Source organism: Aromatoleum toluclasticum ATCC 700605, from assembly GCF_000378245.1.
In the GTDB taxonomy this organism is placed as follows: Bacteria; Pseudomonadota; Gammaproteobacteria; order Burkholderiales; family Rhodocyclaceae; genus Aromatoleum; species Aromatoleum toluclasticum.
The window spans coordinates 56693-114017 of the sequence record NZ_KB899500.1 but is presented as its reverse complement, the minus strand read 5'-3'; the positions used below and the strand labels follow the sequence as shown (position 1 = coordinate 114017).

The window sequence follows — 57325 nt, the reverse complement described above, 5'->3', positions numbered from 1 at the left end:
GATGCAGGTTGCGGCGGGCGCCGTTGTTGGCGCCGACGATGACGCCGTCGGCATCGAAGGCGAGCATGATCTCGCCGGAGACATCCACCATCGTCCACGCCGAGTTCAGCCGCAACACCCAGCGGTCGCGGAAATAGCGCAGGAAGTTCGCGTCCTCGACCATCTGCGCATACATCGTCGCCAGCTGGAGCGCGAGGTGCTGGCTGTCGCGCGAGGCGGGCGAGATCAGCGCGGAGACGTCGAGCACGCCCAGCAGCCCGCCGGTCGGGTCGAACAGCGGCGCGCTGTTGCAGGTCAGCGAGATGTGCGAGGCGTCGAAGTGGTCGGTGTGGTGGCAGGTGATCGGCGTCTGCTCGACGATGCAGGTGCCCACGGCGCAGGTGCCGGCGCGTTCCTCGCTCCAGTCCGCGCCGAGGTAGAGGCCGGACTGCTTGAGCTCGCTCGCCCACGCGTCGTTGCCGATGAAGTCGACCGCGATGCCGTGCGCGTCGGTGAGGAGCAGCACGTAGCCGATCGCGGCCATGCGCTTGTAGAGCTGCTCCATGCCGGTGCGGGCGACGCCGAGGAATTTCTCGATCTGGTCCTTGTGCTCGCGCAGCTGCGCCTGCTCGACGATATGCGCGCGCGTCGGGCGGCTCGGGTCGAGGCCGTAGTCGTGCACGCAGCGTACCCACGAGCGGTGGATGGGATCGGTGGCCGGGTTGTCCGAGTGTGATACGGCGAGCACATGGTCGATGTGGTCGCGCTGGATTTGCGCCAGCATCTGGTCTCCTCCTGCGGAGCGGGCTGCGCCGGGGCCGGCGGTTTTCCCGCGCGCGGACCGTCGGGCGGTCTCTGTGTGCGTTACTCGCAGATTAATCCACGCCTGCTCGCCGGCTCAAGAAAAATGCGGGGGCGCGATCGCCGCGCCGCCCGCGAACTTGCCTGAAGGAGGGAGAACAGGCAGGCAAAGCGTCAGCGGCCGCGCCTCACAACTCGCGCCGCTTCATCGCGCCGGCGATGTACTCGGCCTGGCGGATCGCCAGCGCGACGATGGTCAGGGTCGGGTTGGCGGCGCCGCTCGACGTGAACTGGCTGCCGTCGGAGACGAACAGGTTCTTCACGTCGTGGGTCTGGCCCCACTTGTTGAGCACGCCGTCGCGCGGCTTGGCGCTCATGCGGTTGGTGCCCATGTTGTGGCTCGCCGGGTAGGGCGGCATGTCGATCACGCGGGTGGCGCCGACAGCCTCGGAGAGCTTGCGCCACTGGACGAGGCCGTGGCGGCGCATCGCGGCGTCGTTGGTGTGGTCGGTCTTGGTGACGATGGGGATCGGCAGGCCGTGCTGGTCGCGCTCGGTCGGGTGCAGCGTGATGCCGTTTTCTTCCTGCGGCAAATCCTCGCCGCACACCCACACGCAGCTCATGTGATCGTACTGCTCGAGCGCCGAGGTGACTTCGCGCCCCCAGCCGCCGGGCTTCATGAAGGCGGCGGTGAAGGGCAGGTGCAGGGCCAGTCCTTCGAGGTGGTAGCCGCCGACGAAGCCGCGCTCGGGGCGGTTCGCGACCTCGTCGGAGATCACCGTCGCGATGTCGAAGCCGCGGTACATGTAGACGGGGCCCTTGTTGATCGTGAGCGCCGCGGCCGTCGTGTGGTTCATGTAGTTCCTGCCGACCTGGCCGGAGGAGTTCGCGAGTCCGTTCGGGAACAGGCTGGAGGCGGAGTTCAGCAGCAGGCGCGGCGATTCGATCGAGTTGCCGGCGACGCACACGACGCGGGCCTTCTGCAGGTGCTGGCGGCCGTCCTTGTCGGCATACAGGACGCCGCTCGCGCGGCCGCGCTTGTCGTGCTCGATGCGCAGCACCATGCTCTGCGGGCGCAGCTCGGCGTGGCCGGTCTTCATCGCGCGCGGGATCTCGGAATACAGCGTCGACCACTTCGCGCCGACCTTGCAGCCCTGCATGCAGAAGCCGATCTGCTGACAGGCGGGGCGGCCGTCGTAGGGCTGGGTGTTCGACGCGACCGGACGCACGATCTCCTTGTAGCCGAGCTTGCGCGCGCCGGCCTCGATGACCTTGGTGTGGTTGCTCGGCGGCATCGGCGGCAGGCCGCTCGCCTTGGTGCCGGCCACGCCCATCTTGCGTTCGGCGCGCTCGTAATAGGGTTCCAGCTCCGCGTAGCTGACCGGCCAGTCGAGCAGGTTGGCGCCGGCGATCTCGCCGTAGGTGCTCTTGATGCGGAACTCGTGCGGCGTGAAGCGCAGGGCGACGCCCGACCAGTGCATCGTCGAGCCGCCGACGCCCTTCACGATCCAGGCCGGCAGGTTCGGGTAGGTCTGGGTGTGGTGCCAGCCGCCCGCGGAGATGCGCTTGTCGAGCCACGAGATCTTCGAGAACATCGCCCACTCGTCGTTCTCGAAATCCTCCTGCGTGTGGTGCTTGCCGGCTTCCAGGATCACGACGTCCACGCCTTGGCGCGTGAGCTCGTCGGCGAGCGTGCCGCCGCCCGCGCCCGAGCCGATGATGACGACGACGCTGTCGTCGTCGAGTGCGAATTTCTTGTCCATGTGTGTCTCCTCGTCTCTTGTTATGCGCGTCAGGCCTTGGCGAGCCAGTCGATGTCGTCGAAACCGCGATTGACGTAGCCGCCCTTTTCCCAGGCCGAGCCTTCCTCGCCGAAGAAGGGCCACACGGCCTTGTTGTTGTAGAAGCCGGTCACCATGTCGCCCTTGATCTTCTGGAAGAAGGCGCCGTGCTCGATCGTGTAGAGCAGCGCCACGCGCTCGGCCTCGGTCGGCACTTCGGCGTAGGGTTTGTCGTGGCGGGTGCGCGCGAGGCGGTCGAGCCCGGCGACGCCTTCGGTGATCAGCGTGCGCAGCGCCGCGTCGGTCGCGCATCTGGCGTCGTAAGGCTCGATCGCGAGCATGTAGTAGCGGTCGGAGATCTTGTCGTGCGGGAAAATGTCGCGCGCCAGCACGAGCAGCGTCTTGCCGACGTCCGCGCCGAGGTTGGCGAAGTCCGCGGCGAGCGCGTGGCGCGCGGGGGTCATCAGCGTGCCCGTGGAGAGCGCGCCGATGCCCAGCGCGGTGAGGCCGCTGCCCTTGAGGAAGCCGCGGCGGCTGAGCGTGACGGTCTTGCCGAGCACGCGCATCGAGGTGGGTGGGATCTTGTTGTCCATGTTGGTCTCCTTGGTGTGGTGTGGAAGGGGCTAGGCCGCTTCTTCGAGTTCGCCGAGCACGTCGGTGAGCATCTGTTGCAGCGCTTCGGCGAGGGTTTCGATATGGATGCCGGTGCCGAGCTGTTCGGCGCAAGAGGTCGTGACCGCGGCGAGGCGGGCGGCGTCGTCGGGCGGGCGGCCGAGCGCGCGGCAAAGCAGCGCCCAGTCGGGGTGGTGGAGCAGGGTGCCGGTGGTGAGCAGCACGCCGTGGCGCCCGCGCAGCTGCGCGAGGCCGACGATCTTGCGTCCGTCGGCGACGACCTCCCACGGCGACAGGCCGCCGAAGCAGGCCCACGCGAGGGCCGGGTCGGCCGGCTGGCGCACGATTTCGTCGGGCGGTAGCGCGTGCGCCGGCACGCCGAAGTCGCGCAGCAGGCCCGCATGCAGCACGCCCAGCCAGCGGTAGCTCGACACCGTGCCGCCGCCGAGCAGGCGGTGTCCGGGCGGCAGCACGATGGACGAAGACAGCATCCACGGGCCGACGAGCACCGCGCCGCCGCCCGCGCGCCGCTGTACGAGCTCGCAGTCGGTGTGCGCCGCCCGCACCGCCTCGTCGTGCAGCGCCGCCTGCGCGCAGCCGAACACGACGCCGGGCGCGGGGTAGCTCCACACCCGTACGCGCGGCGCGCTGACCGGCGCGGCGAGCTGGCGCGCGTTCCACGCCTGCTCGGCGGAGGGGCGCGCCAGCGTCAGCGCCGGGGCGCCGAGCGGCGCCGGTGTGGCGAGGGGCGCGAGAGAGGCGAGGGCGGCGGCCGGCATCAGTCGAACTCCGCGTGTTCCAGGCGGCGCGCGATCTCGCCGAGGAAGAGTGCCGCCGGCTGGCCGTCGACCGCGCGATGGTCGAACACCAGCGTCAGCGTCGCGACCGGCGCGGCGACGATGGCACCGTCCCGGACGACGGCGCGCAGCGCGGTGCGGCCGACGCCGAGGATTGCGACCTGCGGCGGGTTGATGATCGGGCTGAAGCGGTCGATGCCGGCCGCGCCAAGGTTGGTCACCGTGAAGGTGCCGCGCTGGTAGGCGCCGCCGGTGAGCGCGCCGGCACGCGCGCCCTCGGCGAGACGGCGTGTTTCGTCGGCGAGCCCGGCGGCGGACTTCGTGTCGGCGTTGCGGATCACCGGCACCATCAGCCCGTCGTCGAGGGCGACCGCGACGCCGAGGTTGATGTCCTCGACGAGCTCGACCTCCTTCTCGCGCATCAGCGCGTTGAGCCGCGGATGGGCGCGCAGCGCGAGCGCCACCGCGCGTAGGACGAAGGCGTTGACGCTGAGCTTTTCGCCCGCCGCCGCGCGCTCGGCACGCAGCGCCTCGACGCGGCTCAGGTCGACGTCGACTTCGTGCGCGACGCGCGGCACCTGCCAGCCCTGCGTCATGTTGCGGGCGATCGCGCCGCGCAGGCCGCTGAGCGGCACGGTGCGGCGTTCGGCTGCCGAGGTGACGGGGGCCGGCGCGGGCGCGAGCGAGGCTGTCGCGCTCATCGCTCAGCTCTCCAGCTGCGCGATCACCGCGCCACGGCCGAAGGTCTCCTGCTCGGACACCTGGATCGCCGCGATGCGGCCGGCGGCGGGGGCGAAGATCTCGTGGCTGGTCTTCACGAGCTCGGCCACCGCGAGCATCTGGCCGGCTTCGACCGTGTCGCCGGCCTTGACCTGCCACTCTTGCAGCAGGGCTTCGGTGCCTTCGTCGACGTCGGCCCACACGGCGTCGTCGAGGATGATGTCGATCATGTCTGTCTCCTGGGTCAATAAACTTTGGCGTTCATGAGGCCGCGCACGCTGGCGACTAGGTTGTCCACCTGCGGGATGGCGAACTGTTCGAGCGGGCGGCTGAAGGGGATGGGCACGTCGGGCACCGCGAGGCGGCGCACGGGGGCCTTGAGGCGGACGGTGTCGAGGTGCTCGGCGACCAGCGCGGCGATCTCGCCGGAGAGGCCGTAGCTCAGGTAGTCCTCGTCGGCGACGAGGAGCCGCCCGGTCTTCGCGACCGACTTCAGCACGGTGGCGCGGTCGAGCGGCACCAGCGTGCGCAGGTCCACGATCTCGGCCGAGATGCCCTCCGCGGCCAGTTCTTCCGCAGCGACGAGCGACTTCTGCACCATCTGCGACAGCGTCACGATCGTGACGTCGCTGCCCTCGCGCACCACGCGCGCCTCGCCGAAGGGGAGCGCGTAGGGCTCCTCGGGAACCTCGTTGGTGCTGCCTTCGAAGTAGGACATCCACGACAGCCCCATGATGCCCTTGTGGTAGAGGAAGACCACCGGGTTGTCGTCGCGGATCGCGGTCGTCATCAGGCCCTTGGCGTCGTAGGCATTCGACGGCACGACCACCTTCAGACCGGGCACATGGGCGAAGATCGAGTACAGGCACTGCGAGTGCTGCGCGGCGTCGTTGTAGCCGCCGCCGATGCCGGTCGTGATCACCAGCGGGTATTTGCAGGCGCCGCCCGACATGTAGTGGTTCTTGGCGATGTGGTTGTAGATCTGGTCGAAGCACACGCCGAAGAAGTCGACGAACATCAGCTCCGAGATCGGCCGCAGGCCCTCGGCGGCGGCGCCGAGCGCGGCGCCCATGAAGCCGGTCTCCGAGATCGGCGTGTCCATCACGCGATCCGGGCCGAACTTGTCGAGCAGGCCGGTGGTCGCGCTGAAAATGCCGCCGTACTTGCCGACGTCCTCTCCCATCACGAAGACGCGCGGATCGCGCTCCATCTCCTGTGCGGTGGCTTCGGAAATCGCCTGCGCCATCGTCAGCGTGCGCGCCTTGGCTGGGGTTGCAGTGGTCATCGTGGTCTCCTTGTCTTGTTCGTTGCCCGGTTTCATTCGGCGAAGACGTGCAGCAGCGCGTCCTCGGGCCGCGGGTAGGGGCTGTTGCGGCCGAAGTCGTAGGCGGCCTGCACGCGTGCGGCGAGGCGTTCCCGCAAGCTCGCATCCGAGCTCGCATCCAGCAGCCCGAGGTCGCGCACCAGTGTGCCGAGCGCGGGGATGGGGTCGTGCTGGCGCAATTCCTTCGCCTCGCCCTTCGGGCGGTAGGTCTCCGGGTCGCCCTGGAAGTGGCCGAAGTAGCGGTCGGTCTTCACCTCGATCAGGGTCGGGCCCTCGCCGCGGCGCGCCCGCGCGACGGCCATGCCGGCGGCCTTGAACACCGCCAGCGCGTCGTTGCGCTCGACCAGCACGCCGGGCATGCCGTAGCCGGCGGCGCGGTCGGCGTTGGAGGCGATCGCCGTCGAGGCGGACTTCTCGACCGAGATGCCGTACTTGTTGTCCTCGACGACGAAGACGACCGGCAGCTTCCACAGCGCGGCGAGGTTCAGCGCCTCGTGGAAGGCGCCCTGGTTGGCCGCGCCTTCACCGAAGAAGGCCACCGCGACGGAATCCCGGCCGAGCTTCTTCGCCGCCAGCGCGGCCCCGCAGGCCTGCGGCGCGCCGGCGCCGACGATGCCGCCGCAGGAGAACTTCACCGCCGGGTCGAAGAGGTGCATGTGGCCGCCCTTGCCGCGGCCCAGCCCCGTGTCCTTGCCGAACATCTCGGCGGTCATCGCGTCGAGGTCGACGCCCTTCGCGATCGCGAAGTGGTGCGGGCGGTGCGCGCCGACCACGGTGTCGTCCTGGCGCAGATGCGCGCACACGCCCACCGCGACCGGCTCCTGGCCCGCCGCGAGGTGCATCTCGCCTGGCACGGGTCCCGCGCCGATGTCGAAGGCGAGGCCCTTCTGGATCTTCGGCGGGAGCTTGCCCTCCAGATAGACCCGGGCCATGGTCTCCTCGTACTCCCGGATCTCGATCATCTTTTCGTACATCCACAGCAGTTGCCCGGCTGTCGCGTCCATCGCTGCATACCTCCTCGTCGATTGGTGGGGTGCCATCGCCGCCGTTGGCCCGATCTGGTGCCGGGCGATCCGGCGGCTGTGTGCAGGGCTTATCGCAAGAGGGGTGCCAGTCTGCAGAAAATCCAAAAGACATTCGTCATTGTTCGTGCAAGTGACTGATTGTGTGTGGATGTTGCGTGTACTGCGGTGGCGTTATCGAGTCGGCGCGGGCCTCGCGACACTGTCGCAGTGGCGTCGCTCGGGGTGTTACAGGTGTCGCATCGCTGCGACGTCGCTGTCGCATGTCCGGGCTTCTGTCGCACGGCCCGACGGGGCGCCCGGCCGTCGGGGCGCGGGGGGCGTTCATTGACTAAACAACCCGCCGTTCATGGGATGCAGATGCATTGAAATGACTTGGGTATATGTCGCGGCGCCGTGTCTCCGCCGCATGGCACCGCCGTTGCTATGCACAGTCCCAGCGGCGCTACGTGGACATCAACCCGGCAGTGAAGCAGGCAATACCGTTCGCCCTGAGCGTGTCGAAGGGCGCTTGCGGTAACTGGGCTTCGACAGGCTCAGCCCGAACGGAAATTGTTTGCCGGGTTAATGGGCTTTGCGTGGCACGTCGCGATCACGGCGGGGGACAGGGAGGAGACGCTTCCCCCGCCGATCCCATACCAAAGGAGACGACACGATGCACACGACCATGAATCCGATCCGCCTCGCCGCCACCGCGTGCGGGCTGTTGCTGGCCTGTTCCGCGCAGGCCGAGATCGAGGTCTACAACAAGGATGGCTACCGCTTCGGCGTCGATGGCTGGGTGATTCTCAACGCCAGCTCGACCAACGGCGATGCCGATGCCAACGATGCCTTCCGCATCACCTCGGGTGACTCGCCGAACATGATCGGCTTCAACTTCGGGGTGCCGGAAACGGACGGCGTGCGCATGTCGAGCCGCCTCGGGCTGCGCGTGAACCCGCATTCGGGCGAGGGCAACTTCAAGAACCGCGGCAACGTCGCCGACACCGCGTCGAAGTCCATCGACCCGCGCGAGATCTGGGCGCGTTTCGAAGGCGACTTCGGCCAGGTCACGATCGGCAAGCACTACAGCATCTTTCAGGGGCGGCCCATCCTCGCCGACGAATCGGTGCTCGCCGGCGGTTTCTTCGCCTACGACAACGCCAACGGCGGCGGGGCGCTCGGCGCCGGTTCGCTGCACTCGGGCTATCTCTACGCGAACTTCAACAGCGGCCTGCGCTACGACAGCCCGCGCGCAAATCCGCTGAAGTTCTCGGCCGGCCTGTACGACCCGAGCCAGATGGGCAACGTGTTCCTGCCCTCGGCTGGCCTCGCGAGCAAGACCACGCAGCCCCGAGTCGAGGGCGAGGTGGCTTGGGACGGGGCGTTCTCGGGCGGCAGCTACACGGTGTATGCGGACGGCGTGTACCAGCGTGCGCAGAACTGCCGCTTGCCCGGCGGGGCGAGTTGCGTAGGGGGCGACAGCGTGACCGGCCGCGGTGTGTCGGGTGGCGCGCAGCTCAAGCTCGGCGCCTTCGGCCTCTTCGCGTCGGCCTTCTCGGGCAAGGGACTGGGTTCGGCGCTGATGTTCGACTACGACGCGCTCGATGCCGTCGGCCGCGAGCGCGAAAGCAAGGGCTGGTGGGTGCAGGCGACCGCGCGCGTGACGCCGAAGACGACGCTGCGACTGAGCCACGGCGTAACCCGCATCGACGACACCGCCGCGACACGCGGACATGAGGCGCGCGGCACCTTGGCCGGCCTCTACTACGGCATGAACCGCTTCGTGACGCTGTACGGCGAACTCGGCCGCTCCGACTTCGATTTCAACCCCGCGTTCGGCCGCGCGACCGAGACCCGCTATGCGACGCTGGGGGCGCGTTTCGCGTGGTGACGGGGTAGCGGATCGGCGTCCGCGTCGTCACTCCATCGCGATCTCGGCCCGCCGCGGCATGTCCGCGCCGCGGCGCGAGCAGGTGATCGCGGCGGCGCGGGCGGCGAAGGCGAGGAGGCGGGCGAGCTCGTCCGCCTCCATTGCCGCGAGCGCGCCCGGGGTCAGGCGGCCGGTTTCGGCGAGGTATGTCAGCATCGACGACTGGAAGGTGTCGCCGGCGCCCACCGTGTCGACGGTCGTGACGCGCGGGGCGGGCACGTCGGCGCGCCCGTTCGCGTTCCACGCGCTCGCGCCGTCCGCGCCGCGCGTGACGACGACCAGCTTCGCTCCTGCCGCGAGCCAGCGCTGTGCGAGCGCCGCCTCGTCCGTCTCGCCGTAGAGCAGGCGCACGTCCTCGTCGCTGATCTTCACCAGATGCGCGAGGCCTGCGAGCGTGTCGGCGCGCTCGCGCCAGCGTTCGATCGACGGCTCGACGTTGAGGCGCACGTTGGGATCGTAGGCGATCAGGCGGCGATCGCGCTCGCGCCGCACGAGCGTTTCGAGCGCGGTGGCGACCGGCTCGACCACCGTCGCGTACGAACCGAGATGGATCGCCTGCAGCTCGGGGCCGAACGCGGGCAGCTGGGCCGCCGACAGCAGGCGGTCGGCCGCGCCGTTGCCGTAGAACGCGTAGTGCGGCACGCCCGCCGCGTCGAGTTCGATCATGCCCAGCGTTGTCGGCGCATCGAATCGCAGGCAGGGCGCGGTGTCTACGCCCTCGCGGGCAAGCACCCGCGCGAGGCGGTCGCCGAGCATGTCCTTCGCGAGGCCGCTGAGGAAGGCCACTGGCTGGCCGAGCCGCGCCAGCCCGATGGCGACGTTGAAAGGTGAGCCGCCGGGGCGCGCGTCGAGATGCAGGGCGTTGTCGGTCTCATCGCCGATGAAGACATCGAACAGGGCTTCGCCGCATACCAGGAACATGATCTGAACCGTCTCGTTGGGGGTGGGGGAATGAGCGGACGCCTTCAGCGCGGCGACGACCAGCCCTTGTAGCCGGACACGTTGTCGCGCGTGACCAGCGTCGAGGGGATCAGCACCATCGGGCTCGCCGGCTTCTTGCCGTTGAGGATGTCGTTGCCGATCACCACCGCCTGCTGCGCCATCAGCCACGGATCCTGGCTCGCGGAGGCCTCGACCTGGGTTTCGGTCTTCAGCGCGTTCTCGATATCCGGTGCGCCGTCCACCGACGAGATCACGATGCCCTTGCGCTTCAGCTGGCGGGCCGCGAGGTCGGTGCCGATGGCCTGCGGGTCGTTGATCGTGAATACCGCGTCGAGCTTCGGGAAACGGGTCAGGTGGCCGAGCATCACGTTCATGCCGCCTTCGCGCGAGCCCTTGCCGTCCTGGTCGTCCGAGAGCACCTTTATGCCGGGCGCGGCGGCGAACACTTCCTTGCAGCCCTTGACGCGGTCGATCACCGCCGACACCTGCGGCCCGTTCTGGATCACCACGTTGCCCTTGCCGCTCAGGCGCTTGACGATGTGCTCGCAGGCGATGCGGCCGGCCTGCACGTTGTCGGTCTGCACCGTCGCGTCCGCGCCTGCCGCGGCGACGTCGACGCCGACGACGGCGATGCCGGCCTTCTGCGCCTTGCGCACCGCGGGTTCGATCGCTTTCGCGTCGGCGGCGTTGAGCAGGATCAGGTCCACGCCGGCGGAGATGAAGTTGTCGATCTGCGTGAATTGCTTGTTCAGGTCGTAGTCGGCCGACGCGGTGATCACCCTGGCGTTCGGGTACATCTCCTTCACCTTCGCCTCGGCGCCCTTGGCGATCGTGACGAAGAAGGGGTTGCCGAGCGAGCCGACGGTGACGCCGACGGACTTGATCTCGCGCGCCTGGGCGACCCCGGTGACGCAGGCCAGCGCGACGCCGGCGGCGAGTGCATTGCGAATGAACATGGTTGTCTCCTGAACCGGTCTTTTTTGAGCCGCGACCCGGGACCGGATTCCGGGGACGCAGCGAGATGGAAAGCGGGAAGGGCGGGGATGGTGTCGATCAGGTCCGCGCACCGCTCTGGCGATAGCGGTCGAGCGCCACCGCGCCGATGATCACGAGGCCCTTGATGATGTATTGCCAGATGTCCGACACGCCCAGCAGCACCAGGCCGTTGGTCAGCACCGCGATGATCAGCGCGCCGATCAGCGTGCCGAGGATGGAGCCGACGCCGCCGACGAAGCTCGTGCCGCCCAGGATCACCGCGGCGATCGCGTCCAGCTCGTAGGACTGGCCGAGCTGCAGGCCGTTGGCGGCGAGCAGGCGCGCCGAGGTCATCACCGCGCCGAGGCCGGCGAGCAGGCCCGACATCGCATACACGAAGAGCAGCACCTTCCATACCTTGATGCCCGACAGGCGTGCCGCCTCGGGGTTGCTGCCGACGGAATAGATGTGCAGGCCCAGCACCGTGCGGCGCAGGATGAACCACGAACCGGCGATCACCGCGCCCGCGATCCACACCAGCCAAGGCACGCCGAGCAGGTTGTCGTTGCCGATGAAGGCGAAGGGCAGGTCGGGGTTGAACACCGTCTGGTCGTTGCCCAGCAGGCGTGCGATGCCGCGCACTGCCGTCAGCGCGCCCAGCGTAACGATAAAGGGCGGCAGCTTCGCGAAGGCGACCAGGCTGCCATTCACCAGGCCGAACGCGAGGCCCACGGCGAGGCCCGCGGCGATGCCCAGGATGCCTCCGCCGGGCAGCGTCGAGCTCATCACCGAAACGACCGCCGCCGCGGCGAGGATGGCCCCCACCGACAGGTCGATGCCGGCGGTGAGGATCACGAAGGTCATGCCGGCCGCGAGCACGATGTTGATCGACGCCTGCTGCGCGACGATCGACAGGTTCTGCGCGGTGAAAAAGCCCTCGGCGAGGATGCCGAAGCCGGCGGCGAGCAGGATCAGCACCGGCAGCATCCCGACCGTACGCATCAGGGACTGGAATCGCTCGCGGGACGTCGGTTGAACGGCGGCGCGCGGCGAACCGGCGAGGGTGCTGGGGGCGGGGGTGGCGGGGGCGTTGCTCATTGTCTTCTCCATGGTGTGTCTCTCCTGCTCTTGTATGGGCGCGCGCCGTTCACGCGGCCCGCGGCAGGGTCTGGGGGGTGGCGCCGGTGGCCAGTTCGATGATGGCTTCCTGGGTGATCGGGGTGCCCGTATAGCCGCCGAGTTCGCCGACCAGCTCGCCTTCGCGCATCACCAGCACGCGGTCGGCGGTACCGACGATCTCGGGCAGCTCGCTCGAGATCACGATCACGCCGACGCCGCGCTTCGCGAGGTCGTTGATGATCCGGTAGATCTCCGACTTCGCCCCGATGTCGACGCCGCGCGTCGGCTCGTCGAGGATCAGCACGCGCGGCTTGATCTCCAGCAGGCGCGACAGCAGCACCTTCTGCTGGTTGCCGCCCGACAGCGCCCCGACGTTCACGCGCGAATCGGGCACGCGGATCGCCAGATCGCGGATCGCGGCGGCGGCCCGGTCGCGCGCTTTCGCGACGTTCAGCACGCCGCCCGTGCGGGCGTCATCCGAGCACGCGCACACGTTGATGTTGTCGCGCACGCTCATGTCGAGGAAGAGCCCGCGGCCCTTGCGGTCTTCAGTCAGATACACGACCCCCGCGCGGATCGCGTCGAGCGGCGTCTTGAGCCGGATCGGCACGCCATCGACGACCAGCTCGCCGCCCGTGCGCTCGTCGGCGCCGAAGATCAGGCGCGCGAGTTCCGTGCGGCCGGCGCCGACGAGGCCCGCGATGCCCAGCACCTCGCCCGCATGCAGGTCGAAGCCGCAGCCGCGTACGCGCTTGCCGTCGCGCATGTCGCGCACCGCCATCACGACATGGCCCGGTTCGTAGGCGCCGTGGTCCTTCTTGTAGAAACCCGACAGGTCGCGGCCCACCATCATCTGCACCAGCGATTCGGCCGACAGATCGGCGCGGTCCAGGGTGCCGACGTAGCCGCCATCGCGCAGCACCGACACGCGGTCCGAGAGCTCGTAGATTTCGGCCATGCGATGGCTGACATAAACGATCGCGAGGCCGTCGGCGCGCAGCTGGCGAATCAATTCGAAGAGGCGGTCCGTCTCGCGCGAGGACAGCGGCGTAGTCGGCTCGTCCATCACCAGGATGCGTGCGTTCGCATGGATCGCACGGGCGATCTCGACCAGCTGGCGTTCCGCGATCGACAGGTCGCCGACCAGCGTGCGTGGACCGAAGGAGGCGCCGAGCCGGGTCAGGATGTCCGCGCAGCCCGCTTCCATCGCGCGCCGGTCGATGCGCCCGCCGCTGCGCAGCTCACGCCCGAGGTAGATGTTTTCGGCCACCGTCAGGCTCGCGCACAGCGTGAGTTCCTGGTAGATCACCGCCACACCCAGCGCCTTCGACGACAGCGGTCCGTCGATGACCACCGGCTGGCCGTCGATGCGGATCTCGCCGCCCTCGTCCGCGGTATACGCACCGGACAGGATCTTCATCAGCGTCGACTTGCCCGCGCCGTTCTCGCCCATCAGCGAATGCACCTCGCCCGGGTAGAGCGTCAGCGACACGTCGCGCAGCGCGCGCACGCCGGGGAAGGTCTTGGAGATGCCGCGCATTTCGAGCACGGGGCGAGGAGCGTGCCCATTGAGGTGATCAGTCGGCATCGCGCATTTCCTCCACGGAACGGGTCACGCTGCCGAGGATCTCGGCGCGCGGGGAGAAGCTGAAGAACATCGGCAGGCTCGCGGCACCGACCGCGCCGGCGTCGGAACCGAAGGAGCCGCGTACCAGATCGGGTGCGCCGCGCGCCTCGGGCGCCGTGTCGGCCAGCGCCTGGGCGAGGCGGCGCTGCAACAGGTCGATCAGCCCGCCATCGACGTCGGCGTCGAACACCACCACCGGCACGTCCAGCATGCACAGCGCGGAGCGCACGGCCGGCGTCAGCGCGTCGACGCAGTCCTCGACCCATTCCTCGACGGCCGGATGATGGGCGCGGATGTGGCGCTCGAGGTCCGCGTGGTTCGCCACATCCGCACCGCAGTAGCGCAGATGGCGCGAGAGCGCATTGAGCGAGGCGCGCGACAGCAGCAGGTCCCACTTTCCGGCGGGCGCCTGTGCCGAGGGCAGACGGCCCGGCGGCACAGGCATCACCGCGATGTCACCCGCGTTGCCGGTCACGCCGCGCAGGCAGTCGCCGTTGAGCGCCACGCCGCAGCCGATCACAGGGCCCATGAACAGATAGATGAAGTCGTCGAACTCGCGCCCGCAGCCGTAGAACAGCTCCGCAATCGCCGCCGCGTTGCCGTCGTTTTCGCTGAACACCGGCAGCCCGGTCGTCTCGCCGAGTTCGAACGCGAAGTCGACGTCGTCCCAGGCGCGGAAGTCCGGATTGGCGAGGTTCAGCTCCTTCAGCCATGCCCCGAGGTTGAACGGCTGGGCGACGCCGATCCCGGCCAGGCGCTCGCGCTCCCCCGGGGTCAGCACCTTCAGCACCTCCCCGATATCCGCGAGCACGATCTGCAGCGTCTCGTCGGGCGAGGGCAGGGTGCGGTCATGCACGCGGCGGGCAAGGATCTGGCCGCCGAAGTCGAGCAGCGCCGTCTCGATCGTGTCGCGGTCCAGGCGCACCCCGATGCCGAACGCACCCTTCGGGTTCAGGTCGATCAGCGTCGCCGGCTGGCCGCGCTGTCCCTCGATGCGGCGGCCCGTATAGACGATCAGCTCGCTCTCTTCGAGCGACTGGATGATGCTGCCGATGGCGGTGCTGGTGAGGTGAGTCCGGCGCGCGAGGTCGGCCTTCGAGGCCTCCCCGGAACGGCGCAGCACCTGCAGCAACAGGCGTTCGTTGTAGCGGCGCAGCCGTACGGAGTTGCGGCCGCGCCCAATGGGAGCAGTTGCCATGCTTGTCTCCTTCCACCCCGCTCATCGGCGGTGCTTATTAATAAATCAACTTGGTTTATTTAATGTCACGAGCGGCGGGTTGTCAAGGGGAAAGTTTGGCGAAGGGTGGTAATCCCCCCGCTCCTTAACGGTCGCCGGAGTGAATCGCCCCGGGTTCCGTGGAGGCCAGTTGGTTTAAGTCAGATCGCGATAGCGGCCCGCCTGCGTCGCTACGGTATCGGCTAGGGCGTCATCTCCGTACCGACCGTCGGCATCCGGGTGATGTCCCGATGCCGGTTGAAGGCATGGGACGAGGCGTTCGCGACGCGGCTCACGTCGAATCATTGCGCCGTTGTGATGCAGGCGGTCGACGCAGCATCTCTCAAGGTGCATATTCCACGCAGTCGACCAGCCATCCGCCGGTTGATGCATGCGGGAGGGACGTGTGGAGACCTCGTATTGGAGCCGGTCCGTTCCGGAACTGCTGGCAAGTCTCGACAGCACGCGGGACGGGCTCGCCGCTGACGAGGCCGCGCGGCGGCTGCGTCGGGTCGGCCTCAATACCGTGGAAGACCAGGCCGAGCTGTCCGCCTTGCGCCTGATGGGGCGCCAGTTCGAAAGCCCGCTCGTGCTGATCCTCGTCTTCGGCGCCGGCGTTTCGCTGTGGGTGCGTGACTGGACGGACGCGGCGATCATCCTTGCCATCGTCGCCGGCAGCGCGATCCTCGGTTTCGTGCAGGAATATCGCGCCTCTGTCGCAATCGCTGCGCTGCGCCGCCGCCTTGCGCTCACCGTTCAGGCGTTGCGGGGCGGGCAGCTCGTGACGATCGCCGCCAACAGCCTTGTCCCCGGCGACGTCATCCGGCTTGCGGCCGGCAGCCTCGTTCCGGCCGATGGCGTGATCCTGCAGGCGGTGGATTTCCTCGTCACCGAGGCGAGCCTCACCGGCGAGTCCTTCCCGGTGGAAAAGCGGCCGGGCGTGGCTCCTGCGGGAGCGTCGCTTGCCGGGCGCTCGAACACGGTGTTTCTCGGCACCTCGGTGCGCAGCGGCACGGCAACCGTCCTCGTGGTCAATACCGGCCGGCTCACGGAATTCGGCGCCGTCGCATCGCGCCTGAAGGCGCGTCAGCCGGAAACGGAGTTCGCGCGCGGCGTGCGCCAGTTCGGCTACCTGCTGGTGCGGATCATGATCGTCATGGTCGTGTTCGTGCTGGTGGTGAATCAGGCGCTCGGCCGTCCGCTGATCGAGTCGCTGCTCTATGCGGTCGCGCTTGCCGTCGGGATCTCGCCGGAGCTGTTGCCCGCGATCGTCAGCGTCACACTGTCGCACGGTGCGCGCTCACTCGCGCGCCGGGGCGTCATCGTGCGCCGGCTCGAAGCGATCGAGAATCTCGGCAGCATGGACGTGCTGTGCACCGACAAGACCGGCACGCTCACCGAAGGGGCGATCACCCTGCACGCGGCCGTCGCCCCGGGCGGGGTCGAGTCCGATCGGGTGCGCCGCCTCGCCTGTCTCAACGCCACCTTCGAGACCGGCATCCCCAATCCCCTCGACGCAGCCATCGTCGACGCCTGCACGCGCAGCGGTTTCGACGCCACGGGCTGGACCAAGATCGACGAGATTCCGTACGATTTCAGCCGCAAGCGGCTGACGATCGTCGTCGCCGAAGGAAGCGGCGCGTCCGGTCTTCACCAGATTGTCACCAAAGGGGCTTACGAGCAGGTCCTGCAGGTGTGCGCCGCGGTCCGGAGCGATGGCCGCGAAGGGCCGCTCGACGGTGAAACGCGCAAAGGGCTCGACGCCTACTTCCGCCGCTGCGGCGACGAGGGCTACCGCATGCTGGCGGTCGCGAGCCGGCAGGTCGCCGCCAGGCCTAGCTACGGTCACGAGGACGAGCGCGACCTGTGCCTCGAAGGCTTCCTGCTGTTCTCCGATCCGCCCAAGGCCGACGCCGCGCACGCGATCGGCGAACTGCGCCGGCTGGGGTGCCACACCAAGATCATCAGCGGAGACAACCGCTACGTCACGGCGCATGTCGCCCGGAGCATCGGCCTGGATGCGACGGCAATGCTCACCGGCGAACAGATCGCGGCAGTCACCGACGAGTCGCTGTGGCACCTGGCCGAGCGCACCGATCTGTTCGTCGAGGTCGATCCGCAACAGAAGGAGCGTATCGTCCACGCCCTGCAGCGCACCGGCCACGCAGTGGGCTACCTGGGCGATGGCATCAATGACGCGGCCGCGCTCCATGCCGCGGATGTCGGCATCTCGGTGCAGGACGCGGTCGACGTGGCGCGCGACAGTGCCGACGTCGTCCTGCTCCGCAGCGACCTCGGAGTGTTGCGCACCGGCGTCGAGGAGGGGCGCCATACCTTCGCGAACACCCTGAAGTACATCTCGATCACGACCAGCGCCAATTTCGGCAACATGGTCAGCATGGCGCTTGCCACGCCCCTGCTGCCTTTCCTGCCGCTTGCCGCCAAGCAGATCCTGCTCAACAACTTCCTTTCCGATATCCCGTCCATCGCCATCTCGACGGATCGCGTGGACCGCGACCACATCGCGCAGGTCCAGCGCTGGAATGTCGGCGACGTGCGGCGCTTCATGATCGTCTTCGGGCTGATCAGCAGCGCCTTCGATCTCCTGACCTTCTTCGTCTTGCTGAAAGTGTTCGATGCCGACGAGGCAAGCTTCCAGACGGCATGGTTCGTCGTTTCGCTGCTTACCGAACTCGCCGTCGTGCTCGTGCTGCGCACTGCCCAGCCGATGTGGCGCAGCCGGCCCAGCATGTTGCTACTCGGCTCCACCCTGATCGTCACAGTCGGCGCCATCGTCCTTCCCTACGTGCCCGGTCTCGCTCCCGCGTTCAATTTCGTCGCGTTGCCGCTGCCGCTGCTTGCCGTGATCTTGCTGATCGTCGCCGGCTACGTCCTCTGCACCGAAGCAGGGAAAAGGCTCTTCTACCGGCGTCGGGCCAATCACTCCTGAGCGCTGCGCACGGGCCGGGCGAAGGGCATCCGCGAACCGTCTGCCGTGTCGAACGGGTTGGTGTCGTCGGCGTCACGCGGGCCATGACGCGCGGGTGTAGGATGATTCATGGCTCACGACGAACCCATCGCAGCGATTGCCACCGCAGGGCTGAGCAAGCGCTTCAACCATCTTGTCGCGCTCGACCGCGTCACCCTGACGGTCGCGCAGGGGACGATCTTCGGCCTGCTCGGACCGAACGGCGCGGGCAAGAGCACCGCGATCAAGATTCTCACGACCTTGCTCGATGCGAGCGACGGCCTCGCCCGCGTGGCGGGATTCGATGTCGCGAAGGATCCAGTGGAGGTCCGGCGCCGGATCGGATACGTACCGCAACTTCTTTCCGCAGATGGCGCGCTGACCGCTATCGAGAACCTCAACCTTTCCGCGCGCCTGTACGGGCTGCGCGGCAAGACACGCGCTGCGCGGGTTCGCGATGCATTGGCGTTTGCAGGCCTGGAGGACCTGGGCGACCGACTGGTGCGCACCTACTCCGGCGGCATGATCCGGCGGCTGGAGATCGCTCAGGCGACCCTTCATGTGCCGGAAGTGCTGTTCCTCGACGAGCCGACGATCGGCCTCGATCCGGTCGCGCGGCGCACGGTGTGGGACAAGCTGCTCGAACTGCGGCAGCGCAACGGCATGGCCATCCTGATCACCACGCATGACATGGAGGAAGCGGAAGTCCTGTGCGACGAACTGGGCATCCTGCATCAGGGGCGCCTCGTCGTCACCGGCAAGCCCGAAGAGCTCAAGGCCGGCGTCGGCCCGGCGGCCACGCTCGAAGACGTCTTCGCGCACTACAGCGGCGCCGTGCTGGAGTCGGGCGGCAATTACCGCGAGATCCGCGAAAGCCGCAGCGCGATACGGAGGCTGGGATGAACGGGATGTGGCGCGCCGTTCTCGAAAGCGCAGCGGTGGCCGATGCCGAGATGCGCAAGCTCAGGCGCGATCCGACCGAACTGCTGTCGCGCGCGGTGCAACCGGTTCTGTGGCTCGGCGTCTTTGGTCAGGTGTTCAGTCAGGTCCGCGGGATTGCGACCGGCAGCCTGCGCTACCTCGACTTCATGGCGCCCGGCATCCTCGCCCAGAGCATCCTGTTCAGCGCGATCTTCTACGGCATCGCCATCATCTGGGAGCGCGACCTTGGCATCGTGCACAAGCTGCTGGTCACACCGGCCCATCGCAGTGCGCTGGTGCTCGGCAAGGCGCTCGCCGCCGGGATGCGGGGCTTGGTGCAGGCCGTCGTGGTCTATCTCGTCGCAATCACGTTGAAAGTCGATATCCGCTGGGAAGTCCTGCCCATGCTGACCGTTGCGGCCGCCGTCTTTGCCGGTTCCTGCATCTTCTCGAGCTTTTCGTTGGTGATCGCCTGCATCGTGAAGACCCGCGAGCGTTTCATGGGCATCGGCCAGGTGCTGACCATGCCTCTCTTCTTCGCGTCGAACGCCATCTACCCGCTGGACCTGATGCCGCCGTGGCTGCAGATCATTGCGATGTTCAACCCTCTGACCTACCTCGTCGACGTCCTGCGCGGTGCGATGATCATCGGCGGCAGCAGTGTTCATGCGGTCGGCGCCAGTTTTGGCATCATGCTCGGCGTGTTCGCGACCCTGCTGGCGCTCGCGGCAAGGCTCTATCCCGGCCTCGCGCGTTGATAACCGGGCGTTGGCCGGCCGCGGCGAGCGAAGGCGGGAGCTATTCCTGCACGCGCAAACCCGCCCCACGCCGTCGATAAGCGCCCGGCGGTGTCCCCGTCCACTGCTTGAACGCCCGATTGAACGCCGCCGGGTCGTCGAAGCCGAGATCGGCGCCGATGTTGGCGATCGATTCGTCGGAGCGCGAGATGCGTGCGATCGCCACGTCGCGCCGCAATGCGTCCTTGATCGCCTGAAAGTGCGTGCCTTCGGCGTCGAGCCGGCGGGCGAGGGTGCGCGGCGAGATGTGCAGCGCGCGTGCGACGTCTTCCACCGATTGCGGCGTGCCGAGGCGCGCTTCGAGCAGGTCGCGCACGCGGTGGGTGACCAGGCGTTCGCTCACCGACGCGTGGATCCAGTCCATCGGGGCCTTGCGCAGGAAGGCGGCGAGCGAGGCCTTGTCCTGGCGGATGGGCGCGTCCATGAAGGCGGGTTCGACGTAAAGCGCCGTGAGGGGGCGGTCGAAGCGGGCGGGGCCGGCGTACATGTTGATGTAATCGCCGGCGTGGACCGGGGGCGGGTAGGCGAGATCGACGTGGGCGAAGAGGAGCTTGCGGTCGATCATCCACGACGCGATGCCCTGCACCAGCATCAGCATCAGCTCCAGGATCAACACGCGAATCTCGCCAAGGTCCGCGCGCTCGACCAGCGCGACGCGCGTGAGGCCGTCGTCGTCGCGCATTTCGAAATGGATGTCGTCCAGCAGCAGGCGAAAGAAGCCGCAGTAGCGGTGTAGCGCGACGCGCAGGTTGGCAGCGTCGAGCATGCACAGGCACAGGAACTTGAGCGTGCCAGCGCGCAGGGGGCGCGAGAAGAAGAGGGGCGTCTCGTCGTCGAGCTCGACCGCGAGCGTGCGGTAGAAGAGCGCGAACTGTTCGACGGTGACGCGGGCGGATTCCTGTTCGAGCAGGGCCGGTGCAATGCCGGCGCGGGCGATGCAGTCGCAGGCGAGCGCCTGGCGGTCCCCGAGCCGCTGGACGAGCTGGCTGATCATGCGGATCGGAACGGTGACCGACGGGGAATTCATGCTGTGGTGATTTCCATGTAACAGCTGGCGAGTGGCAGAAAATGTCAATCGATGGGCGTTTTCTGTCATCCACAGTGATGACCATACGCAATAGTATGGATCGGAAATCAAGACATCTGAAACAGTTGATTTGTTGCCGGTGCGGTGATCGACGTCGAGTGACGCCGCATGTTGGCAATTAAAGCACAGGTGCGTCCATCGCCCGTCGGGTGGTGGTTTCCAGGAGAAAACATGGATTTTCAGTTGAACCCGGAGCAGCGCGAGATCCGCGAACTCGCGCGGCGTTTCTCGGACCGTGAAATCGTGCCGCGGGCGGCCGAGGCGGACCGCAGCAAGGCCTTCCCGGTCGAGGTGCATCAGCGGGCGCAGGAGCTCGGCCTGCTGGGCATCAACCTGCCCGAAGTGGTCGGCGGCGGCGGTCTGGGCTGCCTCGAGCTGGTGCTGGTGACCGAAGCCTTCTGCCGCGGCTGCCTCGGGATCGGGACTGCGCTGTGCGTGAATGCGCTGGCGACCGAGCCGATCGCGATCGCCGGAACGGAGGCGCAGCGCAAACGCTATCTCGGTGCAGCCGCGCAGGGAGCGCTGGCAGGTTTTGCGATGACGGAGCCGGGAGCGGGGTCGGACGTCGCCGGCATCCGCACGCGCGCCGAGCGCGTTTCCGGCGGCTACATGCTGACGGGCAGCAAGATCTGGATCTCGAACGCCAATGTGGCCGAGTTCTTCGTCGTCTTCGCCAATACCGCCCCGGACGCGGGCCACCGCGGCATGACGGCCTTCATCGTGCCGCGCGAAAGCAAGGGGCTGTCGGTCGGCGAGCCGTTGGGCAAGCTCGGGCAGCGTGCCGCGCCCACCTGCGAGGTGTTCCTCGATGGCGTCTTCGTGCCTGACGATCAGCGGTTGGGCGAGGAGGGCAGCGGTTTCGAGCTTGCGATGAAGGTGTTCGACCACTCGCGGCCAATGGTCGCGGCCTTCGGCGTCGGCCTCGTCGAGCGTTGCATCGACGAGGCGCTGGCCTACGCCACCGAGCGCCGCAGCATGGGCAAGCGCCTGATCGAGCATCAGGCCGTCGCGCACAAGCTCGCCGAGATGCGCATGAAGCTCGAGGCGGCGCGCCTGCTGACCTACCACGCGGCATGGCTGCTCGATCAGGGCAGGCCGAACACGATCGAGGCTTCGATCGCCAAGGCCTTTGCCGCCGACGCGGCGATGTGGGCCGCGACCGAGGCGGTGCAGATCTTCGGCGGCATGGGTTACTCGACCGAGTATCCGGTCGAGAAGCTCTTCCGCGACGCCAAGGTGCTGCAGATCTACGAAGGCACGAGCGAGATCCAGCGCAACATCATCGCCCGCGAAATGCAGCGGGCCTGAACTGAAGGAGTATTGAATGACCCAAACCAACCCCAACGAAGCGCTGATCCTGGGCGCCGTCCGCACCCCCTTCGGCCGCCGCGGCGGCGCGCTGCGCGAAACGCGCCCCGACGAACTGCTGGCGACGGCGATCGGCTGCTTGCTGCAGCGCACCGGCCTGCCCGCCGACCGCGTCGGCGACGTGCTCGCGGGCTGCGTGAGCCAGGCGGGCGAGCAGGGTGCCAACATCGGTCGGCAGGCGGCGCTGCTGGCGGGCCTGCCGGCCGAGGTGCCGGGCGTGTCGATGAACCGCATGTGCGGCTCCAGCCAGTTCGCGGTGCACGCCGCGTCGCAGGCGGTAGCGGCGGGCGACCTGGATTTCGCGATCGGCTGCGGCGTCGAGAGCATGAGCCGCGTGCCGATGTTCCTCGACCTGACGCTGGGCAAGGGCGATTTCCGCGGCTTCGACGGCCTGCATCCGGACATCCTGCGCCGTTACGCGATCCCGCATCAGGTGGAAAGCGCCGAGCGTGTCGCCGAGCAGTGGAAACTGTCGCGTTCGGACATGGACGAATTCGCGATCGAGAGCCATCGCCGCGCCGAGGCTGCGCGGGCCGCCGGCGTGCACGCGGAGATCCTGCCGGTGCGGGGCGTGGACAAGGAAGGGGCAGCGATCACGCTGGCGCACGATGAGGGCATCCGCGCATCGATCGACGTGGAGCGGATGCGCGGCATGGCGCCGGTGTTTCGCCAGCCGGGCGAAGGTGGCGTCACCGCGGCCAACGCGAGCCAGATGTCGGACGGCGCGGCGGCGGTGCTGGTGGGGCGTCGCGGGGCGGCCGAGGCGCTCGGGATCCAGCCGCGGGCGCGATTCCGTGCGCGCGTCGCGATCGGTTCCGACCCCGTGATGCAGCTCACCGGCGTGATCCCCGCCGCGCGCCGCGCGCTGGAGGTCGCGGGGCTGTCGATCCGCGACCTCGACTGGATCGAGGTGAACGAGGCCTTCGCCAGCGTCGCGCTATGCTTCGCACGCGAGTTCGCGCCGGACCTCGACAAGCTCAACCCGTGGGGCGGCGCGATCGCCCACGGCCACCCGCTGGGCGGCAGCGGCGCGGGCCTGATGGCGAAGATGCTTGCCGGCCTGGAGCACCGCGGCGGCCAGTTCGGCCTGCAGGTGATGTGTATCGGCCACGGCATGGCGACGGCGACGGTGATCGAACGAATCTGACGCGACGAAGCAAGCAAGTAGACGAACAGGGGCGCAGCCGAGGCCCCGGTACAACGGAGGAGACAAGAGATGAGTGCCGTGAAAACCGCCGACCTGAACCCGAACGCGCGCCGGGCCGCGCGCAACCTGATCGGCGATGCGTTCGCGCGATCGGTGCGCCGCAACCCGCAGCGCGAGGCGCTGCGCTTCGAGGCGCGCAGCTGGCGTTACGCCGAGCTCGACCGCGCGGCCAATCGCGTCGCCAACCGGCTGCTGGCGCTGGGCCTCGTCGCCGGCGACCGCGTCGCGGCCTACGGGCGCAATTCCGACGCCTACGTGCTGCTGTGGCTGGGCTGCGTGCGGGCGGGCCTGATCCACGTGCCGATCAACTACGCGCTGCTCGACGCGGAGCTGCGCTACATCGTCGACCAGTCCGGTGCGCGCGCGCTGTTCTGCGATGCCGACATGGCGGTGCACGTCGAGGCGCTCGGGCCGACGCTGGGCTGCGAATGGCGCGGGACGCTGCACGGCGGCAGCGCGCGGGATGTGCTGGGGTGGGCGCGGGCGGAGGCGGATGATGCGGCGCCGGACATCGACGCGACGGACGAGGACATCGCCCAGCTGCTGTACACGTCCGGCACGACCGCTGCGCCCAAGGGGGCGATGATGAGCCATCGCGCGCTGCTGGCCGAATACACGAGCACGCTGCTCGCGACGGACATCCGCGGCGACGACGTGTCGCTCGCCGCGCTGCCGCTCTACCACTCGGCGCAGATGCACGTCTTCCTCATGCCGCAGCTGCTCGTCGGCGCCACGACGCTGCTGGTGCAGGCGCCGCAGCCGGATCGCTGCTTCGAGCTGATCGAGCGCGAGCGCGTGACATCCTTCTTCGCGCCGCCGACGGTGTGGATCGCCTTCCTGCGCCATCCCGGCTTCGACGCCGCGCGCCTCGCGTCGCTGCAGAAGGGCTATTACGGCGCGTCGATCATGCCGGTGCCGGTGCTGCAGGAACTCGCGTCGCGCCTGCCGGCGCTGAAGCTCTACAACTGCTACGGCCAGAGCGAGATCGCGCCGCTCGCGACGGTGCTGCGCCCCGAGGAGCACGCCGAGCGCCCGGCCTCGGCGGGGCGGCCGATCTTCAATGTCGAGACGCGCATCGTCGACGTGAACATGCAGGACCTTGCGCCCGGCGAGATGGGCGAGATCGTGCATCGGTCGCCGCAGCTGATGAGCGGCTATTGGGGCAAGGCGGAAGAGACGGCAGGCAGCTTCGCCGACGGCTGGTTCCGTACCGGCGACGTCGGCTACCTGGACGAAGGCGGCTATCTCTACATCACCGACCGCATCAAGGACATCATCAAGACCGGCGGGGTGGTGGTGGCGAGCCGCGAGGTCGAGGAGTGCCTGTACACGCACCCGGCGGTGGCCGAGGTCGCGGTGATCGGCCTGCCCGACGAACGCTGGATCGAGGCCGTCGCGGCGGTCGTTGCGCTCAAACAGGGTGCCACGGCGAGCGCAGACGAGCTGATCGCCCACGTGCGCGAAAATCTGGCAGCGTTCAAGGTGCCCAAGCGGGTGTATTTCGTCGAGGACATGCCGCGCAACGCGTCGGGGAAGCTGCTGAAGCGCGAGCTGCGGGAGCGGTTGCGGACGTGAGGGAGTGGCGTCTCACGGCGTTGCGGCGAGCATCTGCGCGATGTCCGGGTCGCGGCTGAACGCTTCGGAGAAGTAGTTAACGAAGCTGTTCACCTTCAGCGAGGGGCGTCGCGCGGGCTGGAACACGACGTTGAGCGGCAGGGAAGGCGGGCGGTAGCGGGTGAGGATGGGTTTGACGCGGCCGGCGCGCAGGTCGTCGCCGAAGGTCCACACGGGGGAGTAGCTGATACCGAGCCCTTCGCACGTCGCCTGGCGGATGGCCTCCGAGCTGTTCGACTGGAAGTTGCCGTCGACGCGCACGGTGTGCGGCCGATCGTCGGCGTCGCGGTAGCTCCATTCGTCGAGTGTCGCGAGGCCGGTGTAGATCAGGCAGTTGTGCTTTCGCAGCTCGTCGGGATGCTGCGGTTCGCCGTGCGCTTCGAGGTAGGCGGGCGAGGCGAGGGTGGCGCGGTGTGCGGTGCCGATGCGGCGGGCGACGAGGCGGCTGTCCTTGAGTTCGCCGACGCGGAAGGCGACGTCGATGCCGGCGGCGACCAGATCCGTGAAGCCGTCGTCGAGCTGCAGGTTGATCTTGATCCTGGGGTAGCGCGTGTAGAAGGCGGGCAGGCGCGGCACGATGTGCAGCCTTCCGAACGCGGCAGGGGCGGCCACGCGCAGCACGCCACCGATTTCATGTTCGGTGCGGTGCACTTCGATGTGCGCCTCCTCCAGCGTGTCGAGCACCTGCCGGCAGCGCTCGTAGTACAGCTGGCCCGCCTCGGTGAGTGAGTGGCTGCGCGAGGAGCGCACGAGGAGCGGTGCGCCGACGAGCTTTTCGAGCGCCTGCACCTGCTTGCTGATCGCCGACTGCGTGCTGCGTGCCTCGCGCGCGACGGCCGAGAAATTCCCGGTTTCGACGACACGGACGAAGGTTTCCATCAGGCGCATGCGGTCCATTGCGGCTCCGGTATATTCCTGCAAGGAATAGATGCTATCACCGCAGTGAGCTACTCCCACGGATCAGGCATGGACATAATCGCAGCAAGTCGATCAGGCGACTGATCCGGTTTTCGATTGCAGTCAACGAAGGACATCCCACCATGAACGCTCCGCACCCGCAGGCCGCCCGCAACGGCGGCGAATCCGACACCCGCAAGCTCTTCCAGCCGGCACGCATCGGCGACATCGAAGTCGCCAACCGCGTCGTCATGGCCCCGCTGACGCGCAGCCGCGCCGACGAAGCGGCCGGCGACATTCCCGGCAGCGCGATGAACGTCGAGTACTACCGCCAGCGCAGCAACGCGGGCCTGATCATCAGCGAAGGCACGCAGGTGTCCCCGCTGGGCAAGGGCTACATGGCGACGCCCGGCATCTACTCGGATGCGCAGGTCGAAGGCTGGAAGACGATCACCCGCGCCGTGCATGAAGCGGGCTCGAGGATCGTCGCGCAGCTGTGGCACGTCGGCCGGATCACCCATCCCGATCTGACGGGGGGTGCGCATCCGGTTGCGCCGTCGGCCATCCAGCCGAAGATGATCGCCTACACGCGCAGCGGCAAGGTCGATGTGCCGCAGCCGCGCGAGCTGAGCGTCGAGGACATCGCCAGCGTGGTGGATGAATTCCGTCGCGGTGCGGCGAACGCGCTGCGTGCGGGATTCGACGGCGTCGAGATCCACGGCGCGAACGGCTATCTGGTCGACCAGTTCCTGCGCGACGGGGCCAACCAACGCACCGACGAGTATGGCGGCTCGGTCGAGAACCGTGCGCGCTTCGCACTGGAGATCGTCGATGCGGTGATCGCCGAGGTCGGCGCCGGGCGCGTGGGCATCCGCCTCTCGCCGGTCAGCCCGTTCAACGACGTGGCGGACAGCGACCCGCAGGCGGTGTTCGGTTACCTCGTCGAGGAGCTGAACAAGCGCGGCATCGCCTTCATCCACTTCATCGAAGGCGCGACGGGCGGTCCGCGCGACGTGCCGGGCTTCGACTACGCCCGGGCGCGCAAAGCCTTCCAGGGCACCTACATCGCGAACAACGGCTACGACGGTGCGGCGGCCATCGCCGCGGTCGAGTCGGGCAAGGCGGACGCGGTATCCTTCGGGCGCCTCTTCATCGCCAACCCGGACCTGGTGCAGCGCCTGAAGCACGACACGCCGCTCAACACGCCGAACCCGAAGACCTTCTACGCGCCCGGCCCGGAAGGCTACATCGACTATCCGACGCTGGAGGCGATCGCGGCCTGATCCGCGTTTGCTGCACGGGCGGGCCCGGGACGCACACTCGATCGAGACTGCGCGCTCGGGCCCGTCGGCCATTGTGGCGTATGCTGTGGTAGATCGAAATCCGCCCGCCGGTCGTTTCGCGATCGAGGTCGCCGCACGGGTCCAGCGGCAGCCAGCCGGGATCCATAACGGTGCCCTGCAAATGATCGAATCCCTGCTCCTGACGACCGTGCCTATCGTCACCTTCGATCGGCAGCGGCCACTGACGAATGCGAGCGGGTTCTTCTTCGTGATGGATCAGCGCTTGTTCGTGGTCACCGGCCGCCACGTGCTGTTCGACAAGCCGACCCGGCACTTCCCGGACCGCATCGAACTCGAGCTGCACAACAATCCGGACAACCTCGCGGAATCAACGGGCTTCTCGATGCCGCTGTACCGCAATGGCCGGAGCCTGTGGCGCCAGGGATTCGACGCAGCGGGCAATATCGACGTGGCGGTTCTCGAAGTCGATCGCGGGGCACTCCCCGCGAAGCTGGTTTACCGTGCCTTCACGCCTGCGCATCTGCCGGGGCAGCTCGACCACGTCGAAATCGGCACTTCGCTGCTGGTTGTGGGCTTTCCGCTCGGTTTTCACGACACCCTGCACCACATGCCGGTGGTGCGCCAGGCCGTCGTCGCATCCTCGTTCGGACTGCGCTTCAATGGCGAGGGCTATTTCCTGACCGATGCGCGCACCCACCGCGGCACCAGCGGCGCGCCGGTGGTGATGCGAGTGGCGCATCCTCCACCCAGCTACGGCGATCTGCCGTGGATGTTGCTCGGTGTGCATTCAGCGCGACTCGACGTCGGGACGCGCGATCTCGCGCAGGACGAGGCGCTCGGCCTGAATTGCGCCTGGTACGCGGATATTCTGCTAACGTTGATCAAGTCCTGAACCATTGCAGCCGCAGGCGGGTAGTCCGGACCGGCCTTTGTCGCTCGACGTCGAGGGGCAATCATTGAGGGAGAACTGCGATGGCACAGGGACCGGCGGAGAGCTCCGTGGTGCTGCGACGCCTCCTTGCCCTTGCGCGTGATTTCCTGCAGGCATCCGACCTGGGCGAAGTCCTCGAACTTGCGGGGCAGGCCATCCCCGATCTTCTCCATTCGGACGGGAGCCTTTTGGTCGTTCATGACGGCGAGCGCGAGTTCGTCACGGAATTCGGCCATCACCAACGGCCCATGCCAACGCAGGAAGCGTCCGCCTTGCTGCGGATTGCGCGACGTGCAATGGCCGACCGGACGCCGATCCTGCTTCCCGGGATTGCACCGGATTCGGGCATGCGCGAGGACGAACTCGCTGCGCTTGGCATCGCAAGCCTGATTGCATATCCGTTCCCGCCGGTCAGGGCCATGGGGGTGCTGGTGTCGGTGTGGTATCGGCAGGGGTACCGCAAGGAACTCGCCCGGCTAGTTCCGACCTTGCGCCTGCTCGGCGAGATCACGGGAGCCGCACTCGGCAATGTCAGCTTCCGGAAGTCGCTCGAAGCCCGGATCGAGACAAAGTCGAGCGAGATTGCAGAAGCCGCCCGTCTTCACGAGGTCGAGTTGCTGAGGCGGGACTCCGTGGAAGAGGAGATCCGCAGGATCTCGGTGACCGACATGATGACCGGCCTCCTGAACCGGCGAGGCTTCTTTCTTCACGCCGAACGCAGTCTCAAGCTTGCCCGACGCCAACGGGTGCCTGGCGCCCTCGTCTTCATCGATATCGACGGCTTGAAGTCGATCAACGACGCGGATGGGCACGATGCCGGAGATGATCTCATCGAGGACATGGCGCACATACTGCAGCAGTGCTTTCGCGATGCCGACGTCGTTGCCCGCATCGGTGGCGACGAGTTTGCCGTGTTCACGATCGATACGCCGCAGCCGGACGTGCTCCTGGCCCGGATACGGCAAAGCCACGCAGACTTCACGCCGCGGCCGGATTGTCCCTACCGGATCTCGTTCAGCACCGGGATCGTGCAGTGTGATCCGGTCTCCGAACTGAGCCTGTCGGAGTATCTCCTGCGAGCAGATCAATTGATGTACGAGCACAAGCGGAACCGCCTCTCCGATATCTGAAACTGGAGCGGATTCGGGCCCTCGCAAGCGTTACAAAGTAATGGTCGACTCACCGCCGTGAGGGGCCATACTCAGTTTACTCCCAATTCCGCCGCGGGCATTCGCCAACGAGCGGCACACCTCGAGCAGCAGGACCAATGACACGCCCGATGTCAGAGTTGCTTGTTGCCCGAGGATTTACGAAAGGAATCATCATGACCACCAAACCCCACACCAGCATTGAGCGATCCTTCTCGAACACCATCGACGCCTTCATGGCATCGTCCCGCGTATATCTGGATTGCACCGAGCATCTCACTCACAGCACCTTTGCGGTTTCGCGTGCAGCGTTCGAAGAGTGTGTTGCGGCAACGAAAACCGCAGCAAGCGGCAAACCTTCCGCTGATCCGGCAGCCTTGCCACTGGCGTTAGGTCAGTCGCTGTTGGAGAAGTCGCTTGCGTATGCCAAGGATAGCTACGAGACAGTCGCGGCCGCACAAGTCGAGGCTGCACGTCTGCTCGGTAATCAGCTTGCCGTCCCGACGATGGCGTTGCCGACTCCGGAAGCCTGGAAGGGGGCGTTCAGTCTTTTCGAGCGCACCTTGCGGGACCTTTCCGCAGCCGCGGCGGGATCGTTCGGCGAAGCGGGTGACGCCTGGACGTCGTCCGTTGCGAAGTATCGTCACCTGAACAAGGCAGCATAAGCCGGACTTTGCGCGGCACGATCCGTTCCTGGATCGTGCCGCGGTCGAGGCCACAAACGCGCACGCAACATCCTCTGCCTTCCTTCCGCGCCTGCGGAGGTGAAAAGCACATCGTTTCGCCCGGACTGCCGCGACGAAGGTCGTGACCGCGTCCAGTGCAGCGTCCTGCCGCCAGTCGGTGAGAGGCGCTCCATCCTTTTTTTTTGTGTTACCCGATACCGCCGATCACGTCGCAACAGTGATCGGCGTTCGTACGTTCACGATCGGGCAGTGAGGCCACGAGCCGGCGGCGTCTGGTTTCATAATTCGATAATAACGAAATAGTTTACCAAAGACGAATTTGTGTCTAGGATTCGAATCGTCCACCCCACCAATAGAGACGCAAGATCATGACCGCCAAAAAATTCGCCTCGCAAGCCGACCTCGAAGAAAAGAAGATCAGCTGGGACAAGCTCTCCGACAACGCGTATGCCTACACCGCCGAGGGCGACCCGAACACCGGCGTGATCATCGGCGACGACGGCGTGATGATCATCGACGCGACCGCGACGCCGGTCGCCGCGCAGGGTGTGATCGCCAAGGTGCGCGAGATCACCGACAAGCCGATCAAGTACGTCGTGCTGACCCATTACCACGCCGTGCGCGTGCTCGGCGCCTCGGGCTACAAGGACGAGGGCCTGGAGCAGATCATCGCCAGCCGCGACACCCGGGACCTGATCGTCGAGCGCGGCCAGCAGGACATGGACTCCGAGATCGGCCGCTTCCCGCGCCTCTTTCAGGCCGTCGAGAGTGTGCCGGGCCTGACCTGGCCGACGCTGACCTTCGAAGGGGAGATGACCCTGTGGCTGGGCAAGCTCGAAGTGAAGATCAAGCAGCTCGGCCGCGGCCACACGAAGGGCGACACCATCGTCTATCTGCCGTCGCAGAACATCTGCTTCTCCGGCGACCTGGTCGAAGCCGACGCTGCCTGCTACACCGGCGACGCCTATCTCGCCGACTGGCCGCAGACGCTCGACAAGCTCGCCGCGATGAAATTCGACAAGCTCGTCCCGGGCCGCGGCCCGGCGCTGATCGGTCGCGAGGCGGTCGATGCCGGTCTCGCCTACACGCGCGATTTCGTCTCGACGCTGTACCGCAGCGCGCAGGAAGCCGTCGCGCAGGGCTTCGACCTGAAGGCGACGATGGCGCACACGCGCAAGAACATGGATCCGAAATTCGGCCAGGTCTTCATCTACGAGCACTGCCTGCCCTTCGACGTGACGCGCGCGCACGACGAGGCGAGCGGCCTCCGTGATCCGCGCATCTGGACTGCGGAGCGCGACCAGCAGATGTGGCATTCGCTGCAGGAGTGATCCTGCCGGAGCCGTCGGCTTCCTGACGGCTCCGATTTCCGATTTCCCCGGCTGAGCAAGCGGCCGATCAGAGTCGTGCCCCCTGCAGGCGCCGAACTCCGGGCCAACGCACCCCAAGATGCGGCGCCGGAACAACGAATCATATGGAGGAGACACCCGTGCTGAGCACGTTCAAATACCCGAAGTTCGAGTACGTCCGCCCGCCCGAGATCGCCGAAGGGCGGGAGGGGAGAGAGGGGCATTACCCCGTGGTGATCGTCGGCGCCGGTCCGGTCGGCCTCACCGCCGCGATCGACCTCGCCCAGCAGGGGCAGCGCGTGCTGCTGCTCGACAACGACGACACCGTGTCGATCGGCTCGCGCGGCGTGTGCTACGCGAAGCGCACGCTGGAAGTGCTGGACCGCCTCGGCTGCGCCGAGGAGATGGTGCAGAGGGGCGTGTCGTGGAACGTCGGCCGCACCTTCTTCCGCGAGGAGGAAGTGTTCAACTTCAACCTCTGCCCCGAGCCGGACCACCACCGGCCGGGCATGATCAACCTGCAACAGTATTACCTCGAAGACGACCTGATCAAGCGCGCACGCCAGTTGCCGAACCTCGAGATGCGGTTCAGGAACACGGTGATCGGCGTGACGCAGGTCGAGGACCGTGCGACCCTGCGTGTCGAGACCGCGGACGGCGCCTACACCGTGAACACCGACTGGCTGATCGTCGCCGACGGCGCGCGCAGCCCGATCCGCACCATGCTGGGCCTCGACATCGACGGCAAGATCTTCATGGACCGCTTTCTGATCGCCGACGTCGTCATGAAGGCGGATTTCCCGACCGAGCGCTGGTTCTGGTTCGATCCGCCCTTCCATCGCAACCAGTCGGTGCTGCTGCATCGCCAGGCCGACAACGTCTTCCGCATCGATTTCCAGCTCGGCTGGAACGTCGACCCGGAAGAGGAGAAGAAGCCCGAGAACGTCATCCCGCGCATCAAGGCGATGTTGGCAAACGACGGAAATGAGGGGCCGGAATTCGAACTGGAGTGGGTCAGCGTCTACACTTTCCAGTGCCGGCGCATGAACCGCTTCAACCACGGCCGCGTGCTCTTCGTCGGCGACGCCGCGCACCAGGTCTCGCCCTTCGGTGCACGCGGCGCGAACTCCGGCATCCAGGACACCGACAACCTCGTGTGGAAGCTCAAGCTCGTGATGGACGGCAAGGCGCCGGCGACCCTGCTCGACACCTACTCGGACGAGCGCTGCCATGCGGCGGACGAGAACATCATGAACTCGACCCGTTCGACCGACTTCATCACGCCCAAGAGCGCAGTCAGCAAGACCTTCCGCAACGCGGTGCTCGGGTTGGCCGAGAACCATGCTTTCGCCCGCGCGCTGGTGAATTCCGGGCGGCTGTCGGTGCCCAGTTTCCTCGCCGACTCGAGCCTCAACACCGCGGACAGCGACGTCTTCGCCGGCAGCATGATCCCCGGCGCGCCGATGGACGATGCCCCGGTGCAGGCCGCCGACGGCACGCAGTGGCTGCTCGGTGCGGTCGGCAACCGCTTCCAGCTGCTGCACTACGTCCCGGATGCGAGTTCCCTCGATGCCGTCACCGCCCAGGCGCTGCGCAGCCTCATCGACGCGACTATCCCGGTCGAGGCGATCATCGTCACCGAACGCGGCGCCGCGCCTGCGGGCCTCAAGACCCTGATCGATGCGAAGGGCCGTGTGCGCGAGCGCTACGACCTGCGCGAAGACACGAGTTACCTCGTGCGTCCTGACCAGCACGTCGCCGCCCGCTGGCGCGCGCTGGATGTCGCCCAAGTGCGTGCCGCCGTGGCGCGCGCCACCTGCAACGCCTGATGGAGACCGCCATGGCACTCAACACGCAACCGAACCTGCACGAACCCGGCAAGCGCCACTTCCGCGCCTTCTCGCCCGGCGACGACTTCTACGAGGCGCTGATCGAAACCCACCGCGACCTGACGGACGAGCAGAGCGCGATGGTGAACGCGCGCCTGATCCTGCTGCTCGCGAACCACATCGGCGACATCTCGGTGCTGCGCGAAGCGATGCGCATCGCCCGCGAAGGCGTCGACGCGCCTGCGGCAGGCGGCGGACAGTAAGCAGTTATTGACGCGGGGTCGGGCGAATCATGGCCGTTCGCCCTGAGCCTGTCGAAGGGCTCATCCCGCACGGTACGCGGTTGCAAGGGCGGTAAACGGGTTCCCGCCTACCGCCCCTGCAAATCCGGATGCCCCGCAATGAACTTCAGCACGAACGCCCGCAGGCTTTCCGCCGCCGGCGTCAGCGATCGCCCCGTGCGCGTGAAGACGTAGAAGCGCCGCGACACCACGGGTGCGAGCAGCGGGCGCATCTCCAGCCCGTACAGGCGCACCAGCGATGCCGCGTAGGGGATGCAGATCGTCACGCCCAGCCCGGCGCTGACCATCGACAGGGCCGTCGACATGAAGGTCACCGTCGCCTGCGGCGCGAGGTCGAACTCGCGCTTGCCCTCGTGCAGGTCCATCGACAGCCGCTCGGTGAATTGCCCTTCCAGCGTGATCAGCGGGTAGTCGATCAGCTCCGCCCAGCGGATTTCCTTCTTCGCCGCGAGCGCGTGCCGCGGCGGGAATACCGCATGGAACGGCAGCGTGAAGAGTTCGTCCGACCGGATCTCCGAGTTCGGGTCGCGCTCCGGGCCGATGCCGAAATCCACTTCCCCCGAGAATACGCGCGACACCACGCTCTCGACGGCGCAATCGACGAGCCGGATCTCGATCTCGGGATGCTGTTCGCGGTAGGCCGCGATCACCTCGGGCAGCAGCGTGCTGCACATCAGCTGCGGCGCCGCCACGCGCACCAGTCCCTTCTTCAGCGCCTTCAGGTTCGCGACCTCGTGGAGCACGCCGTCGAGGTCGAGCAGGGTCTTGTCGATCAGCGGGAAGATCTCGCGGCCGATGTCCGAGAGCTGGATGCGCCGCGTGCTGCGGTCGAACAGGCGCACGCCCAGCGACTGCTCCATCTCCTTGATCAGCCCGCTCAGCGCCGACTGGGTGACGAAGAGACTCTCCGCGGCGAGCGTGAAGCTGCCGGTGCGCGCGACGGCGATGAAGGCGCGCAGCTGGCGCAGGGTGATATTCATGAGCTCAGGTGATAAATGGATCTGAAAAAGCCGTTTGAATGATAGATCACCTTGGTCTCTAATACATCTCACAAAACAGGAGGACGGAGACAGACATGACGCAACTCATCAAACGCATCCACCACGTCGCGTACCGCTGCAAGGACGCGCTCGAGACCGCGCGCTGGTACGAAAAGCACCTGGGCATGAAGCTGGTGCTGTCGATCGCCGAGGACGCCGTGCCCTCGACCGGCGAAGCCGACCCGTACATGCACATCTTCCTCGACGCCGGCATGGGCAACATTCTCGCCTTCTTCGAGCTGCCGACCCGCGCGCCGATGGGCCGCGACCCGAACACCCCGGCCTGGACGCAGCACCTGGCGATGAAGGTCGAGTCGATGGACGTGCTGATGGCGACCAAGGCGCGCCTCGAAGCCGAAGGCCTGGAAGTCGTCGGCCCGACGGACCACGCGCTGTTCCAGTCGATCTACTTCTTCGACCCCAACGGCCACCGCCTGGAACTCGCCGCCGACACCTCCACCGACAAGATGCTCGAAGCGCTCGACAAGGTGAAGTGGGAGATGCTGGAAGAATGGGCGAAGACCAAGAAGGCGCCCAAGCACGCCGCCTGGATGCATGACGGCAGCTACAAGGAGATGTTCAAGTGAAACTCGCCACCCTGAAGCAGGGCGGCCGCGACGGCGCCCTCGTCGTCGTCAGCCGTGATCTCGCCCGCTGCCGCGCCGTGCCGGCCATCGCCCGCACGCTGCAGGCCGCGCTCGACGACTGGGCGGCGATCGAGCCGCAGCTGCGCCAGGTGTATGAAGCGCTCAACAGCGGCGCCGTCGAGGGCGATCCCTTCGACCAGGCCGCCTGCCATTCGCCGCTGCCGCGCGCCTACCAGTGGGCCGACGGTTCGGCCTACCTCAACCACGTCGAGCTGGTGCGCCGCGCGCGTAACGCCGAAGTGCCCGCGTCCTTCTACACCGACCCGCTGATGTACCAGGGCGGCTCGGACAGCTTCATCGGGCCGCGCGACGCCGTCGTCGCTGCCGAAGCCTGGGGCATCGACTTCGAGGCCGAAGTCACGGTCGTCACCGGCGACGTCCCGCTGGGCGCGACCCCCGCCGAGGCCGCGAAGGCGATCCGCCTCGTGATGCTGGTGAACGACGTCAGCCTGCGCAACCTCATCCCGAACGAGCTCGCGAAGGGCTTCGGCTTCTTCCAGAGCAAGCCCGCGAGCGCCTTCAGCCCGGTCGCCGTGACCCCGGACGAGCTGGGCGGCGCGTGGCAGGATGCCAAAGTGCACCTGCCGCTCGTCGTCCATCTCAACGGCAAGCTCTTCGGCAAGCCCAACGCCGGCGTCGACATGAGCTTCGACTTCGGCCAGCTCGTCGCCCACGTCGCGAAGACGCGCGAGCTCGAAGCCGGCTCCATCATCGGTTCGGGCACGGTGTCGAACAAGGCCGGCGACCTCTACGGCTCGTCGATCGAACACGGCGGCGTCGGATACTGCTGCCTCGCCGAGGTCCGCACCTGGGAGACCATCGAGCAGGGCCAGCCCGCGACCCCCTTCATGCGCGACGGCGACACCGTGCGCGTCGAGATGTTCGACGCCGACGGGCAAAGCGTCTTCGGCACGATCGAGAACCGGGTCGCGGCGTTGCCGGGCTGAGTCGAACCCTTTTCGCCCCGCCGACAGCCCGAAGAAGGTCTGCGGCGGGCGCCTTGATGCTTGCATAACGATATTTCCGCCAATACGAGGAGACACACATGTTCAAGAAGGCCCTGATCGCCGCCGCAGCCACCGCCCTGTGCGCGACCGTCGCCCACGCCGAGGAGATCACGCTGAAGGTCGCGCATTTCTGGCCCGCGACCGCGCTGAGCCAGCAGAAGGTGCTGGAGCCTTGGTGCGCGAAGATCGCCGCCGAGTCGAAGAACCGCCTCAAGTGCCAGATCTTCCCCGCGATGCAGCTGGGCGGCACGCCGCCGCAGCTGATGCAGCAGGCCGCCGACGGCGTCGCCGACATCGTGTGGACGCTTCCGGGCTACACCGCGGGCCGCTTCCCGTCGGTCGAGGTCTTCGAACTGCCCTTCATGACGAAGAACGCCGAAGGCGCGAGCCGCGCCGCGTGGGAGTACTACGAGCAGTTCGGCAAGAAGGACTTCGAGTCGGTCAAGCCGCTCGCCTTCCACGTGCACGACGCCGGTCACATCCACAACAACAAGCACCCGATCAAGAAGGTGGCGGACTTCCGCGGCCTCAAGATGCGCGCGCCGACGCGGCTCACCAACCGCATGCTCGCCCACCTCGGCGCGACCCCCGTCGCGATGCCGATGCCGCAGACGCCGGAGGCCGTATCGAAGGGCGTCGTCGATGGCTACGTGCTGCCGTGGGAGGTGATTCCGACCATGAAACTGCACGAGATGACCAAGTACCACACCGAAATGGACCCCTCGCAGCCGTCGCTGTACACGACCTTCTTCACGATCGCGATGAACAAGGCGAAGTACGACAGCCTGCCCGACGATCTCAAGAAGGTCATCGACGCGAACTCGGGTGCGGATCTCTCCGCCTCGATCGGCCGCGTATGGGACGAATCGGCGCCCGCCGCGCGCCAGCAGGCCGTCGCGCACGGCAACCAGTTCTACACCATCCCCGCGAGCGAAGCGAAGGAATGGGTTGCGGTGGGCGACCGTCTCGCCGGCGAGTGGGTCAACGAAGTCACCGCCAAGGGCTACCCCGGCCAGAAGATGCTCGACAGCTCCCGCGCGCTGATCGCGAAGTACAGCAAGTAATCCCCTTCGATCAGGCCGGCCCTGCACGGGCACCGCGTTCCTCCCCGCAGACGGGAGGCGGTGCCCGCGCGCCGGTAACTCCCTGGAGTACTCCCCATGGCGGAACTCGTTCCCCAGCTCGACGACCAGCGCGACCCCGGTCCGCGCGATGCGTTCGGGCATTTCCTGTTCGTCTGGTCGCAGCTCTCGGCCGTCGGCGGCGCGCTGGTGCTGCTGGGCCTGTGCGGACTGTCCGTATATAGCGTGCTCGGCCGCTGGCTCTTCGACTCGCCCGTGTTCGGCGACGTCGAGCTCGTGCAGATGGGCTGCGCACTGGCGATCGCCGCGTGCCTGCCCTACGCGCAGATGAAGAACGCGCACGTCATCGTCGACTTCTTCACCCACGGCGCCTCCCCCGCGCTGCGCCGCGTGCTCGACCGCATCGCCGCGCTGGTGCTCGCCTTTGCGTCCGCCGTGATCGCCTGGCGCAGCTTCGTCGGTGCCTGGGAAGCGTCCCAGTCCGGCGAGACCGGCATGATCCTCGGCTGGCCGCTGTGGTGGTCCTACCTCACGCTCGGCCCCGGCTTCCTGCTCCTCGCGCTGACGGCGCTCTACACGGCCTGGAAAGGCTCCATCCACACCGAGGTCGGTGAAGAATGAGCAGCGTAACCATCGGATTCCTCGTCGGGGCACTGACCCTGACTCTGCTCGCGCTGCGCTTCCACATCGGCATGGCGATGCTGGTCGGCGGCTCGATCGGCTACATCGCGGTGTCGGGCCTCGACCCGCTGCTGAGCTACTTCAAGAACCTCGCCTACGGCCGCTTCTCGGTCTATGACCTGTCCGTCGTGCCGCTCTTCCTGATGATGGGCAACATCGCCTCGCACGGCGGGCTGTCGCGGCGCCTGTTCGAAGCGACCAACGCCTTCATCGGGCACTGGCGCGGCGGCGTCGCGATGAGCGCGATCGGCGCCTGCGCCGGTTTCGGCGCGATCTGCGGCTCCTCGCTCGCGACCGCCGCGACGATGGGCAAGGTCGCACTGCCCGAGCTGCGCCGCCACAACTACTCGCCGGCACTCGCCACCGGCGCGCTCGCCGCGGGCGGCACGCTGGGCATCCTGATCCCGCCCTCGGTCGTGCTGGTCATCTACGCGATCCTTGCCGAGCAGAACGTCGCCGCGATGTTCATGGCCGCGCTGATCCCCGGCCTGATCGCGATGTTCGGCTACATGACGGTCGTCGCCATCGTCGCCCGAGTCGTGCCCGGCGCGGGCCCGGCCGCGCCGCGGCTGGCCTGGAGCGCGCGCATGACGGCGCTACGCCGCGTGTGGCCGATCGTCACGGTCTTCGTCGTGATGATAGGCGGCATTTACGGCGGCATCTTCACGCCGACCGAAGGCGCCGCCGTCGGCACCCTCGCGACTACCGCGCTGGCCTTCGCGTCGCGCGAGATGAACCTGCGCGCCTTCGTGTCGGCCGTGCTGAGCGCCACCGAATCGACCGCGATGATCTTCCTCATCCTGCTCGGTGCGGACGTGCTCAACGCCTTCCTTGCGATGTCGCAGATGCCGCAGGCGCTCGCCGAATGGGTGCTCGGCAGCGGCCTGTCGCCGATGCTCGTGCTGGCGGGCATCATAGTCGTGTATGTGGTGCTCGGCTGCGTGATGGACAGCCTGTCGATGATCCTGCTCACGATCCCCATCTTCCTGCCCATTGTCATGGGGCTGGACTACTGGGGCCTGGAGCACACCGACAAGGCGATCTGGTTCGGCATCCTCGCGCTGATGGTCGTCGAGATCGGCCTCATCACGCCGCCCGTCGGCATGAACGTGTTCATCATCAACAGCCTGGCGAAGGACATCCCGATGCGCGAAACCTTCCGCGGCGTGCTGCCCTTCCTCGCCTCCGACGGCCTGCGCATCGTGCTGCTCGCGCTCTTCCCCGGCCTGTCGCTATGGCTGGTCCATCTGCTCGGCGGCTGAGTTGCCGCCCTGCCCGGAGAACCGAACGATGAAGCTCTACACCTATTTCCGCAGCTCCGCCGCCTACCGTGTGCGCATCGCGCTGAACCTGAAGGGACTCGCGTGGGACGCCGTCCCGGTGCACCTCGTGCGCGACGGCGGCGAGCAGCGCCAGCCCGCCTACCTGGAACTCAACCCGGTCGGCCTGGTGCCGACGCTGGATGACGACGGGCAGCTGCTCACGCAGTCGCTCGCGATCATCGAATACCTCGACGAGACGCATCCGGAGCCGGGGCTGCTGCCCGCCGGCGCGGCCGATCGCGCCCGTGTGCGGGCGATCGCTCAGGCCATCGCCTGCGACATCCACCCCATCAACAACCTGCGCGTGCTGCAGTACCTGAAGCGCGAGTTCGGCATTAGCGACGCGCAGCGGGATGCATGGTATCGTCATTGGGTGGAGGTTGGCCTCGCGGGCGTCGAGCAACTGCTCGCGCGCGACAAGCGCACGGGCACGTTTTGCCACGGCGATGCGCCGACGCTAGCAGACTGCTGCCTCGTGCCGCAGGTCTTCAACGCGCGCCGCTTCGGCTGCGACCTCTCTGCGATGCCAACCGTCCGGCGCATCGCGGAGCGTTGCGCTACGCTGGAGGCTTTCCGCCTGGCGGCGCCGGAGAACCAGCCGGACGCGGAGTAGGCGGGTCTGAACCTGGCAGCCGCAAGCCGTTCGGGCTGAGCCCTTCGGCGGGTTCAGGACAGGCTTGTCGAGGCCCTGCCGACGTCCTTCGATAGGCTCGGGGCGCACGGAGTTTTATGATGGCGCATCAACAAGACGAAGCGAGCGAGACAGCATGAACGACACCCCCATGTGGACGCCCTCGGCCGGGCGCATCGCGGCCGCCAATGTCACGTCCTTCCGCGAGGCCGCCGCGCGCCGCTGGAACGTGGAGCTCCCCGATTACGATGCCCTGTACGCGTGGTCCGTCGCGCAGCCCGAGCAGTTCTGGACCAGCGTGTGGGAAGACGGCGACGTGATCGGCGAACGCGGCGAGCGCGTGCTGGTCGACGGCGACCGGATGCCCGGCGCGAAATGGTTCCCGGACGCGCGCCTGAATTTCGCGCAGAACCTGTTGCGCTCGCGCGACGCGCACGACGCGCTCGTGTTCTGGGGCGAGGACTGCGAGCAGAACCGCATGTCGCACGGCGAGTTCTACCGTGCGGTAGCGCACTTTACCGAGGCGCTGCGCGAGCAGGGCGTGCAGAAGGGCGACCGTGTCGCGGCCTACATGCCGAACATGCCCGAGACCGTGATCGCGATGCTGGCCGCGGCGAGCATCGGTGCGATCTTCACCTCCGCGTCGCCGGACTTCGGCGTGCAGGGCGTGCTCGACCGCTTCGGCCAGACCGAACCGAAGGTGCTCGTCGCCTGCGACGGCTACTTCTACGGCGGAAAGACCATCGACGTGCTCGGCAAGCTCGGCGACATCGTGCGCCAGCTGCCCTCGGTGAAGCGCGTCGTCGTCGTGCCCTACGTGCATGCCGAGCATGACATGACGCAGGTGCCCCACGGCGTCATGTGGGCCGACTTCATCGCGCCTTTCCATTTTGTCGACAACATCGCCTTCGAGCAGCTGCCCTTCGACCATCCGCTGTACATCATGTACTCGTCGGGCACCACCGGTGTGCCGAAGTGCATCGTGCATAGCGCGGGGGGCACCTTGCTGCAGCACCTGAAGGAACACCGCCTGCATGCCGACGTGAGGCCGGGCGACCGCCTGTTCTACTTCACCACCTGCGGCTGGATGATGTGGAACTGGCTCGTCTCGGGGCTCGCGGCCGGCGCGACGCTGCTGCTCTACGACGGCTCGCCCTTCGCCTCCGACAACCAGATCCTCTTCGACTATGCCGATGCCGAGCACATGACGCACTTCGGCACCTCGGCGAAGTTCATCGACGCCGCCGCGAAGTTCGGCCTGAAGCCGCGCGAGACGCACAGCCTCGCGAGCGTGCGCGCGATGATGAGCACCGGCAGCCCGCTGGTGCCGGAGGGCTTCGACTACGTCTATCGCGATATCAAGGCCGACCTGCAGTTGTCGTCGATCTCGGGCGGTACCGACATCATCTCCTGCTTCGTTCTCGGCTCGCCGGTGCTGCCGGTGTGGCGCGGCGAGATCCAGTGCCGCGGCCTGGGCATGGCGGTCGATGTGTGGGACGACGAGGGCCGGCCGCTGCGTGGTGACAAGGGTGAGCTGGTGTGCACGAAACCCTTCCCGGTGATGCCGATCGGCTTCTGGCGTGACGACGACGGCGCGAAGTACCAGGCCGCCTATTTCGAGCGCTTCCCCGACGTGTGGTGCCACGGCGATTTCTGCGAGATCACCGGACACGGCGGCCTCGTGATCCACGGCCGCTCGGACGCGACCCTGAACCCCGGCGGGGTGCGCATCGGCACGGCCGAGATCTACCGCCAGGTCGAGCGCCTGCCCGAAGTCGTCGAGTCGCTCGTGATCGGCCAGGATTGGCCGCCGCAGACGCCGAACGACGTGCGCGTGGTCCTGTTCGTGAAGCTGCGCGAGGGTCTGACGCTAGACGACGCACTGGTCGCGCGCATCCGGCAAACTATCCGCGACAACACCACGCCACGCCACGTGCCGGCAAAGGTGCTGCAGGTCGCCGACATCCCGCGCACCAAGAGCGGCAAGATCGTCGAACTCGCGGTGCGCAACGTCGTGCATCGTCGCCCGGTGAAGAACCAGGAGGCGCTTGCGAATCCCGAGGCTTTGGCTTACTTCCGCGATCGGGCCGAATTGGCGGAATAAGAATAGGGATAGAAATAGGAATAGAGCTGTGCGGCCGGGCGTGCGAAAGCGCGATCAAACGCCCGGCGCGCCGCCCGCGGCCCGTTCGAGCGCCCGCGCCGCACCGACCAGACCGGGGTAGGGCGAGTCGATCACCCAGGTCGGGATCCGCGCGAGGTAATCGCTGAAGCGTCCCTTCTGTTCGAAGCGTGCGCGGAAGCGCGAGCGGGCGAAGGCGGCTCCCAGCTTCGGCACGATTCCGCCGCCGATATACACCCCGCCGCGTGCCCCCAGCGTCAACGCGAGGTCCGCGGCGACGGTGCCGAGGAAGGCGCAGAAGGTGTCGACGGTCGTCGCGCATAACGGCGAGCTGCCGTCGAGCGCGTGTCGGCTGATCTCCGCCGCGGTCAATGCAGGCGCAGGCTGGCCGGCAAGGGCAGCTTCGGCTTCATGCAGCGTGACCAATCCCGGACCCGAGAGGATGCGTTCGGCGGAGACATGCGGATGCCGCTCCGCGAGCCACGCGATGATCGCGGCTTCGTGCGCATCGGAGGCGGCAAGCGTCACGTGGCCGCCTTCGCCTTCCAGCGGGACGTAGTCGCCGCCGCAGGGGACGAGACCCGAGACGCCCAGCCCCGTGCCCGCGCCCAGGAGCCCGATCGCGCGCCGTGCCACCGCCGTGCCGCCACCGACCTGTAGGAGCTCCGATACCGGCAGGGCCGGCAAGGCCATCGCGAGTGCGGTGAAGTCGTTGATGACCTGCAGGTGCTCGAGGTCGAGCCGGGTCCGCAGTTCGCGGATCGAGAACGCCCAGTGGTGGTTGGTCATCTTCACGAAATCCCCGTCGACCGGGTTCGCGATGCCGAACGCGCACCAGCGCGGACGGGGCGCTCCGGTTTCGGCGATGTAGCGCTCGATCGCTTCGGCCGGGCCGGGGAAGCCGGCGCACGGCAACGTGCGCATCGCCTCCATCTCCTGTCCCGGCGTGCGGATCAGCGCGAAGCGCGCATTGGTGCCGCCGATGTCGCCGACGAGGCGCGGGTAGGTGTCATGGGGAGCGGAAGACATCGGGTGATCCTCGAATCGGTTCGTTTCATGCAGGGCGCGGAGGAGCTTGCGCCGCGCCCGGTCGCCCGCGCTGCCGAAGATGTCCGGGCCGAGGGGCGGGTTGCAGCCGTGAGGGCCTCTTCGCAAGGGGGGGCGGAACATGCGTCGCCGTAAATAGAATGTAATAAAATTACATGAGATGCAAGTAAAAAAGCTTGTCGGCGCTACACCAGTGCTGCCGACTGCCATGCGACGCTTGTGTGACGAGGGGCGCGATAATTCGTGGTTTGCGCGGAAACAGCGGCGAAGCGTGGCAGATTCAATGCGCTGCAGAGCTTGCGGGGCGCCGCGGCGAAGTGTTTCGGTCCGGCGAAGCTTTGTCGCAAGGAAGGTAGTAAAACTACAGATGCACCGAGCCCACGCCGCCATGCAATCCCGCAGTCTCGGTGTCGGCATTCCTCGCCAGCAGGGGTGACGCCCTTACGCGCAGCTTCCGTTTGCCGAAACAAAAGCGCTTTCGGGAGAAAAGTGTCAATTAATAAAGTTAAGAAAGAGCTAAAAGAACATATTTAACATGTCGCCTTCCTGTTCCAGAGTGCTTCGGCGCGTATCGAGAAAAACACATATAAACAAATAACTAGCACATATTGCGGAATAGGGAAGGCTGTCTGTTTTTCGTTCGTTAGGTATAAAAGCAACAAAAAATTTGCGCTCGAAAAGTAGTAATACTACACTTCGCGTAACACGGACCCGGCAAGCCCGGTCTGCGTACGGAGAGCAAATCGACAAACGTTTTCCGACCGGTGCACATGCCCGCAGAGGCGTGGTGACGGGCGGCAGGGTACGAAGAGCCCGAGGAAGAGGAGACAAGCAGAATGATCACGAAGAAAACCGCCATCGCTCTCGGCATCGCGCTGGCTTTTTGTGGAAGCGCAGCAGCAGCGGACAAGGCGAAGCCGACGCGAGTCGAAGAACTCGAGGCGCGCATCGCCAGGCTCGAGGAGATGTTGCGTCAGGTGACCACGGTCGCTCAGCAGGCGACCAGTGCGGCCGAGCAGGCCAGCAGCGCCGCGCAGCAGGCGAGCAGCAGTGCCCGGCAGGCGAGTGAGGTTGCGCTCAAGGCCGACACCACCGCATCGGCGGCGAAGGCGGCCAGCGATGCGCAGGCGCCGCTGACCAAGGCGGCAGCGGAGACTGCGTCGTCCTTCGAGTTTCACGGCTATGCCCGCTCGGGCACCGTGTCGAACAGCGACATGTTCACGGTCAAGGGGGTGGGGCCCTACATCACGCCGGCGGGCAACCTTGGTGGAGCGGTGGGCCGCCTGGGCCTGGAGACCGATACCTACGTGGAGGCAAAATTGCTGAAGAACTTCCGCTCGGATGACGGCAGTTGGGCGACCTTCGGCTTCATGCTCGCGGATGGCGTCAATAGCAACAACGACTGGACCGGCGGCGAGAACGGCATCAACGTTCGCTGGGCCTACACCGAGATGGGCAATCTGCCTGCCTTCAAGGGCACTGCGCTGGAAAACGCATCGATCTGGGCGGGCAAGCGCTTCGACAAGAAAAACTTCGACATCCATTTCTTCGATAGCGATTTCGTCTTCCTCTCCGGCACCGGTGCGGGTGTCTACGACGCCCAGGTGACGCCGGACTGGAAAACCAACGTGTCGGTGTACGGTCGCGATTTTCTCAATGAGGACAACGAAGGCATCAAGAGCTACGTCTTCACGATGAACAACTACGTCGGCAACTGGCAGTTCATGCTGAACGGCATGCGGGCGAAGAACAATGACGTGAACGGCAGCAACCGTGCGACCAGCGGCTATCACGGTCTGGTGGCCTACCATGCGCCGAGTTTCTATGGATTGGGCGACGGCTTCTCCAAGACCGGAATACTGGCAGGTCGGGGATTGGGGGCCGAGGTCAAGCGGCTCGGCGCGGTCGGCAATCTGCTGGAAGACGCACAGGCGTTCCGCGTGATGAGCTTCGGCGTAACCGATCTCGCGCCGAACTGGAAAATCTCGCCCGCGGTGATGGCTGAAGTCAGCAAGGATCGCTTCAACAAGGGCGACGAGTACAAGTGGGCGTCCGCCAACCTGCGCTTCACCAACGCGATCAACAAGAACTTCGCGATGCAGTACGAAGGCAGCTTCCAGTACATGGATCTGGACAGCACCTTCACCCGGGCGAAGGGCAACTTCTACAAGCTGACCGTCTCGCCGACCTTCAAGCTCGATACCGGCGCCGGCCTGTTCGCGCGTCCCGAACTGCGCCTCTTCGCCACGTGGATGGGCTGGGACAAGAAGCTGAACGGTTTCACCTACGACGGCAGCGCGAACGAGGGGTTCGGCAGCACCCGATTCACCGGCGACAGCAAGTGGCTGGTGGGTGCGCAGATGGAAGTCTGGTTCTGAGCGGCTTTGCCTGACCGGGGCGATCACATGCAATCCGCGCAGGGCGCATGGCCTTCGCGCGAGACCTTCCCGGGCGCTGCCGGGGCGGGCTCAGCCGATGGCTTTCGCGCGCGGACGGCGGGCGGCGGCGGGTGGCGGACCGTCCGTGTCGCCTTCGCCGATGTGCGGCTGCCCGAGCATGTGCAGATCCGCCACAGGCTTCCCTGCCAGCACGCCCAGGACCAGATCCGCCATCGTGCGCCCGGATTGCTCGCCGGTTGGCTGGACCACGCCGGTCACCCGGTAGGTCAGCGGAATCTCGGTGGGAATGCCGTCATAGACGATCAGCGACAGGCCGCTGCCCGATTTCCAGCCGTTGTCGCCCAGCGCCCGCAGTGCACCGACGCCGGCGACGTTGTTGTCTACGAGCAGGGCTGTGGGCGGCTTCTTCATCGCAAGCAGTTTGCCCACCGCCTCGTAGCCGCCGATGCGGTTGAGCGGTGCTTCGAGGATCAGTTCGGGGTCGGGTTCGATCCCCGCGTCGCGCAGCGCGGCGACGAACCCCCGGTGGCGCTGCATCGCGAAGTTCAGTTCGAGCGGGGCGTGGATCAGCGCGATGCGGCGGTGGCCCAGCGCGAGCAGTCGCTCCACGGCCATCCGCCCGCCGCCTTCGTTGTCGAAGTCGAACCAGGCGTAGGGAAGGCGGCTGTTGGTGCGCCCGTAAGCGACGAAGGGGAAGTTGCGTTCCTGCAGGAAGCGGATGCGCGGGTCATCGACGCGGGTGCGTGCGACGATCAGCGCATCGACACGCCGGCCGTCGATCAGGCGGCGGTAGGTGTCCAGTTCGACATCGGGGCGCGACGAATGGATCAGCAGGTCGATGTTGTGTTCGGCCAGGCGCTCGGTAAGGCCGGACACGACCTCGCCGAAGCGGATGTCGCCGATGTCGCTCGCGCCGAAGGGATACACGATGCCGATCGCGTCGGCCCGGCCCGTGGCGAGCTGACGCGCCTGCGGGTTGGGCTGGTAGCCGAGTTTCTTTGCCGCCTCGCTGACACGCTGGCGCGTGGCTTCGCTGACGTCGGAGTATCCGTTGAGCGCCCGGCTTACAGTGGTTTGCGACAGTCCGAGCGACTCGGACAGCATTTTCAGATTGACCTTCATCGGTGTTCCTTCCGCCCGTATCGGGCATCCAAGGGCCGTTTGCGGACGGCCCGCGCTATGACCGCAGTCTAGCGAATTTTCGGGAGCGGGTTCTTACGGACAAAAACAGTTTACATCCAAAGCGCTTCGGATTACGATCCAAACCGCTTTGGATGATTTTATGGCTTCATCAGGAATATTCATCAAGAGCCGATTTTCGATACTTCCGGCACGTGCGGCGTGCGGGGAACGCAAAGCGAGGAGTAGAGACTTGGAAACGAAGTGGTGGCACGACGCAGTGGTGTATCAGATCTACCCGCGCAGCTTCATGGACGCGAACGGCGACGGCATCGGCGACCTCAACGGCATCACCGCGCGCCTCGACTACCTGAAGTCGCTCGGCATCGACGTGATCTGGATCTGCCCGATGTACAAGTCGCCCAACGACGACAACGGCTACGACATTGCCGACTACCACGCGATCATGGACGAGTTCGGCACGATGGCCGACTTCGACCGCCTGCTGGCGGAAGTGCACGCCCGCGGCATGCGCCTGATCCTTGACCTGGTGGTGAACCACACCAGCGACGAGCACCCCTGGTTCGTCGAGTCGCGCTCATCGAAGGACAACCCCAGGCGCGACTGGTATGTGTGGCGCGAGGGCAAGGGCGGTGAAGCTGGCAAAGGCGGCGGCACGCCGGGTGACGAGCCGAACAACTGGGAAAGCATCTTCAAGGGCTCGGCGTGGAAGTACGACGAGACCACGGGCCAGTACTTCCTGCACCTGTTCTCGACGAAGCAACCGGACCTCAACTGGGAGAATCCGGAGGTGCGCGCCGCGATCAACGACATGGTGCGTTGGTGGCTGGACAAGGGCATAGACGGCTTCCGTCTCGACGCCGTGAGCCACATGAAGAAGGTCGCCGGGCTGCCCGACATGCCCAACCCGGAAGGGCTCGACCACGTCTCCTGCCTGCCGATGCACATGAACGTCGACGGCGTGCTCGATTACATGGACGACCTGTGCCGGAACAGCTTCGCCGACTACGACATCATGACGGTGGGCGAGGCCAATGGGGTGTCGGCCGAGCAGGCGTGCGACTGGGTGGGCTCGGACCGCAACCGCCTCGACATGATCTTCCAGTTCGAGCACCTGCACCTGTGGGCGCAGGATCCGACGGCGGCGCTGGACGTGGTTGCGCTGAAGAAAGTCTTCTCGCGCTGGCAGGGCACGCTGCATCAGGTCGGCTGGAACGCGCTGTTCCTCGAGAACCACGATATCCCGCGCATCGTGTCGAAGTGGGGCGACGTCGGGCACTACTGGCGCGAGAGCGCGACCTCGCTCGCGACGATGTATTTCCTGATGGAAGGCACGCCCTTCATCTATCAGGGGCAGGAGATCGGGATGACCAATACCCGCTTCGAGCGCATCGAGGACTTCAACGACGTGTTCGCGAAGAACGAATACGCGCTGCAGCGGGCGCAGGGCGTGCCGGCCAACGACATCATCGCCGGGCTGGCGGTGACCTCGCGTGACAACTCGCGCACGCCGATGCAGTGGGACGCCACGACCAACGCCGGTTTCACGCGCGGCACGCCGTGGCTGAAGCTGAACCCCAACTTCCCGCAGATCAACGTCGCGCAGCAGGAAGCCGACTCCGGCTCGATCCTGAACTTCTACCGCCGCCTGATCGCCCTGCGCAAGGCCGAGCCGGCGCTGGTGCATGGCCGCTACGCGCTGCTGCTGGAGAACGATGCGCAGGTCTATGCCTACACGCGCACGCTGGGCAGCGAGCAGATCGTCGTGATGGCGAACCTGTCGGGCAAGGACGCGCGCGTCGAGCATGACGGCTTCGCGCTGCGGCATGCGGACCTGCTGCTGGCGAACGGCGAGGTCGCCCCTCACGCGGATACCCGCCGGCTGACGCTGCGCCCGTATGAAGCACGCGTGTACCGCGTGAGCTGATCCGGCACCGAACACACACTACCGAAACTGAAGATTACGGAGGAGACATCATCATGAAAAAACGGCTACCTACCGCCCTGGCCGTACTGCTGTTCGGGGCACTACCCGCTGCGCATGCCGACACGTTGAAGATGGCGTGCAACGTCTCCGGGGCGATGAAGCCCTTCTGCGAGCACATCAAGCAGCGTTTCGAGAAGGAAACGCCGCACAAGCTCGAATTCGTGGAGATGCCGGCGGCTTCCGACGAAAAACTCGCGCTGTACCAGCAGATCTTCGCCGCGAAGGACGGCAGCGCGGTCGACGTGCTGTCGATCGACGTGATCTGGGTCGGCCTGCTCGACAAGCACATGCTCGACCTGACCGACAAGGTGAAGGACCTCGAGCCGGCCTTCTTCCCCAACAACTGGAAGAACAACATCGTCAACGGCCGCATCAAGGCCGTGCCCGGCCAGGTCGACGCGGGGATGATGTACTACCGCAAGGACCTGCTCGCGAAGCACAAGGAGCAGCCGCCCAGGACCTGGGAAGACCTGACCCGCATCGCCAGGACCGTCCAGGAGGGCGAGCGGGCCGCCGGGAACAAGAACTTCTGGGGCTTCGTGTTCCAGGGCAAGGCCTACGAGGGGCTCTCGTGCGACGTGCTGGAGTGGGTCGCGTCCTACAACGGCGGCAGCTTCGTCGATCCGGCCGGCAACGTGACGATCAACAACCCGAGGGCCGCCAAGGCGCTGAACACCGCCGCGAGCTGGGTCGGCACGATCGCGCCCAAGGGCGTGATGGGCTACCAGGAGGAGGAGTCGCGCGCGGTGTTCCAGAACGGCGACGCGCTCTTCATGCGCAACTGGCCCTACGCCTACCTGCTGACGCAGGACGCCACCAGCCCGGTCAAGGGCAAGGTCGGCGTGCTGCCGATACCGAAGGGCGGTGAGGACGGCCTGCATGCCGCGACGCTGGGCGGCTGGCAGTGGGGCGTGAGCACCTACTCGAAGAATCCCGATGCGGCCGTGAAGCTGGTGCGCATCCTCTCGGAAGCCGATACGCAGAAACGCGCCTTCATGCTGCTGGGCATTCCACCCGCACGCGTCGATACCTACCAGGACGCGGAAGTGCAGGCCAGGGCGCCGTATCTCGCGGAGTTCAAGGACGTGTTCGCGAACGCCGTGCCGCGTCCCTCGACCCCGACGCGCTCGCAGTTCCCGAAAGTGTCGAAAGCGATGTTCAACGCCGGTTACGACGTGTTGAGCGGGCGGGCGACGGGCGAGGTCGCCGTCGCGGACCTCGAGGACAAGCTCAAGCGCATCAAGGGCCGCGAGTGGAAGTAAGCGGGATATCGGTTTGACGCGACCGCGCGGCGGTTCAGGGTACGCGGCGGAATGTCTGTAGGGCGGGAGGAGCCGAAGCGCATCCCGCCCTACGGATCCGACCCGGCCAGCGCGGCAGTTTGCCGAACCTCAGGAGGAAACAACGATGAGTCACAATTCCCGGACCCTGCCGCCTTCGGCCGCGGTCGTGCCGCCCCCTGCGGCGAGCGCGCAGGGCCGAAAACGCAGCCTGCAGCAGCGCCGTGCCCGCGCGGCGTGGCTGCTGGTCGCGCCGGCGCTGATCCTGCTGTTCGCGGTGGCCGGATGGCCGCTGCTGCGCACGCTGTTCTACAGCTTCACCGACGCCGCCATGGACACCCCCGAGGAGTACAACTTCGTCGGGCTCGCCAACTACCTCGACTTCGCCGAGGGCGAGCGCTTCGGCGTGCTTGCCGACCCCTTGTGGTGGCAGGCGGTCGGCAACACGCTGTGGTTTACGGCCTGCTCGGTGTCGCTGGAGCTTTTCTTCGGCATGTTGCTCGCGCTGCTGATGAACGAGAAGTTCCGCGGCCAGGGCCTCGTGCGCGCCGCGATCCTCGTGCCCTGGGCGATCCCGACCATCGTCACGGCGAAGATGTGGGGCTGGATGTTCCACGACCAGTACGGCGTGGTGAACGACCTGCTGCTGCGCGTCGGCCTGATCGAGACGCCGCTCGCGTGGATCGCCGAACCGACGCTGTCGATGTGGGCGGTGGTGATCGCCGACGTGTGGAAGACGGTGCCCTTCATGGCGCTGATGCTGCTCGCCGCGCTGCAGATGATCCCGTCCGACCTCTACGAGGCGGCGCGCGTCGATGGCGCCAGCGCGTGGCAACGTTTCCGCCGCATCACGCTGCCGCTGATCATGCCGGCGATGATCGTCGCGCTGATTTTCCGCGTGATGGACGCGCTGCGCGTGTTCGACCTGATCTACGTGCTGACCTCGAACAGCGAGGCGACGATCTCGATCTCCGGCTACGCCCGCGAACAGATGGTGTCCTTCCAGGAGATGGGCGTCGGCTCGGCCGCATCGGTGCTGGTGTTCATGATGGTCGCAGGCATCGCCGCGTGCTTCCTGTGGATCAACCGCTTCAGCCACGAAGGCAAGGAGGCCAGGGAATGAAACTCACACGCCAACAGAGAGAGCTGGGGAAGAAGTTCTGGATCTACTTGGCGGCCCTGGTCGTCAGCGTGATCTGCGTGTTCCCCTTCTACAACGCGATCCTGACCTCGCTGCGCACCGGGCAGGACCTCTTCCTGACGAGCTATCTGCCGACGACCTTCCATTGGGAGAACTACGTCAATGCATTGGGTGAGAACGGCGTCGGGCGCAGCCTGCTGAACTCCTTCATCGTCGCGACGGTGACGGTCGGCATCTGCCTGCTGGTGTCGATCACGGCGGCCTTCGCGCTCGCCCGCGTGCGCTTCCGCGGCCGCAAGTACATCCTCTTCACCATCCTGTGCGTGTCGATGTTCCCGCAGGTCGCGGTGCTGTCGGGGATGTTCGAGCTGGTGCGCTTCCTCGGCCTGTACGACTCGATCGGCTCGCTGATCCTGTCCTACACGACCTTCTCGCTGCCCTTCACGGTGTGGGTGCTGACGACCTTCATGCGCTCGCTGCCGGTCGAGCTGGAGGAAGCCGCGATCGTCGATGGCGCGAGCCTGTGGGTGATCATCACCCGGGTGTTCGCGCCCATCATGGGGCCGTCGCTGGCGACGACCGGGCTGCTCGCCTTCATCGGCGCGTGGAACGAGTTCATGTTCGCGCTGACCTTCATCATCTCCAACGAGAACCGCACCGTGCCGGTCGCCATCGGCATGTTGCAGGGCGCCTCGCAGTACGAACTGCCGTGGGGTCACATCATGGCCGCGTCGGTGGTCGTGACGATCCCGATCATCGTGCTGGTGCTGATCTTCCAGAAACGCATCGTCAGCGGACTCACGGCAGGCGCAGTGAAGGGGTGAGAAGTGACGATGCAATCGCAAGGGACCGCAGGGCGGGAGGAGCGCGGCGTATCCCGCTACTGGGCGGCCGAATGGCGGCATGCGCTTTCAGCTCCTCCCGCCCCACGAGAACCGGCGTGCCTGCCCTGGACCGCCTCGCTCATCAAGGATCAAAGATCATGGCTCAACTGACTCTCGACAAACTCAACAAGCGCTACGGCGAATCGGCCCAGGTCATCAAGGGCATCGACCTTCACGTCAATAGCGGCGAATTCGTCGTCATCGTCGGCCCGTCGGGCTGCGGCAAATCCACGCTGCTGCGCATGATCGCCGGCCTGGAGGACATCTCGGGCGGCGACATGTACATCGACGGCACTCGCGTGAATGACGACACGCCGTCCGAGCGCGGCATCGGCATGGTGTTCCAGTCCTACGCGCTTTACCCGCACATGAGCGTGTACGAGAACATGGCCTTCGGCCTGCAGCTCGCGAAGATGCCCAAGGCCGAGATCACGCGGCGGGTGGAGGAGAGCGCGCGCATCCTGCAACTCGAACCGCTGCTCGCGCGCCGCCCCAAGGACCTCTCCGGCGGCCAGCGCCAGCGCGTCGCCATCGGCCGCGCGATCGCGCGCGAACCCAAGCTCTTCCTCTTCGACGAGCCGCTGTCCAACCTCGACGCTGCGTTGCGCGTGCAGATGCGCATGGAGATCGCCGCGCTGCACCGCCGCCTGAAGTCGACGATCATCTACGTGACCCACGACCAGGTCGAGGCGATGACGCTGGCGCAGCGCATCGTCGTGCTCAACCGCGGCAACGTCGAGCAGGTGGGCTCGCCGCTGGAGCTCTACGACCATCCGGCGAACGAGTTCGTCGCGCAGTTCATCGGCTCGCCCAAAATGAACCTGCTGCCCGGCACGCTGGTGGGCTCGGGCGATACCGAAAGCATCGTCCGGCTGTGGCACGGCAAGACGCTGACGGTGCCGATCGCCACGCCCGCGAGCGCCGAAGGGACCAGGGTGAAGCTGGGCATCCGCCCCGAGCACATCGAGTGGGGTGCCGTCGCCGACGCGCCTTATCTCGCCGACGTGCTGTTCGTCGAGCACATGGGCAACGAGACCTACCACTACCTCGACAGCGGCAAGCTCGGCGACCCGTGGGTCGTGCGCAATTCGCGCCGTTCGGATATCGCGGCCGGCGAGACGGTCGGCTACTCACTTCCGCCGGAGCACTGCCACCTGTTCGACGAAACGGGCAAGGCCTTCGCACGCCGCGCCCCGGGCAAGGGCGCAGGCCGCATCCCCGGCGCCGACGCGCCGCCGATCACCTTCGCCGAGCCGGCGCGCACCAACGCGCTGCACTGACGGATCGCAGGGCGGAATGAAGTCCCGCGGGGCCTCGCCGCGCACGACCACTGCGTGATGCGTTGCGGTGGCGGGATTCCATCCCTCGCTACGCAAGCCATCGTGACTGCCTGTCATGCGATGGCCCCGCTATTTTCCGAGCCGCTCGCAGCCGCCGATGTTCGGCTCCATGCGGGTCTGCTCGAACGCGAGGCCGGCTTCGACGCAATCCGCCTCTTCCTGCGGCGACTCGATTCGAACCTCCGTTTCGGCCGTACTTCCCCGCCACGAGGACATCATGCTGAAGTTCCCCGCCGGCCCCTTGTGGGCGCTGGTGACCGGTTTTGCAGTGCTGGGCGGCGTCGGCAGCGTCCTGATGACGCGCCAGCCCGAGTTCTACCACCGCTGGAAGCTGGACAATGCCGAATGGGGCTGGGCGCTGTTCGCCACCGGGCTCGGCGGCGTGCTCGCCTATCCGCTCAACCGCTGGCTGCTGGCGCGTTGGGGCAGCCGCGTGATGCTGCACCGATTCGGCACGGTCGGCGGCATCGTGCTGGCGGCGATTCCCTGGCTGCCCGGACTCCCGGGCCTGCTCGCGGGACTCTTCGCGCAGGGCGTGATCTACAACGGCGTCAGCGTCGCCATCAACCAGCAAGCGGCGCAGTGGGAGCTGCAGCGCGACACACGCATGATGGGTCGCCTGCATGCGACCTTCTTCATCGGCAGCGTGCTGTCGGCCTTCATCAGCAGCCTGCTCGCGGCGCTCGCCGTCAGCCTGCCGCTCCACATGGCCGCGGTCGGCCTCGCCGCCGCACTGATCCACCGGGCCGCTGCGGCAACGCTCGAGGTCGAAGCTGCCCGATCGGCCGCGCCCGTTCCCGTGCATCACGCGTCCGAGTCCTGGCTCGGGCTGGGCCTGCTGTTCTGTTGGTGCACGGTGCTCGAAAGCGGCGTCATGGGCTGGGCGTCGGTGTATCTCAACCAGAGCCTGAAGGCGAGCGAGAGCCTGTCGGGCATCGGCTTGGCGCTCTTTTCGGGCGCAATGGCGGTAGGGCGCTTCCTTTCGGACGGACTCGTCACACGCCACGGTGCGCTGCGCATCGTCCGCACCGGCGCGATCGCATGTGCGATCTCCCTTGCGCTGGCGGCGTGGCTGCACGAGCTGCCAGTCGCCTTGCTCGCCTTCACCGTCACCGGCCTGGGGCTCGCGGCCGCCGCCCCGGTCATCTTTTCGATCGCCGGCCGGATGGGCGGCGAGGCGCTTGCCCTGATCGCCGGCCTCGGCGCACTCGGCGGACTGCTCGGGCCTGTAATCCTCGGCCGTGTCGCGAGCTACGTGTCCCTCGACTGGGTGCTCGCCACGCTCGCCGCAGTCGCTGTGGTGATCGCTCGCCAGTCCGCGGCATTGGCGGGGAACCGGCTACCGGTGAGGGTCGTGTCCGCACCTGTGCATTGAGGGGATATCCGGCCGCCGCGCCCGTGCCTTCCTCGCGCCTGTCCGTGTTCGGCCATCCGCGTGCTATGTTGATATCGACAGCCGCTCACGGACGCCCTCGCAGGGGACGTCGCAGCGCAGCGCGGTTCAGCGGCGCGACGCACGGAGGACACGTCATGAACCTGATTCCCGTACGGATCGACAAGCCGGAGCCGATCAACTTCATCCTCGGCCAGACGCACTTCATCAAGTCGGTCGAGGACATCCACGAAGCACTGGTGAATGCGGTGCCCGGCATCCGCTTCGGGCTCGCATTCTGCGAAGCGTCCGGCGACCGCCTGATCCGCTGGTCGGGCACGGATCACGCCATGGTTCTGCTGGCACAGACGAATGCGCATGCGATCGGCGCCGGTCACAGCTTCATCGTCTTCCTGGGCGAGGGCTTCTATCCGCTCAACGTCCTCAACGCGATCAAGCAGGTGCCCGAGGTGTGCCGCATCTTCTGCGCGACGTCGAATCCGGTCGAGGTTCTGCTGGCGGAGACGGGCCAGGGGCGCGGGATCATCGGTGTCGTGGACGGTTATCCGCCCCTCGGGATCGAGGACGAGCAGAAGATCGACGCGCGCAAGCTGTTGCTGCGGCAGATCGGCTACAAGCTCTGATTTTCGGTGCGGGCGCGCGCCGGCGTACATCAACGGCCGGTGGCGGGTGGGTTCGTAAACCAAAAAGCCAGCCTTCGGTGGCTAGCTTAGGTGATTTCATGGTGCCGACAATCTGACTCGAACAGATGACCTACCGCTTACAAGGCGGTCGCACATGCCAATTTACGTCGTCCAGTGACGTCCACGGTAATCCAAAGTATGTTCACAAGTTGTTGTTTAAACGAATAAAAATATTCTGTTCGTGCAATGCGTCGTCCATCATCATCCTAGAATATTCACTGACAGCCAGCTAAAATAGGAACCATGAACGGAACCACGGAGCCAAGGGGACGTCATGGGAAGCGCCAAATCGAACAAGCCCGACGGGCCGCAACTGGATACGGACGAACAAGTTGGGGCGATCCGGCCTCGTGAGAAGGAGTACGCGGTCCGCGACAAGAACCGCCCGGGGTTTGCCTTGCGCGTTCTGCCTTCAGGCCAAAAAACTTGGTACTTCATCTATGACCTGGAGCACAAGCGGCGGCGGCTCTGGTTAGGGGAATATCCGGCCATGTCATTGGCCGAAGCCCGCGCCAAGTACGAAACGGAACGGGCTCAAGTCAAGAACCGCGACGATCCGGTCGACGTGGCGGAGGTGCAGAAGGAAGCACGCGCTGCGAAGCGGCAGCGCATCGTCGCCGACCGGCAGGCGATGACCGTTTCAGAGCTGTGTACGTACTACATCGACCACTACGCCAAGCCCCGAAAGGCGTCTTGGCGCGAGGATGAGCGGATTCTGAACCTAGACGTGATTCCGGCGTGGGGGCGGCGCAAGGCTGAGTCCATCACTCGCCTCGACGTGATCGAGCTCATGGACCGGATCAAGGCGCGGGCTGCTGGCGCGAAGACCAAAGACGGCAACCCATCCCCCAGGAAGGGAGTGCAGGCGAACCGTACGCATAGCATCGTTCGCAAGATGTTCAATTTCGCTCAAGAGCGGGGCATCGTGGCGGCGAACCCAGCCGTGCGTATCAAGGACTCGCGCGTCGTGGAGCCGTCCCGCGACCGAGCGCTCTCTCGCGCTGAGCTGCGGGTTATCCTCAACGCCCTTCCCGCGGCCCCGTTTGGGGACGATGTGCGCGACATCCTTCGCTTGATGCTGCTCACCGGGCAACGCCAAGGCGAGGTTCGTATGATGACAGTGGAGCACATCGACCTCACGGCCGCCGAATGGACGCAACCAGCGCATTTGACCAAGACGCACAAGACGCACGTCGTGCCGCTGTCGAGACAAGCGCTCGCAATCATCAAGGCGCGCATTGAGGCAGCCAAGGGCGCGTCCTATCTGTTTCCTGGCACGACGCGCGCCAAGGAACGAAAGGATGGGCCGATCGGCAAATCCGCGACGGACCATGCCGTCACCCGTTGGCTTACCCACGAGACGAAACGACTGGCCGTTCAGGACTGGACGCCGCACGACCTGCGCCGCGCTGTCGCGACCCATCTCGCTTCAATGGGTTACAACAGAACGGTCGTCGAGCGCATCCAGAACCATGCGGACCGCTCAATCGGTGGCATATACGACCGGCACAGCTACCGGCGCGAAATGGCGACGACGCTTCAGGCTTGGGCGGACGAACTTGACCGCATCGCGCTCGGAAATAACGTCGTCCCGATCTCGATGGGTGCAGACCAAGACGAGACGCGCCCGCAGTCGGGCGAAGCTGCTGCCTGAGGCTCGGCCTCCTGTTTCCCGCTGTAGGCCGAGGTGTTCGGCGAAGTGCGGGCAGTGACGGCGCCCGCGGCAACGTAAGTTGGGCGATGCAAGAAGGGCAGGGGTGACGCTGCAAAAGGGGGGTGGCAAACTTCAGCGGGTCCCATAAAAGGCTAAGGCGGGATGGGTCCCTTCCTCCGTGGGGCAAAATATTGCGGGAAATGTATGCTAAAAGCATAGTCACGCAGCCTCCCTCCGTGCTGGTAGATGGCGCCCTGCGGCTCACTTCAAAACGGAGACGCTGCACTACCCGGCGACTCACGTCATTGCAGCGGTACCGAGTAGGTGGTAATGCCGCGGTCGGCCCCTGGCAGGCCCGTCAGCACGTTCGAAGCAGGCGGCCAATGTAGCCCTGCCCGGAAACTGAAAAGCCGTCCAGATTGGTCGGATTGGGCAGCGAGCCGCGCGCGATCCCACAGTGGCATAAGGGTCGAGGGGGGGCGGTGAAGCGTTACGCGCACGACCATCAGGATGGCGCCGATCGCGCCAGCACACCTAGTTGCGGGGCGCCACCTTTTAGTCCGAAGAGGTCCGCGTGCGACTTCGCCAATCGCGCCGTGCCGCTCCATTC

Annotated in this window: 50 protein-coding genes (2 of these 50 cut by a window edge); 30 read left to right on the top strand and 20 right to left on the bottom strand. The window is 66.6% G+C overall.

Translation table 11 applies throughout. The annotated features are described in order from the left end of the window. From F464_RS0117030 to F464_RS0116995, 8 genes are all read right to left on the bottom strand, one after another. A protein-coding gene (locus tag F464_RS0117030; RefSeq protein ID WP_018991047.1) for a sigma-54-dependent Fis family transcriptional regulator crosses the window boundary here: on the bottom strand, positions 1-763 show its 5' end (the start). 1181 nt of this gene lie to the left of the window's left edge; 763 of the gene's 1944 nt are visible here — the first part of the coding sequence; the start codon lies at positions 761-763; its stop codon lies beyond the left edge, outside the window. Between the two features lie 205 nt (positions 764-968). Continuing rightward, on the bottom strand, positions 969-2543 hold the full coding sequence (locus tag F464_RS0117025; protein ID WP_018991046.1) for a GMC family oxidoreductase: 1575 nt from the start codon (positions 2541-2543) through the stop codon (positions 969-971). 29 nt (positions 2544-2572) lie between these two features. Further along, entirely contained in the window at positions 2573-3154 is a 582-nt protein-coding gene (locus tag F464_RS0117020; RefSeq protein ID WP_018991045.1) for a gluconate 2-dehydrogenase subunit 3 family protein, read from the bottom strand. A 30-nt stretch (positions 3155-3184) separates the two neighbouring features. Beyond that, a complete protein-coding gene (locus F464_RS0117015; RefSeq protein ID WP_018991044.1) occupies positions 3185-3952 on the bottom strand; it encodes a lipoate--protein ligase family protein in 768 nt (255 codons plus the stop codon). Continuing rightward, positions 3952-4671: a dihydrolipoamide acetyltransferase family protein gene (locus tag F464_RS0117010; RefSeq protein ID WP_018991043.1), complete on the bottom strand. Its 720-nt coding sequence runs from the start codon at positions 4669-4671 to the stop codon at positions 3952-3954. The genes F464_RS0117015 and F464_RS0117010 overlap by 1 nt, the downstream gene beginning before the upstream one ends. A gap of 3 nt (positions 4672-4674) precedes the next feature. Beyond that, a complete protein-coding gene (locus tag F464_RS0117005; RefSeq protein WP_018991042.1) occupies positions 4675-4920 on the bottom strand; it encodes a lipoyl domain-containing protein in 246 nt (81 codons plus the stop codon). Between the two features lie 14 nt (positions 4921-4934). Next, positions 4935-5975 carry an alpha-ketoacid dehydrogenase subunit beta gene (locus tag F464_RS0117000; protein WP_026296090.1) on the bottom strand — a complete coding sequence of 347 codons (1041 nt, stop codon included), beginning with the start codon at positions 5973-5975 and terminating at the stop codon, positions 4935-4937. Positions 5976-6007: 32 nt separating this feature from the next. After that, the gene (locus F464_RS0116995; RefSeq protein ID WP_018991040.1) at positions 6008-7018 is read right to left on the bottom strand and encodes a thiamine pyrophosphate-dependent dehydrogenase E1 component subunit alpha; all 1011 of its coding nucleotides are present in this window, start codon (positions 7016-7018) and stop codon (positions 6008-6010) included. A 673-nt stretch (positions 7019-7691) separates the two neighbouring features. Between F464_RS0116995 and F464_RS0116990 the strand changes: the two genes are divergently transcribed. After that, on the top strand, positions 7692-8909 hold the full coding sequence (locus F464_RS0116990) for a porin (RefSeq protein ID WP_018991039.1): 1218 nt from the start codon (positions 7692-7694) through the stop codon (positions 8907-8909). 27 nt (positions 8910-8936) lie between these two features. Here the strand turns inward: F464_RS0116990 and F464_RS0116985 are convergent, their stop codons facing one another. The 5 genes from F464_RS0116985 to F464_RS0116965 form a co-directional block, all read right to left on the bottom strand. Next, the gene (locus tag F464_RS0116985) at positions 8937-9869 is read right to left on the bottom strand and encodes a carbohydrate kinase family protein (protein WP_018991038.1); all 933 of its coding nucleotides are present in this window, start codon (positions 9867-9869) and stop codon (positions 8937-8939) included. A 44-nt stretch (positions 9870-9913) separates the two neighbouring features. Then, positions 9914-10846, bottom strand: a complete 933-nt coding sequence (locus tag F464_RS0116980) for an ABC transporter substrate-binding protein (protein ID WP_018991037.1) — start codon at positions 10844-10846, stop codon at positions 9914-9916. Positions 10847-10943: 97 nt separating this feature from the next. Then, complete coding sequence (locus F464_RS0116975; protein WP_018991036.1) at positions 10944-11963, bottom strand: ABC transporter permease subunit; 1020 nt, start codon at positions 11961-11963, stop codon at positions 10944-10946. A 49-nt stretch (positions 11964-12012) separates the two neighbouring features. Next, positions 12013-13572 carry a sugar ABC transporter ATP-binding protein gene (locus F464_RS0116970; protein WP_018991035.1) on the bottom strand — a complete coding sequence of 520 codons (1560 nt, stop codon included), beginning with the start codon at positions 13570-13572 and terminating at the stop codon, positions 12013-12015. Further along, positions 13562-14809 carry an ROK family transcriptional regulator gene (locus tag F464_RS0116965; protein WP_018991034.1) on the bottom strand — a complete coding sequence of 416 codons (1248 nt, stop codon included), beginning with the start codon at positions 14807-14809 and terminating at the stop codon, positions 13562-13564. The genes F464_RS0116970 and F464_RS0116965 overlap by 11 nt, the downstream gene beginning before the upstream one ends. Positions 14810-15233: 424 nt before the next feature. Here F464_RS0116965 and mgtA point away from each other — a divergent pair, with 424 nt between their 5' ends. From mgtA to F464_RS0116950, 3 genes are all read left to right on the top strand, one after another. Beyond that, entirely contained in the window at positions 15234-17777 is a 2544-nt protein-coding gene (mgtA, locus tag F464_RS0116960) for a magnesium-translocating P-type ATPase (RefSeq protein ID WP_018991033.1), read from the top strand. Positions 17778-17885: 108 nt separating this feature from the next. Then, on the top strand, positions 17886-18698 hold the full coding sequence (locus F464_RS0116955) for an ABC transporter ATP-binding protein (RefSeq protein WP_018991032.1): 813 nt from the start codon (positions 17886-17888) through the stop codon (positions 18696-18698). After that, positions 18695-19474, top strand: coding sequence for an ABC transporter permease (locus F464_RS0116950; RefSeq protein WP_018991031.1), 780 nt, complete (start codon positions 18695-18697; stop codon positions 19472-19474). Before F464_RS0116955 ends, F464_RS0116950 begins: the two co-directional genes overlap by 4 nt. A gap of 40 nt (positions 19475-19514) precedes the next feature. On the opposite strand, the gene F464_RS0116945 is transcribed toward F464_RS0116950, so the two are convergent. Beyond that, positions 19515-20540, bottom strand: coding sequence for an AraC family transcriptional regulator (locus F464_RS0116945; RefSeq protein WP_018991030.1), 1026 nt, complete (start codon positions 20538-20540; stop codon positions 19515-19517). Between the two features lie 231 nt (positions 20541-20771). On the opposite strand from F464_RS0116945, the gene F464_RS0116940 reads away from it, so the two are divergent. From F464_RS0116940 to F464_RS0116930, 3 genes are all read left to right on the top strand, one after another. Continuing rightward, a complete protein-coding gene (locus F464_RS0116940; protein ID WP_018991029.1) occupies positions 20772-21908 on the top strand; it encodes an acyl-CoA dehydrogenase family protein in 1137 nt (378 codons plus the stop codon). 16 nt (positions 21909-21924) lie between these two features. Continuing rightward, positions 21925-23115 carry a thiolase family protein gene (locus F464_RS0116935; protein WP_018991028.1) on the top strand — a complete coding sequence of 397 codons (1191 nt, stop codon included), beginning with the start codon at positions 21925-21927 and terminating at the stop codon, positions 23113-23115. Positions 23116-23184: 69 nt separating this feature from the next. Then, positions 23185-24750, top strand: a complete 1566-nt coding sequence (locus tag F464_RS0116930) for an acyl-CoA synthetase (protein WP_018991027.1) — start codon at positions 23185-23187, stop codon at positions 24748-24750. Between the two features lie 12 nt (positions 24751-24762). Here the strand turns inward: F464_RS0116930 and F464_RS0116925 are convergent, their stop codons facing one another. Continuing rightward, entirely contained in the window at positions 24763-25686 is a 924-nt protein-coding gene (locus F464_RS0116925; protein ID WP_018991026.1) for a LysR family transcriptional regulator, read from the bottom strand. A 143-nt stretch (positions 25687-25829) separates the two neighbouring features. Between F464_RS0116925 and F464_RS0116920 the strand changes: the two genes are divergently transcribed. The 7 genes from F464_RS0116920 to F464_RS0116890 all read left to right on the top strand — a co-directional run bounded on the left by F464_RS0116920 (position 25830) and on the right by F464_RS0116890 (position 33196). After that, positions 25830-26969, top strand: a complete 1140-nt coding sequence (locus tag F464_RS0116920; protein WP_018991025.1) for an alkene reductase — start codon at positions 25830-25832, stop codon at positions 26967-26969. A 7-nt stretch (positions 26970-26976) separates the two neighbouring features. Beyond that, complete coding sequence (locus F464_RS0116915) at positions 26977-27882, top strand: S1 family peptidase (protein ID WP_232428971.1); 906 nt, start codon at positions 26977-26979, stop codon at positions 27880-27882. Positions 27883-27989: 107 nt separating this feature from the next. Continuing rightward, positions 27990-29051 (top strand): GGDEF domain-containing protein, encoded by a 1062-nt coding sequence (locus tag F464_RS0116910; RefSeq protein ID WP_232428969.1) that lies wholly within the window; start codon positions 27990-27992, stop codon positions 29049-29051. 194 nt (positions 29052-29245) lie between these two features. Beyond that, on the top strand, positions 29246-29734 hold the full coding sequence (locus F464_RS0116905) for a phasin family protein (protein WP_018991022.1): 489 nt from the start codon (positions 29246-29248) through the stop codon (positions 29732-29734). 389 nt (positions 29735-30123) lie between these two features. Next, a complete protein-coding gene (locus F464_RS0116900) occupies positions 30124-31086 on the top strand; it encodes an MBL fold metallo-hydrolase (RefSeq protein WP_018991021.1) in 963 nt (320 codons plus the stop codon). Between the two features lie 158 nt (positions 31087-31244). Next, entirely contained in the window at positions 31245-32933 is a 1689-nt protein-coding gene (locus tag F464_RS0116895) for an FAD-dependent oxidoreductase (RefSeq protein ID WP_026296086.1), read from the top strand. Between the two features lie 11 nt (positions 32934-32944). Beyond that, positions 32945-33196 (top strand): DUF2783 domain-containing protein, encoded by a 252-nt coding sequence (locus F464_RS0116890; RefSeq protein WP_018991019.1) that lies wholly within the window; start codon positions 32945-32947, stop codon positions 33194-33196. A gap of 107 nt (positions 33197-33303) precedes the next feature. Here the strand turns inward: F464_RS0116890 and F464_RS0116885 are convergent, their stop codons facing one another. Continuing rightward, complete coding sequence (locus F464_RS0116885) at positions 33304-34215, bottom strand: LysR family transcriptional regulator (protein ID WP_018991018.1); 912 nt, start codon at positions 34213-34215, stop codon at positions 33304-33306. A gap of 95 nt (positions 34216-34310) precedes the next feature. Between F464_RS0116885 and F464_RS0116880 the strand changes: the two genes are divergently transcribed. From F464_RS0116880 to F464_RS0116850, 7 genes are all read left to right on the top strand, one after another. Continuing rightward, positions 34311-34862 carry a VOC family protein gene (locus F464_RS0116880; RefSeq protein WP_018991017.1) on the top strand — a complete coding sequence of 184 codons (552 nt, stop codon included), beginning with the start codon at positions 34311-34313 and terminating at the stop codon, positions 34860-34862. Beyond that, positions 34859-35869 carry a fumarylacetoacetate hydrolase family protein gene (locus tag F464_RS0116875; RefSeq protein ID WP_018991016.1) on the top strand — a complete coding sequence of 337 codons (1011 nt, stop codon included), beginning with the start codon at positions 34859-34861 and terminating at the stop codon, positions 35867-35869. The genes F464_RS0116880 and F464_RS0116875 overlap by 4 nt, the downstream gene beginning before the upstream one ends. A gap of 98 nt (positions 35870-35967) precedes the next feature. Then, a complete protein-coding gene (locus tag F464_RS0116870; protein ID WP_018991015.1) occupies positions 35968-36993 on the top strand; it encodes a TRAP transporter substrate-binding protein in 1026 nt (341 codons plus the stop codon). 96 nt (positions 36994-37089) lie between these two features. Further along, positions 37090-37632, top strand: a complete 543-nt coding sequence (locus F464_RS0116865) for a TRAP transporter small permease (RefSeq protein ID WP_018991014.1) — start codon at positions 37090-37092, stop codon at positions 37630-37632. After that, positions 37629-38954, top strand: coding sequence for a TRAP transporter large permease (locus F464_RS0116860; RefSeq protein WP_018991013.1), 1326 nt, complete (start codon positions 37629-37631; stop codon positions 38952-38954). Before F464_RS0116865 ends, F464_RS0116860 begins: the two co-directional genes overlap by 4 nt. Positions 38955-38982: 28 nt before the next feature. Continuing rightward, positions 38983-39627 carry a maleylacetoacetate isomerase gene (gene maiA, locus F464_RS0116855; RefSeq protein ID WP_018991012.1) on the top strand — a complete coding sequence of 215 codons (645 nt, stop codon included), beginning with the start codon at positions 38983-38985 and terminating at the stop codon, positions 39625-39627. Positions 39628-39781: 154 nt separating this feature from the next. Next, complete coding sequence (locus F464_RS0116850; RefSeq protein WP_018991011.1) at positions 39782-41749, top strand: acetoacetate--CoA ligase; 1968 nt, start codon at positions 39782-39784, stop codon at positions 41747-41749. Between the two features lie 54 nt (positions 41750-41803). Here F464_RS0116850 and F464_RS0116845 read toward each other — a convergent pair whose 3' ends face one another. After that, the gene (locus F464_RS0116845; RefSeq protein WP_026296085.1) at positions 41804-42796 is read right to left on the bottom strand and encodes a glucokinase; all 993 of its coding nucleotides are present in this window, start codon (positions 42794-42796) and stop codon (positions 41804-41806) included. Between the two features lie 854 nt (positions 42797-43650). Between F464_RS0116845 and F464_RS0116840 the strand changes: the two genes are divergently transcribed. After that, positions 43651-45192: a carbohydrate porin gene (locus tag F464_RS0116840; protein ID WP_018991009.1), complete on the top strand. Its 1542-nt coding sequence runs from the start codon at positions 43651-43653 to the stop codon at positions 45190-45192. A gap of 90 nt (positions 45193-45282) precedes the next feature. On the opposite strand, the gene F464_RS28855 is transcribed toward F464_RS0116840, so the two are convergent. Next, a complete protein-coding gene (locus F464_RS28855; protein WP_018991008.1) occupies positions 45283-46335 on the bottom strand; it encodes a substrate-binding domain-containing protein in 1053 nt (350 codons plus the stop codon). Between the two features lie 250 nt (positions 46336-46585). On the opposite strand from F464_RS28855, the gene F464_RS0116830 reads away from it, so the two are divergent. From F464_RS0116830 to F464_RS0116810, 5 genes are all read left to right on the top strand, one after another. Further along, complete coding sequence (locus tag F464_RS0116830; protein ID WP_018991007.1) at positions 46586-48280, top strand: glycoside hydrolase family 13 protein; 1695 nt, start codon at positions 46586-46588, stop codon at positions 48278-48280. A 53-nt stretch (positions 48281-48333) separates the two neighbouring features. Then, complete coding sequence (locus F464_RS0116825) at positions 48334-49602, top strand: ABC transporter substrate-binding protein (protein WP_018991006.1); 1269 nt, start codon at positions 48334-48336, stop codon at positions 49600-49602. Between the two features lie 145 nt (positions 49603-49747). Further along, the gene (locus F464_RS0116820; protein ID WP_018991005.1) at positions 49748-50743 is read left to right on the top strand and encodes a carbohydrate ABC transporter permease; all 996 of its coding nucleotides are present in this window, start codon (positions 49748-49750) and stop codon (positions 50741-50743) included. Then, on the top strand, positions 50740-51585 hold the full coding sequence (locus tag F464_RS0116815; protein ID WP_018991004.1) for a carbohydrate ABC transporter permease: 846 nt from the start codon (positions 50740-50742) through the stop codon (positions 51583-51585). Before F464_RS0116820 ends, F464_RS0116815 begins: the two co-directional genes overlap by 4 nt. A gap of 158 nt (positions 51586-51743) precedes the next feature. Continuing rightward, a complete protein-coding gene (locus F464_RS0116810) occupies positions 51744-52925 on the top strand; it encodes an ABC transporter ATP-binding protein (protein ID WP_018991003.1) in 1182 nt (393 codons plus the stop codon). Between the two features lie 129 nt (positions 52926-53054). On the opposite strand, the gene F464_RS31040 is transcribed toward F464_RS0116810, so the two are convergent. Further along, positions 53055-53204, bottom strand: a complete 150-nt coding sequence (locus F464_RS31040; RefSeq protein WP_018991002.1) for a hypothetical protein — start codon at positions 53202-53204, stop codon at positions 53055-53057. Here F464_RS31040 and F464_RS0116800 point away from each other — a divergent pair. The 3 genes from F464_RS0116800 (at position 53203) to F464_RS0116785 (ending at position 56715) form a co-directional block, all read left to right on the top strand. Beyond that, entirely contained in the window at positions 53203-54360 is a 1158-nt protein-coding gene (locus F464_RS0116800) for an MFS transporter (protein ID WP_018991001.1), read from the top strand. The two genes, F464_RS31040 and F464_RS0116800, sit on opposite strands and share 2 nt — an antisense overlap. 155 nt (positions 54361-54515) lie before the next feature. Beyond that, positions 54516-55001, top strand: coding sequence for an adenosine-specific kinase (locus tag F464_RS0116795; RefSeq protein WP_018991000.1), 486 nt, complete (start codon positions 54516-54518; stop codon positions 54999-55001). Between the two features lie 334 nt (positions 55002-55335). Further along, the gene (locus F464_RS0116785) at positions 55336-56715 is read left to right on the top strand and encodes a tyrosine-type recombinase/integrase (protein ID WP_018990999.1); all 1380 of its coding nucleotides are present in this window, start codon (positions 55336-55338) and stop codon (positions 56713-56715) included. Positions 56716-57270: 555 nt separating this feature from the next. On the opposite strand, the gene F464_RS0116780 is transcribed toward F464_RS0116785, so the two are convergent. After that, a protein-coding gene (locus F464_RS0116780; protein WP_018990998.1) for a hypothetical protein crosses the window boundary here: on the bottom strand, positions 57271-57325 show its final stretch. 287 nt of this gene lie beyond the right edge of the window; the window shows 55 of its 342 coding nt (coding positions 288-342); its start codon lies off the right edge, out of view — the gene reads right to left on this strand; it ends in the stop codon at positions 57271-57273.

Coding starts and splice junctions, on each gene's coding strand:
- F464_RS0117025 (WP_018991046.1), bottom strand. CDS start 2,543: ATGGACAAGAAATTCGCACTCGACGACGACAGCGTCGTCGTCATCATC.
- F464_RS0117020 (WP_018991045.1), bottom strand. CDS start 3,154: ATGGACAACAAGATCCCACCCACCTCGATGCGCGTGCTCGGCAAGACC.
- F464_RS0117015 (WP_018991044.1), bottom strand. CDS start 3,952: ATGCCGGCCGCCGCCCTCGCCTCTCTCGCGCCCCTCGCCACACCGGCG.
- F464_RS0117010 (WP_018991043.1), bottom strand. CDS start 4,671: ATGAGCGCGACAGCCTCGCTCGCGCCCGCGCCGGCCCCCGTCACCTCG.
- F464_RS0117005 (WP_018991042.1), bottom strand. CDS start 4,920: ATGATCGACATCATCCTCGACGACGCCGTGTGGGCCGACGTCGACGAA.
- F464_RS0117000 (WP_026296090.1), bottom strand. CDS start 5,975: ATGACCACTGCAACCCCAGCCAAGGCGCGCACGCTGACGATGGCGCAG.
- F464_RS0116995 (WP_018991040.1), bottom strand. CDS start 7,018: ATGGACGCGACAGCCGGGCAACTGCTGTGGATGTACGAAAAGATGATC.
- F464_RS0116990 (WP_018991039.1), top strand. CDS start 7,692: ATGCACACGACCATGAATCCGATCCGCCTCGCCGCCACCGCGTGCGGG.
- F464_RS0116985 (WP_018991038.1), bottom strand. CDS start 9,869: ATGTTCCTGGTATGCGGCGAAGCCCTGTTCGATGTCTTCATCGGCGAT.
- F464_RS0116980 (WP_018991037.1), bottom strand. CDS start 10,846: ATGTTCATTCGCAATGCACTCGCCGCCGGCGTCGCGCTGGCCTGCGTC.
- F464_RS0116975 (WP_018991036.1), bottom strand. CDS start 11,963: ATGAGCAACGCCCCCGCCACCCCCGCCCCCAGCACCCTCGCCGGTTCG.
- F464_RS0116970 (WP_018991035.1), bottom strand. CDS start 13,572: ATGCCGACTGATCACCTCAATGGGCACGCTCCTCGCCCCGTGCTCGAA.
- F464_RS0116965 (WP_018991034.1), bottom strand. CDS start 14,809: ATGGCAACTGCTCCCATTGGGCGCGGCCGCAACTCCGTACGGCTGCGC.
- F464_RS0116955 (WP_018991032.1), top strand. CDS start 17,886: ATGGCTCACGACGAACCCATCGCAGCGATTGCCACCGCAGGGCTGAGC.
- F464_RS0116950 (WP_018991031.1), top strand. CDS start 18,695: ATGAACGGGATGTGGCGCGCCGTTCTCGAAAGCGCAGCGGTGGCCGAT.
- F464_RS0116945 (WP_018991030.1), bottom strand. CDS start 20,540: ATGAATTCCCCGTCGGTCACCGTTCCGATCCGCATGATCAGCCAGCTC.
- F464_RS0116940 (WP_018991029.1), top strand. CDS start 20,772: ATGGATTTTCAGTTGAACCCGGAGCAGCGCGAGATCCGCGAACTCGCG.
- F464_RS0116935 (WP_018991028.1), top strand. CDS start 21,925: ATGACCCAAACCAACCCCAACGAAGCGCTGATCCTGGGCGCCGTCCGC.
- F464_RS0116930 (WP_018991027.1), top strand. CDS start 23,185: ATGAGTGCCGTGAAAACCGCCGACCTGAACCCGAACGCGCGCCGGGCC.
- F464_RS0116925 (WP_018991026.1), bottom strand. CDS start 25,686: ATGGACCGCATGCGCCTGATGGAAACCTTCGTCCGTGTCGTCGAAACC.
- F464_RS0116920 (WP_018991025.1), top strand. CDS start 25,830: ATGAACGCTCCGCACCCGCAGGCCGCCCGCAACGGCGGCGAATCCGAC.
- F464_RS0116905 (WP_018991022.1), top strand. CDS start 29,246: ATGACCACCAAACCCCACACCAGCATTGAGCGATCCTTCTCGAACACC.
- F464_RS0116900 (WP_018991021.1), top strand. CDS start 30,124: ATGACCGCCAAAAAATTCGCCTCGCAAGCCGACCTCGAAGAAAAGAAG.
- F464_RS0116890 (WP_018991019.1), top strand. CDS start 32,945: ATGGCACTCAACACGCAACCGAACCTGCACGAACCCGGCAAGCGCCAC.
- F464_RS0116885 (WP_018991018.1), bottom strand. CDS start 34,215: ATGAATATCACCCTGCGCCAGCTGCGCGCCTTCATCGCCGTCGCGCGC.
- F464_RS0116880 (WP_018991017.1), top strand. CDS start 34,311: ATGACGCAACTCATCAAACGCATCCACCACGTCGCGTACCGCTGCAAG.
- F464_RS0116870 (WP_018991015.1), top strand. CDS start 35,968: ATGTTCAAGAAGGCCCTGATCGCCGCCGCAGCCACCGCCCTGTGCGCG.
- F464_RS0116865 (WP_018991014.1), top strand. CDS start 37,090: ATGGCGGAACTCGTTCCCCAGCTCGACGACCAGCGCGACCCCGGTCCG.
- F464_RS0116860 (WP_018991013.1), top strand. CDS start 37,629: ATGAGCAGCGTAACCATCGGATTCCTCGTCGGGGCACTGACCCTGACT.
- maiA (WP_018991012.1), top strand. CDS start 38,983: ATGAAGCTCTACACCTATTTCCGCAGCTCCGCCGCCTACCGTGTGCGC.
- F464_RS0116850 (WP_018991011.1), top strand. CDS start 39,782: ATGAACGACACCCCCATGTGGACGCCCTCGGCCGGGCGCATCGCGGCC.
- F464_RS0116845 (WP_026296085.1), bottom strand. CDS start 42,796: ATGTCTTCCGCTCCCCATGACACCTACCCGCGCCTCGTCGGCGACATC.
- F464_RS0116840 (WP_018991009.1), top strand. CDS start 43,651: ATGATCACGAAGAAAACCGCCATCGCTCTCGGCATCGCGCTGGCTTTT.
- F464_RS28855 (WP_018991008.1), bottom strand. CDS start 46,335: ATGAAGGTCAATCTGAAAATGCTGTCCGAGTCGCTCGGACTGTCGCAA.
- F464_RS0116825 (WP_018991006.1), top strand. CDS start 48,334: ATGAAAAAACGGCTACCTACCGCCCTGGCCGTACTGCTGTTCGGGGCA.
- F464_RS0116820 (WP_018991005.1), top strand. CDS start 49,748: ATGAGTCACAATTCCCGGACCCTGCCGCCTTCGGCCGCGGTCGTGCCG.
- F464_RS0116815 (WP_018991004.1), top strand. CDS start 50,740: ATGAAACTCACACGCCAACAGAGAGAGCTGGGGAAGAAGTTCTGGATC.
- F464_RS0116810 (WP_018991003.1), top strand. CDS start 51,744: ATGGCTCAACTGACTCTCGACAAACTCAACAAGCGCTACGGCGAATCG.
- F464_RS0116800 (WP_018991001.1), top strand. CDS start 53,203: ATGCTGAAGTTCCCCGCCGGCCCCTTGTGGGCGCTGGTGACCGGTTTT.
- F464_RS31040 (WP_018991002.1), bottom strand. CDS start 53,204: ATGATGTCCTCGTGGCGGGGAAGTACGGCCGAAACGGAGGTTCGAATC.
- F464_RS0116795 (WP_018991000.1), top strand. CDS start 54,516: ATGAACCTGATTCCCGTACGGATCGACAAGCCGGAGCCGATCAACTTC.
- F464_RS0116785 (WP_018990999.1), top strand. CDS start 55,336: ATGGGAAGCGCCAAATCGAACAAGCCCGACGGGCCGCAACTGGATACG.